55 protein-coding genes and 18 pseudogenes (1 of these 73 only partly in view) are annotated in these 53,421 nt (G+C 68.2%); 32 read left to right on the top strand and 41 right to left on the bottom strand.

The annotated features are described in order from the left end of the window. Window positions 1–72 (top strand): annotated as a pseudogene (locus ACZ7L0_RS28710) (IS6 family transposase) (its annotated part extends 642 nt beyond the left edge of the window); the annotation flags it as partial. A 121-nt stretch (window positions 73–193) separates the two neighbouring features. On the opposite strand, the pseudogene ACZ7L0_RS28705 reads toward ACZ7L0_RS28710, so the two are convergent. Together ACZ7L0_RS28705 and ACZ7L0_RS28700 are read right to left on the bottom strand one after the other, a co-directional pair. Beyond that, window positions 194–472: pseudogene (locus tag ACZ7L0_RS28705) on the bottom strand (transposase); the annotation flags it as partial. Window positions 473–587: 115 nt separating this feature from the next. Then, window positions 588–1,301 carry a TetR/AcrR family transcriptional regulator gene (locus ACZ7L0_RS28700; protein ID WP_359125234.1) on the bottom strand — a complete coding sequence of 238 codons (714 nt, stop codon included), beginning with the start codon at window positions 1,299–1,301 and terminating at the stop codon, window positions 588–590. Window positions 1,302–1,480: 179 nt separating this feature from the next. On the opposite strand from ACZ7L0_RS28700, the gene ACZ7L0_RS28695 reads away from it, so the two are divergent. Next, window positions 1,481–2,533, top strand: coding sequence for an alcohol dehydrogenase catalytic domain-containing protein (locus ACZ7L0_RS28695; RefSeq protein ID WP_471245429.1), 1,053 nt, complete (start codon window positions 1,481–1,483; stop codon window positions 2,531–2,533). 759 nt (window positions 2,534–3,292) lie between these two features. Then, window positions 3,293–3,811: pseudogene (locus ACZ7L0_RS28690) on the top strand (transposase); the annotation flags it as partial. Window positions 3,812–3,900: 89 nt separating this feature from the next. Here the strand turns inward: ACZ7L0_RS28690 and ACZ7L0_RS28685 are convergent. Then, window positions 3,901–4,059 carry a hypothetical protein gene (locus tag ACZ7L0_RS28685; RefSeq protein ID WP_471245571.1) on the bottom strand — a complete coding sequence of 53 codons (159 nt, stop codon included), beginning with the start codon at window positions 4,057–4,059 and terminating at the stop codon, window positions 3,901–3,903. A 15-nt stretch (window positions 4,060–4,074) separates the two neighbouring features. Between ACZ7L0_RS28685 and ACZ7L0_RS28680 the strand changes: the two genes are divergently transcribed. Together ACZ7L0_RS28680 and ACZ7L0_RS28675 are read left to right on the top strand one after the other, a co-directional pair. Further along, entirely contained in the window at window positions 4,075–5,028 is a 954-nt protein-coding gene (locus ACZ7L0_RS28680) for a transposase (RefSeq protein WP_471245561.1), read from the top strand. Then, complete coding sequence (locus ACZ7L0_RS28675) at window positions 4,998–5,582, top strand: transposase (protein WP_471245428.1); 585 nt, start codon at window positions 4,998–5,000, stop codon at window positions 5,580–5,582. Before ACZ7L0_RS28680 ends, ACZ7L0_RS28675 begins: the two co-directional genes overlap by 31 nt. A gap of 106 nt (window positions 5,583–5,688) precedes the next feature. On the opposite strand, the gene ACZ7L0_RS28670 is transcribed toward ACZ7L0_RS28675, so the two are convergent. The 6 genes and pseudogenes from ACZ7L0_RS28670 to ACZ7L0_RS28645 form a co-directional block, all read right to left on the bottom strand. Next, a complete protein-coding gene (locus tag ACZ7L0_RS28670; RefSeq protein ID WP_471245427.1) occupies window positions 5,689–6,030 on the bottom strand; it encodes a hypothetical protein in 342 nt (113 codons plus the stop codon). Window positions 6,031–6,041: 11 nt separating this feature from the next. Then, on the bottom strand, window positions 6,042–7,001 hold the full coding sequence (locus tag ACZ7L0_RS28665) for a MerR family transcriptional regulator (protein ID WP_471245426.1): 960 nt from the start codon (window positions 6,999–7,001) through the stop codon (window positions 6,042–6,044). Window positions 7,002–7,408: 407 nt separating this feature from the next. Further along, entirely contained in the window at window positions 7,409–7,591 is a 183-nt protein-coding gene (locus ACZ7L0_RS28660; protein WP_471245425.1) for a hypothetical protein, read from the bottom strand. Window positions 7,592–8,090: 499 nt separating this feature from the next. After that, window positions 8,091–8,564: a hypothetical protein gene (locus ACZ7L0_RS28655; protein ID WP_471245424.1), complete on the bottom strand. Its 474-nt coding sequence runs from the start codon at window positions 8,562–8,564 to the stop codon at window positions 8,091–8,093. A 187-nt stretch (window positions 8,565–8,751) separates the two neighbouring features. Continuing rightward, window positions 8,752–9,327 carry a shikimate kinase gene (locus tag ACZ7L0_RS28650; RefSeq protein ID WP_471245423.1) on the bottom strand — a complete coding sequence of 192 codons (576 nt, stop codon included), beginning with the start codon at window positions 9,325–9,327 and terminating at the stop codon, window positions 8,752–8,754. After that, a pseudogene (locus tag ACZ7L0_RS28645) lies at window positions 9,324–9,989 on the bottom strand (IS256 family transposase); the annotation flags it as partial. The gene ACZ7L0_RS28650 and the pseudogene ACZ7L0_RS28645, both read right to left, overlap by 4 nt. A gap of 4 nt (window positions 9,990–9,993) precedes the next feature. Here ACZ7L0_RS28645 and ACZ7L0_RS28640 point away from each other — a divergent pair. From ACZ7L0_RS28640 to ACZ7L0_RS28625, 4 genes are all read left to right on the top strand, one after another. Then, window positions 9,994–10,380: a transposase gene (locus tag ACZ7L0_RS28640; protein ID WP_471245560.1), complete on the top strand. Its 387-nt coding sequence runs from the start codon at window positions 9,994–9,996 to the stop codon at window positions 10,378–10,380. Between the two features lie 97 nt (window positions 10,381–10,477). Then, a complete protein-coding gene (locus ACZ7L0_RS28635) occupies window positions 10,478–11,314 on the top strand; it encodes a helix-turn-helix domain-containing protein (protein WP_471245422.1) in 837 nt (278 codons plus the stop codon). 82 nt (window positions 11,315–11,396) lie between these two features. Continuing rightward, window positions 11,397–11,867 (top strand): cupin domain-containing protein, encoded by a 471-nt coding sequence (locus ACZ7L0_RS28630; RefSeq protein WP_351267672.1) that lies wholly within the window; start codon window positions 11,397–11,399, stop codon window positions 11,865–11,867. Continuing rightward, window positions 11,864–12,583 (top strand): SGNH/GDSL hydrolase family protein, encoded by a 720-nt coding sequence (locus ACZ7L0_RS28625; protein ID WP_471245421.1) that lies wholly within the window; start codon window positions 11,864–11,866, stop codon window positions 12,581–12,583. The genes ACZ7L0_RS28630 and ACZ7L0_RS28625 overlap by 4 nt, the downstream gene beginning before the upstream one ends. 324 nt (window positions 12,584–12,907) lie before the next feature. Here ACZ7L0_RS28625 and ACZ7L0_RS28620 read toward each other — a convergent pair whose 3' ends face one another. Both ACZ7L0_RS28620 and ACZ7L0_RS28615 read right to left on the bottom strand, forming a co-directional pair. Then, window positions 12,908–13,093 carry a hypothetical protein gene (locus tag ACZ7L0_RS28620; RefSeq protein ID WP_471245420.1) on the bottom strand — a complete coding sequence of 62 codons (186 nt, stop codon included), beginning with the start codon at window positions 13,091–13,093 and terminating at the stop codon, window positions 12,908–12,910. 62 nt (window positions 13,094–13,155) lie between these two features. Then, window positions 13,156–13,647, bottom strand: coding sequence for a hypothetical protein (locus ACZ7L0_RS28615; protein WP_471245419.1), 492 nt, complete (start codon window positions 13,645–13,647; stop codon window positions 13,156–13,158). 225 nt (window positions 13,648–13,872) lie between these two features. Between ACZ7L0_RS28615 and ACZ7L0_RS28610 the strand changes: the two genes are divergently transcribed. The 3 genes and pseudogenes from ACZ7L0_RS28610 (at window position 13,873) to ACZ7L0_RS28600 (ending at window position 15,057) form a co-directional block, all read left to right on the top strand. Further along, complete coding sequence (locus ACZ7L0_RS28610; RefSeq protein ID WP_168725275.1) at window positions 13,873–14,034, top strand: hypothetical protein; 162 nt, start codon at window positions 13,873–13,875, stop codon at window positions 14,032–14,034. A gap of 131 nt (window positions 14,035–14,165) precedes the next feature. Beyond that, window positions 14,166–14,423: pseudogene (locus ACZ7L0_RS28605) on the top strand (type I-E CRISPR-associated protein Cas6/Cse3/CasE); the annotation flags it as partial. Between the two features lie 412 nt (window positions 14,424–14,835). Next, the gene (locus ACZ7L0_RS28600; RefSeq protein ID WP_471245418.1) at window positions 14,836–15,057 is read left to right on the top strand and encodes a hypothetical protein; all 222 of its coding nucleotides are present in this window, start codon (window positions 14,836–14,838) and stop codon (window positions 15,055–15,057) included. Between the two features lie 327 nt (window positions 15,058–15,384). Here the strand turns inward: ACZ7L0_RS28600 and ACZ7L0_RS28595 are convergent, their stop codons facing one another. Both ACZ7L0_RS28595 and ACZ7L0_RS28590 read right to left on the bottom strand, forming a co-directional pair. Further along, the gene (locus ACZ7L0_RS28595) at window positions 15,385–16,137 is read right to left on the bottom strand and encodes an ASCH domain-containing protein (protein WP_471245417.1); all 753 of its coding nucleotides are present in this window, start codon (window positions 16,135–16,137) and stop codon (window positions 15,385–15,387) included. A gap of 350 nt (window positions 16,138–16,487) precedes the next feature. Continuing rightward, window positions 16,488–16,739: a hypothetical protein gene (locus ACZ7L0_RS28590; protein WP_471245416.1), complete on the bottom strand. Its 252-nt coding sequence runs from the start codon at window positions 16,737–16,739 to the stop codon at window positions 16,488–16,490. Window positions 16,740–16,919: 180 nt separating this feature from the next. On the opposite strand from ACZ7L0_RS28590, the gene ACZ7L0_RS28585 reads away from it, so the two are divergent. Then, window positions 16,920–17,318, top strand: a complete 399-nt coding sequence (locus ACZ7L0_RS28585; protein ID WP_471245415.1) for a hypothetical protein — start codon at window positions 16,920–16,922, stop codon at window positions 17,316–17,318. A gap of 14 nt (window positions 17,319–17,332) precedes the next feature. On the opposite strand, the gene istB is transcribed toward ACZ7L0_RS28585, so the two are convergent. Further along, window positions 17,333–18,103 carry an IS21-like element helper ATPase IstB gene (gene istB / locus ACZ7L0_RS28580; protein ID WP_471245414.1) on the bottom strand — a complete coding sequence of 257 codons (771 nt, stop codon included), beginning with the start codon at window positions 18,101–18,103 and terminating at the stop codon, window positions 17,333–17,335. Next, window positions 18,100–18,489, bottom strand: a complete 390-nt coding sequence (locus ACZ7L0_RS28575; protein ID WP_471245413.1) for a hypothetical protein — start codon at window positions 18,487–18,489, stop codon at window positions 18,100–18,102. The genes istB and ACZ7L0_RS28575 overlap by 4 nt, the downstream gene beginning before the upstream one ends. A gap of 314 nt (window positions 18,490–18,803) precedes the next feature. Between ACZ7L0_RS28575 and ACZ7L0_RS28570 the strand changes: the two genes are divergently transcribed. Next, window positions 18,804–19,889 (top strand): hypothetical protein, encoded by a 1,086-nt coding sequence (locus ACZ7L0_RS28570; protein ID WP_471245412.1) that lies wholly within the window; start codon window positions 18,804–18,806, stop codon window positions 19,887–19,889. On the opposite strand, the gene ACZ7L0_RS28565 is transcribed toward ACZ7L0_RS28570, so the two are convergent. After that, a complete protein-coding gene (locus ACZ7L0_RS28565) occupies window positions 19,886–20,368 on the bottom strand; it encodes a hypothetical protein (protein ID WP_471245411.1) in 483 nt (160 codons plus the stop codon). The genes ACZ7L0_RS28570 and ACZ7L0_RS28565 overlap by 4 nt on opposite strands. A 596-nt stretch (window positions 20,369–20,964) precedes the next feature. After that, window positions 20,965–21,090, bottom strand: coding sequence for a hypothetical protein (locus ACZ7L0_RS28560; RefSeq protein WP_471245410.1), 126 nt, complete (start codon window positions 21,088–21,090; stop codon window positions 20,965–20,967). 8 nt (window positions 21,091–21,098) lie between these two features. On the opposite strand from ACZ7L0_RS28560, the gene ACZ7L0_RS28555 reads away from it, so the two are divergent. After that, a complete protein-coding gene (locus tag ACZ7L0_RS28555; protein WP_471245409.1) occupies window positions 21,099–21,968 on the top strand; it encodes a tyrosine-type recombinase/integrase in 870 nt (289 codons plus the stop codon). 104 nt (window positions 21,969–22,072) lie between these two features. On the opposite strand, the gene ACZ7L0_RS28550 is transcribed toward ACZ7L0_RS28555, so the two are convergent. Next, window positions 22,073–22,429 carry a hypothetical protein gene (locus tag ACZ7L0_RS28550; protein WP_471245408.1) on the bottom strand — a complete coding sequence of 119 codons (357 nt, stop codon included), beginning with the start codon at window positions 22,427–22,429 and terminating at the stop codon, window positions 22,073–22,075. 220 nt (window positions 22,430–22,649) lie between these two features. Here ACZ7L0_RS28550 and ACZ7L0_RS28545 point away from each other — a divergent pair, with 220 nt between their 5' ends. Beyond that, on the top strand, window positions 22,650–23,006 hold the full coding sequence (locus tag ACZ7L0_RS28545) for an SPASM domain-containing protein (protein ID WP_471245407.1): 357 nt from the start codon (window positions 22,650–22,652) through the stop codon (window positions 23,004–23,006). Between the two features lie 540 nt (window positions 23,007–23,546). Here the strand turns inward: ACZ7L0_RS28545 and ACZ7L0_RS28540 are convergent. The 4 genes and pseudogenes from ACZ7L0_RS28540 to ACZ7L0_RS28525 all read right to left on the bottom strand — a co-directional run bounded on the left by ACZ7L0_RS28540 (window position 23,547) and on the right by ACZ7L0_RS28525 (window position 26,848). Continuing rightward, window positions 23,547–24,071: a WD40 repeat domain-containing protein gene (locus ACZ7L0_RS28540; protein WP_471245559.1), complete on the bottom strand. Its 525-nt coding sequence runs from the start codon at window positions 24,069–24,071 to the stop codon at window positions 23,547–23,549. A 39-nt stretch (window positions 24,072–24,110) separates the two neighbouring features. Continuing rightward, window positions 24,111–24,356, bottom strand: a pseudogene (locus ACZ7L0_RS28535) (WD40 repeat domain-containing protein); the annotation flags it as partial. After that, a pseudogene (locus tag ACZ7L0_RS28530) lies at window positions 24,322–25,548 on the bottom strand (WD40 repeat domain-containing protein); the annotation flags it as partial. The pseudogenes ACZ7L0_RS28535 and ACZ7L0_RS28530, both read right to left, overlap by 35 nt. 232 nt (window positions 25,549–25,780) lie before the next feature. Next, window positions 25,781–26,848: an NB-ARC domain-containing protein gene (locus ACZ7L0_RS28525; RefSeq protein WP_471245406.1), complete on the bottom strand. Its 1,068-nt coding sequence runs from the start codon at window positions 26,846–26,848 to the stop codon at window positions 25,781–25,783. A gap of 198 nt (window positions 26,849–27,046) precedes the next feature. Here ACZ7L0_RS28525 and ACZ7L0_RS28520 point away from each other — a divergent pair. The 3 genes and pseudogenes from ACZ7L0_RS28520 to ACZ7L0_RS28510 all read left to right on the top strand — a co-directional run. Beyond that, window positions 27,047–27,448: pseudogene (locus tag ACZ7L0_RS28520) on the top strand (MFS transporter); the annotation flags it as partial. After that, window positions 27,449–27,987: pseudogene (locus ACZ7L0_RS28515) on the top strand (IS3 family transposase); the annotation flags it as partial. A gap of 208 nt (window positions 27,988–28,195) precedes the next feature. After that, entirely contained in the window at window positions 28,196–30,256 is a 2,061-nt protein-coding gene (locus ACZ7L0_RS28510) for a restriction endonuclease (protein WP_471245405.1), read from the top strand. A gap of 361 nt (window positions 30,257–30,617) precedes the next feature. On the opposite strand, the gene ACZ7L0_RS28505 is transcribed toward ACZ7L0_RS28510, so the two are convergent. Beyond that, entirely contained in the window at window positions 30,618–30,824 is a 207-nt protein-coding gene (locus ACZ7L0_RS28505; protein ID WP_471245404.1) for a DUF6233 domain-containing protein, read from the bottom strand. 360 nt (window positions 30,825–31,184) lie between these two features. On the opposite strand from ACZ7L0_RS28505, the gene ACZ7L0_RS28500 reads away from it, so the two are divergent. The 3 genes and pseudogenes from ACZ7L0_RS28500 to ACZ7L0_RS28490 all read left to right on the top strand — a co-directional run bounded on the left by ACZ7L0_RS28500 (window position 31,185) and on the right by ACZ7L0_RS28490 (window position 32,448). Then, entirely contained in the window at window positions 31,185–31,334 is a 150-nt protein-coding gene (locus ACZ7L0_RS28500) for a hypothetical protein (protein ID WP_471245403.1), read from the top strand. Further along, window positions 31,295–31,501 (top strand): annotated as a pseudogene (locus ACZ7L0_RS28495) (DUF6087 family protein); the annotation flags it as partial. The gene ACZ7L0_RS28500 and the pseudogene ACZ7L0_RS28495, both read left to right, overlap by 40 nt. Before the next feature lie 77 nt (window positions 31,502–31,578). Further along, a complete protein-coding gene (locus ACZ7L0_RS28490) occupies window positions 31,579–32,448 on the top strand; it encodes a 4a-hydroxytetrahydrobiopterin dehydratase (RefSeq protein ID WP_471245402.1) in 870 nt (289 codons plus the stop codon). Between the two features lie 193 nt (window positions 32,449–32,641). On the opposite strand, the gene ACZ7L0_RS28485 is transcribed toward ACZ7L0_RS28490, so the two are convergent. The 6 genes and pseudogenes from ACZ7L0_RS28485 to ACZ7L0_RS28460 form a co-directional block, all read right to left on the bottom strand. Then, complete coding sequence (locus ACZ7L0_RS28485; RefSeq protein WP_471245401.1) at window positions 32,642–32,899, bottom strand: IS110 family transposase; 258 nt, start codon at window positions 32,897–32,899, stop codon at window positions 32,642–32,644. Window positions 32,900–33,158: 259 nt separating this feature from the next. Next, window positions 33,159–33,519: pseudogene (locus ACZ7L0_RS28480) on the bottom strand (pentapeptide repeat-containing protein); the annotation flags it as partial. Between the two features lie 271 nt (window positions 33,520–33,790). Beyond that, window positions 33,791–34,390, bottom strand: coding sequence for an ATP-binding protein (locus tag ACZ7L0_RS28475; protein ID WP_471245400.1), 600 nt, complete (start codon window positions 34,388–34,390; stop codon window positions 33,791–33,793). Between the two features lie 28 nt (window positions 34,391–34,418). Continuing rightward, complete coding sequence (locus ACZ7L0_RS28470; RefSeq protein ID WP_471245558.1) at window positions 34,419–34,895, bottom strand: LutC/YkgG family protein; 477 nt, start codon at window positions 34,893–34,895, stop codon at window positions 34,419–34,421. A 62-nt stretch (window positions 34,896–34,957) separates the two neighbouring features. Beyond that, a pseudogene (locus tag ACZ7L0_RS28465) lies at window positions 34,958–35,030 on the bottom strand (phosphorothioated DNA-binding restriction endonuclease family protein); the annotation flags it as partial. Further along, window positions 35,029–35,124 (bottom strand): annotated as a pseudogene (locus tag ACZ7L0_RS28460) (phosphorothioated DNA-binding restriction endonuclease); the annotation flags it as partial. The pseudogenes ACZ7L0_RS28460 and ACZ7L0_RS28465, both read right to left, overlap by 2 nt. A gap of 66 nt (window positions 35,125–35,190) precedes the next feature. Between ACZ7L0_RS28460 and ACZ7L0_RS28455 the strand changes: the two are divergent. Next, window positions 35,191–35,818: pseudogene (locus ACZ7L0_RS28455) on the top strand (phosphorothioated DNA-binding restriction endonuclease); the annotation flags it as partial. A 46-nt stretch (window positions 35,819–35,864) separates the two neighbouring features. Here the strand turns inward: ACZ7L0_RS28455 and ACZ7L0_RS28450 are convergent. Together ACZ7L0_RS28450 and ACZ7L0_RS28445 are read right to left on the bottom strand one after the other, a co-directional pair. Then, complete coding sequence (locus ACZ7L0_RS28450; RefSeq protein WP_471245399.1) at window positions 35,865–37,448, bottom strand: MFS transporter; 1,584 nt, start codon at window positions 37,446–37,448, stop codon at window positions 35,865–35,867. A 12-nt stretch (window positions 37,449–37,460) separates the two neighbouring features. Then, on the bottom strand, window positions 37,461–38,159 hold the full coding sequence (locus ACZ7L0_RS28445) for an SDR family oxidoreductase (RefSeq protein ID WP_451392201.1): 699 nt from the start codon (window positions 38,157–38,159) through the stop codon (window positions 37,461–37,463). Between the two features lie 108 nt (window positions 38,160–38,267). On the opposite strand from ACZ7L0_RS28445, the gene ACZ7L0_RS28440 reads away from it, so the two are divergent. Together ACZ7L0_RS28440 and ACZ7L0_RS28435 are read left to right on the top strand one after the other, a co-directional pair. Beyond that, window positions 38,268–38,759: a winged helix-turn-helix transcriptional regulator gene (locus ACZ7L0_RS28440; protein ID WP_450692899.1), complete on the top strand. Its 492-nt coding sequence runs from the start codon at window positions 38,268–38,270 to the stop codon at window positions 38,757–38,759. Between the two features lie 180 nt (window positions 38,760–38,939). Then, window positions 38,940–39,198 (top strand): annotated as a pseudogene (locus ACZ7L0_RS28435) (PaaI family thioesterase); the annotation flags it as partial. A 170-nt stretch (window positions 39,199–39,368) separates the two neighbouring features. Here ACZ7L0_RS28435 and ACZ7L0_RS28430 read toward each other — a convergent pair. Beyond that, complete coding sequence (locus ACZ7L0_RS28430) at window positions 39,369–39,977, bottom strand: type 1 glutamine amidotransferase family protein (RefSeq protein WP_471245398.1); 609 nt, start codon at window positions 39,975–39,977, stop codon at window positions 39,369–39,371. 107 nt (window positions 39,978–40,084) lie between these two features. Then, a complete protein-coding gene (locus ACZ7L0_RS28425) occupies window positions 40,085–40,564 on the bottom strand; it encodes a winged helix-turn-helix transcriptional regulator (protein ID WP_471245397.1) in 480 nt (159 codons plus the stop codon). A gap of 116 nt (window positions 40,565–40,680) precedes the next feature. Here ACZ7L0_RS28425 and ACZ7L0_RS28420 point away from each other — a divergent pair, with 116 nt between their 5' ends. Beyond that, window positions 40,681–41,070 carry an MFS transporter gene (locus ACZ7L0_RS28420; RefSeq protein ID WP_471245396.1) on the top strand — a complete coding sequence of 130 codons (390 nt, stop codon included), beginning with the start codon at window positions 40,681–40,683 and terminating at the stop codon, window positions 41,068–41,070. Between the two features lie 385 nt (window positions 41,071–41,455). Here the strand turns inward: ACZ7L0_RS28420 and ACZ7L0_RS28415 are convergent, their stop codons facing one another. The 3 genes and pseudogenes from ACZ7L0_RS28415 to ACZ7L0_RS28405 form a co-directional block, all read right to left on the bottom strand. Beyond that, on the bottom strand, window positions 41,456–42,658 hold the full coding sequence (locus tag ACZ7L0_RS28415) for a cytochrome P450 (RefSeq protein WP_471245395.1): 1,203 nt from the start codon (window positions 42,656–42,658) through the stop codon (window positions 41,456–41,458). Window positions 42,659–42,697: 39 nt separating this feature from the next. Continuing rightward, window positions 42,698–44,091: pseudogene (locus tag ACZ7L0_RS28410) on the bottom strand (NAD(P)/FAD-dependent oxidoreductase). Then, on the bottom strand, window positions 44,081–44,308 hold the full coding sequence (locus tag ACZ7L0_RS28405) for a ferredoxin (RefSeq protein WP_471245394.1): 228 nt from the start codon (window positions 44,306–44,308) through the stop codon (window positions 44,081–44,083). Before ACZ7L0_RS28405 ends, ACZ7L0_RS28410 begins: the two are co-directional and overlap by 11 nt. Before the next feature lie 127 nt (window positions 44,309–44,435). Between ACZ7L0_RS28405 and ACZ7L0_RS28400 the strand changes: the two genes are divergently transcribed. The 3 genes and pseudogenes from ACZ7L0_RS28400 to ACZ7L0_RS28390 all read left to right on the top strand — a co-directional run bounded on the left by ACZ7L0_RS28400 (window position 44,436) and on the right by ACZ7L0_RS28390 (window position 45,764). Beyond that, window positions 44,436–44,663 (top strand): hypothetical protein, encoded by a 228-nt coding sequence (locus ACZ7L0_RS28400; RefSeq protein WP_471245393.1) that lies wholly within the window; start codon window positions 44,436–44,438, stop codon window positions 44,661–44,663. A 95-nt stretch (window positions 44,664–44,758) separates the two neighbouring features. Further along, window positions 44,759–44,899: pseudogene (locus tag ACZ7L0_RS28395) on the top strand (transposase); the annotation flags it as partial. A 115-nt stretch (window positions 44,900–45,014) separates the two neighbouring features. Beyond that, the gene (locus tag ACZ7L0_RS28390; protein WP_471245392.1) at window positions 45,015–45,764 is read left to right on the top strand and encodes a transposase; all 750 of its coding nucleotides are present in this window, start codon (window positions 45,015–45,017) and stop codon (window positions 45,762–45,764) included. Here the strand turns inward: ACZ7L0_RS28390 and ACZ7L0_RS28385 are convergent. Next, window positions 45,742–46,347 carry a hypothetical protein gene (locus ACZ7L0_RS28385; protein WP_471245391.1) on the bottom strand — a complete coding sequence of 202 codons (606 nt, stop codon included), beginning with the start codon at window positions 46,345–46,347 and terminating at the stop codon, window positions 45,742–45,744. The genes ACZ7L0_RS28390 and ACZ7L0_RS28385 overlap by 23 nt on opposite strands. Here ACZ7L0_RS28385 and ACZ7L0_RS28380 point away from each other — a divergent pair. Further along, window positions 46,342–46,629: a hypothetical protein gene (locus ACZ7L0_RS28380; RefSeq protein ID WP_471245390.1), complete on the top strand. Its 288-nt coding sequence runs from the start codon at window positions 46,342–46,344 to the stop codon at window positions 46,627–46,629. The genes ACZ7L0_RS28385 and ACZ7L0_RS28380 overlap by 6 nt on opposite strands. A 246-nt stretch (window positions 46,630–46,875) precedes the next feature. On the opposite strand, the gene ACZ7L0_RS28375 is transcribed toward ACZ7L0_RS28380, so the two are convergent. From ACZ7L0_RS28375 to ACZ7L0_RS28360, 4 genes and pseudogenes are all read right to left on the bottom strand, one after another. After that, window positions 46,876–47,049: a hypothetical protein gene (locus ACZ7L0_RS28375; RefSeq protein ID WP_471245389.1), complete on the bottom strand. Its 174-nt coding sequence runs from the start codon at window positions 47,047–47,049 to the stop codon at window positions 46,876–46,878. 52 nt (window positions 47,050–47,101) lie between these two features. Next, on the bottom strand, window positions 47,102–49,057 hold the full coding sequence (locus tag ACZ7L0_RS28370; protein WP_471245557.1) for an APC family permease: 1,956 nt from the start codon (window positions 49,055–49,057) through the stop codon (window positions 47,102–47,104). Between the two features lie 507 nt (window positions 49,058–49,564). Continuing rightward, window positions 49,565–50,143, bottom strand: a complete 579-nt coding sequence (locus ACZ7L0_RS28365; RefSeq protein ID WP_471245388.1) for a hypothetical protein — start codon at window positions 50,141–50,143, stop codon at window positions 49,565–49,567. Window positions 50,144–50,222: 79 nt separating this feature from the next. Beyond that, window positions 50,223–51,669: pseudogene (locus tag ACZ7L0_RS28360) on the bottom strand (NF041680 family putative transposase). 270 nt (window positions 51,670–51,939) lie between these two features. Between ACZ7L0_RS28360 and ACZ7L0_RS28355 the strand changes: the two are divergent. Further along, complete coding sequence (locus ACZ7L0_RS28355; RefSeq protein ID WP_471245387.1) at window positions 51,940–52,794, top strand: hypothetical protein; 855 nt, start codon at window positions 51,940–51,942, stop codon at window positions 52,792–52,794. Then, window positions 52,791–53,315 (top strand): hypothetical protein, encoded by a 525-nt coding sequence (locus tag ACZ7L0_RS28350; RefSeq protein ID WP_471245386.1) that lies wholly within the window; start codon window positions 52,791–52,793, stop codon window positions 53,313–53,315. Before ACZ7L0_RS28355 ends, ACZ7L0_RS28350 begins: the two co-directional genes overlap by 4 nt. Window positions 53,316–53,421: the final 106 nt, after the last annotated feature.

The following is a 53,421-nucleotide window of genomic DNA, read 5'->3' as shown; positions in this document are numbered from 1 at the left end:
TTCCGGCCCCGCCGCCATCTGATGCCCGCACACGACTACCGAGCCGAGATGACCGTCCGCTTCGCCATCTGGCGAGCACATCACCGGAGTCGCCGACCTCGCCACCGCGGCCTGAGCACAGGCCCGGCTCCCAAGCCCACCCTGCCCCCACGCGCCGTCAGGCAGTCACACACCCAACAACGTGACAACGCCAGCGCAGCAGTTCGTGGATGACCTGGTCGGTCCCGTCGTCCCGCCAGGCAGCGAAGTAGTAGTACGTCGCACTCTTCGGCGGCAGATCGTGCGGGAGATAGACCCACTGACAGCCGGTCCGCCCCTGGTAGAGGATCGCGTTCACGATCTCCCGCATCACGTAGGCGCCCTGGTAACCACTGACCGAGCGGTGCCGGTCCTTCCAGGCGGTGATCACCTGCTCGATCAACGACCACTGCTCGTCCGATAAGTCGCTCGGGTACGGCTTGCGTTCACTCACCCCACCACCCCAACAGACCACCAGCTGAGTACCAGCAGATTCCGCCGGCACCCACACCATCAGGCGACGATAGAACCCCTCAAGAGTCACGAACCGTCCTCTAAGGGCGGCTCGGTCAGCGCGCCGGAGCCTGCTGGCCGGTGCGGTCCTTCAGGTCTCGCTCGTGCAGCAGTCGTGCGGTCTGTTCGGACACCGGTGCGGCCAGCAGCGCGGTGACCAGGTCGACCAGCCGGCTGGTGAACAACCGGTCGTCCCTGCGAGGGCGGGCGGCGGCACGGGTGGCGAGTTCGGCGTGGCAGAAGCGCATGGCAGTGAAGCGGGTGTGGAGCACCGCGGTCGACTCGGGAGTCAGCAGAGGGTCCAGCAGGCGCCGCCACGCGTAGATGCTTGAGCTCTCGTTCGGCACGATGAGCTCGACCAGAGGTTCGGGCCGGTTGAGCAGTTCGGCCACGATCTGCAGGAACTCGCGTCCGCCGTCGGGGTCCGCGAGTTTCGCGGCGGCCGGCAGCACCAGGGCGGCGGCCAGCGAGCGAAGGTCGGCGGCCCCGCTGTCCTCGTACTGCTGCAGCAGCACCTCCCGGCGAGCGTCCACCGCAGGGAGGTGCTTGTCGAGTACGGCGCGCAGCAGCCCCGCCCTGTCGCCGAAGTGGTACTGCAGGGCCATCGCGTTGCGCTGATCCGCAGCCCGTTTGATCTCACTGAGCGAGACACCGTCGACGCCATTCGCCGCGAACAACTGCTCGGCGGCCCGGATGAGCTTGCCGCGGGTGTCACGGAGCTCCCGGCTCCGGGGCGGCATGCGGGGCTCGGGCGTCTCTTGCGCTGTCACGGAGGCCATGGTAGCGGCATCATGCCAAAGTGATACGCTTGCATTAATAATTGATTCAAGCATTTTGGTATACGTGGGAGACCATCCATGCCCCGGGACTTCGAGAACGACCCCGACGCCCTGCATCCCGCCACCTCGTTCCGTACGGACGCCGCCCTGCGACCGGACGGAGGGGTCCGGTGAAGGCGCTGACCTACCAGGGCCGTCACGACATCCGCTACGGGGACGTCCCCGACCCGGCCGTCACCAGCCCCACCGACGCGGTCGTCCAGGTCACCACGGCCGGTATCTGCGGCAGCGACCTGCACATATACAGCGGCAACGGGTTCAGCCCGGAGGCCGGCTACACCCCGGGACACGAGTGCGTCGGCGTGGTCGTCGACACCGGTAGCCAGGTCACCCGCTTCAAGCCCGGCGACCGGGTCCTGGTTCCCGCCTCGGTCGGCTGCACCCTGTGCGCAACCTGCGCGAAGGGGCTCACCGCCAGGTGCGAGCGCGCCCAGGCCCCGACGGACCTCTGCTACGGAGTCAGTCCCAAGCTCCAGGGCAGTCAGGCCCAGGTCCTGGCCGTGCCCCATGCGGAGGTCAACCTGGTGCACTTGCCCGACGGCATCTCCGACGAGGCCGCGGTCGTCCTGACGGACAACGCCCCCACCGCCTGGTACGGCTGCCGTCGCGCCCGCATCCAGCCCGGCGAAACCGTCCTCGTCGTCGGCCTCGGGCCGGTCGGCCTCATGGCCGCACAATCCGCCTTTGCCATGGGCGCCGCCCGTGTGCTGGGCGCCGACCTGGTCGCTGAGCGCCGCGCCTTCGCCGCCACCCTCGGCGTCGAACCGGTCGAAGGCGAGGACGCACGGACGGCAATACGGGAGATGACCGCAGGACGCGGACCGGACGCCGTCGTGGAGGCCGTGGGCTCGGACGCCACCATCCAGCTCGCCCTCAAAGCCGTCCGGCAGGCGGGACGGGTCAGCGTCATCGGGGTCAGCCAGAACAAGGCCTTCCCCTTCCACATGGGAATGGCCCAGGTCAAGGAGCTGGAGTTCGCCATCGGACTGTGCTCGACCCACTATGAACTCCCTCCCCTGATCGCCCTCACCCAGGCAGGCCGGATCACGCCGGAGGTCGTGGTCTCCCACCGCTTCGCCCTCTCCGAGGGCCCCGCGGCCTACGACCTGTTCAACAGCCGCGCCGACGGCGTCCGCAAGATCCTTCTCGACCCTGCCCGCTGATCACCTCGGCCCAACCGCGGACGGCGGAGGCAGTCGCGCGCGGAACGTCTGCGGCTCGCGGGCCGGCTGGCCGACGATGCGGCGGACCGGCACTATTGCTCGCCTTCTTCGGGGTCCGCGTCGATGGGTGCCGGAGAGTGCTTCGCCTGCACTATCCACTGACGGTCTCCGTCCGTCCACATGGCGTCGACGAGCGGCTGTGTGCGGTTGAGGTACTCGTGCCTCTCGCTGGCCGTCATTGAGAGCGTCGCCATCATCGCGAGGATGAACTCCGGCCATGTCGCCTTGCGGTCCTCGTCCCTTGCTGCTTGAAGGATGTGGTTGGGGGAGATCGTGTTGTAGATGGGCGACCGCCTGTCGATGTCTGCCGCGTACCGTCACCGGCCTCGCAGACCGCCTGCCGGCCCAGACCTCCTCGCCCGACCTGCCCGAGCATCCGGACTATGCAGGCCGCGGAGTCTCGTCGTGGCGTGATGCCAGCGGTATCCCGGCGAACATTGTCATCGGGGCGGACGGCGCACCGAACGGATGGCAGGTGAATCGGGCCTGCGGCCCGCTGGTCGGGGGCAGCTTCGCCCTGCACGCGGACGGCTCGTTCACCGCCACGTTGCCGCCGTCGGGATTTCAGTCCTCTCCGATGCTCAGCACGCAGCCTCCCGATCTCGTGGACGCGGTCGCGCGCACCGCGTACGTCGTCGTGGTAGAGCCAGCCGGCTCCGTCACCCGCATGCTGCGGTTCCTGGACGGCCGCAGACGCGCGACTCCGGCGGCGGCACCCACGAGTTCGTCGCCTGGCTCGCCTGGCGCGGGCGGTGGCTGTCGTACTCGGTCGGGATGACCATCACCGACGCCGTCCACCAGGCCGTCCTGAAGGTCCCGGCCTCGGCCTGGACGCCGGCCGTGGAACCCGACGGCGACATCCGCGACGGCGCCTGGGTGGCCGAACTCGCCGGCGACTGCCTGACGGGTTGGCCGAAGGGCCTGCGGCTGATCGTGCGCAAGGAGCGGCCGCACCCCGGTGCCCAGTTGCGTTTCACCGACGCCGACGGCATGCGGTTGACCTGCTTCGCCACCAACACGGCCAGCGAGGCGATCGCCGCCCTCGAACTGCGCCACCGGCAGCGGGCCCGTGCCGAGGACCGCATCCGCGCCGCCCGTGCCACCGGTCTGCGCAATCTCCCTCTCCACGACACCGCGCAGAACCAGATCTGGCTGGAGATCGTTCAGATCGCCCTCGACCTGCTGGCCTGGATGCCCCTACTCGCCCTGACCGGCCGCTGAGGGCCCGGCTGTCGCGTCGGGTGGGAGCCGGGTTCCACGGATTCGGAGGTGTTCGGCTGCTCGTCGGGGTGGGTCGTTGTCGCTGGTCAGTTGGGGTTCGGCAGGGCTTTCAGCCGGGTGAAGGCGCTGTTGATCGTGTCGGTCCAGGGCCAGTGGTGAGCCAGCCGCAGGATGCGTCGACGGCCGGTGGTGACCAGGCGGGCGGCGCCCTCTGCCCCGCCGCGTGACCCGGTCGGCAGACCCACGGGCCGGGTCCCGGCATCGCAGCTGCCGGGGCCCGGCCCTCGGCGTGGTCACCGGGCAGGCTGGCGCTCGTCTCAGTCATGCAGTTCGCCGAGGGCCTGTCGGACCGGCAGGCCGCGGACGCGGTGCGCGGGCGGCCGGACTGGAAGTACTTGCTGCGGCTGGAGCTGGCCGACCCGGGCTTCGACCACTCAGTGCTCACCGAGTTCAGGGACCGGCTGATCGCGGGAGACGCCGGGGTCGAGCTCTTGGACCGTGTCCTTGAGGCCGCTGCGGAGCACGGCTTGCTCAAGGCCGTTGGCCGTGCGCGTACGGACTCCACGATCGTGTTGTCCGCCGCCCGGCAGATCAACGGGCTGGTGCGGCTCGGTGAAACCCTGCGGGCCGCGTTGAACAGCGTGGCGGCCCACGAGCCGGAGTGGCTGGCTGGGTGGGTTCCGCCTGAATGGTTCGACCGGTACGCAATCCGGTTCGAGGAGACCCGGCTGCCCAAAGGGAAGGCCAAGCAGACCGAGCTGATCGGCGCCGACGGCCTGAGACTGCTTGCCGCCCTGTACGCGCCCGACGCCCCCGCGTCCCTACGGCTGCTTGGCCGGGTCCAGACCCTTCGGAGGATGTGGATTCAGCAGTACTTCGTCGATAACGGACAAGTTCGTCGCCGGGACCTCAAGGACCGGCAGCCGGGCGCGGAGCGGCTGGTTACGCCCTATGACACCGACGCGCGGGGCAGCGTGAAGCGCGGCGTTTTCTGGGACGGCTACAAGGTCCACCTCACCGAGACCTGCGAGCCGGACCGTCCGAACCTGATCACCCACGTCGCCACGACCGACTCCACGGACCAGGACGTGCGGCTGGTCGCCCCGATCCACGCCCACCTCGCCGAGCGCGACCTTCTGCCCGATTGCCACCTGGTCGACGCGGGCTACCGACAGCCAGGGAAGTGGTCACCGCCCGCCGGAAGCACAAAGTGAACCTGGTGGGTCCGATCCTCGCCTCTACCAGTTGGCAGACCAGGGACGGCGGCTTCTCCCAGGCCGACTTCGCCGTCGACTGGGTGAACCGACAGGTGACCTGTCCCAACGGCGTGATCAGCAGTCGTTGGATCGAAGACCGCTCCCAGGAGGGGACAGCCGTGGTCCGGGCGCGCTTTCCGACGGCTGCCTGCCGTCCCTGCAAGTCCCGAGAGCAGTGCACCCGCTCCAACAGCAATGGGGACATGGGCCGTCGGATCACCCTCCGCCCGCAAGCGGAGTATGAGGCGATTCAGCAGGCACGAGCCCAGGAGGACACTCAGGAGTGGAAGGAGCAGTACGCCCACCGGGCTGGTGTCGAAGGCACCATCTCCCAAGGTGTTCGAGCCTTCGGTCTGCGGCGATGCCGGTATCACGGCCTGGCCAAGACGCGGCTACAGCATCCGCTCACCGCGGCCGCGATGAACTTCCACCGCCTCAATGCATGGTGGAACGACACCCCCAGAGCCCGCACTCGCACATCTCACCTGGCAACCCTCCGGCCCGCCCAGTAGAACGATGTGCGTGCCGTCCCGATCGCTGATCGTGGCGCTGTGGAAGTTCTGCGGGTACTCCTGACACAGTGGCTGTCTCGTGTGCCGTCGGGCACCGCGAGCCCGTTCAGGCAGCCGCCCATGGAACACGGCAGGTGTGCGGCGCCATGCCCTCTGGACACAGGGTCTTGATCACTGTCTTGCGGATCGCCCGCCACGTCCGCAGGGAGCACAGTAAGTGGACGCGCAGCTCTATGGGTTCCCGTGCGCCACTGCTCTGGGCAGGATGTTCCACGACCCACTGTTCCGCCAGGTGGTCGTACACGTCAGCGGTCGACAGCTCGCTGCCGGGAAAAGTGCGGACGATGGTCTCATCGACGATCCGGGCGCTCCGGGACCCCACAGCCTCCTCGACGAGTTTGCTGACCCATGCCAACCCCTGCTCGTCTGCGTACAAGCCGAATTTCAAGACGCGCGTCCTCATTGCATCAGGCCTTTGTGATCGTCGTCATCGCCATGGCAGAAGGCGGTGGCGAACCAGGTGTAAACGGGAGCGAGTGTTGGTGATGCGGGCCATCCATTGATCGTCGCCACGAGTTGCCAGTAGCGCTCGGTGTGTGGGTCGGCGGTTGTCTGCAGGCGGGGGAGGAGCCAGCGGCGCAGATCCCCGTCGTCAGCACGCTCGAATGCGTAGCCGTAGAGGCCGCCCAGTGCGTCGGCACGGGGTGCATCTTTGGCAAAGGCCGGGAGGATGCCGGCGGATACGGCTTCGTCGAATCGTTCACGCATCGCGTGGTTGAGAGCGTCCTGCAGGGCGCTGACGTCTTGCTGGGAAGGCTCTTGCGCTTGGTCCGCCGCTGTGCGGCGTAACGCGATACGGAAGTCCGCGTTCTGGCAGAGTTCGGCGAGTTCCACCCAGGCCTCGGCTTGTTCGGGCGCGGGATCATCGGGGAGCTCGGGAATGGCGGATCGCATCAGGGGCACGAACTCGGGGTTGTCGTTAAGGTCCCTGAACGCGTCGTCGATGAAGTCGGATACCAACTGGTGCCGTTCGGCCCGGCAAAGCGTGGCGAGTCGGTGCATGAGGTCCATCTCCATGGTGGTGGGGCCGCGCCTGGCGACTGCTCGCAGTATTGCCCGGCGCAGGCGGAGAGTCTGGATCTGTACGTCCCGAGCGTTGGCGTGTACTTCAGCGACTTCCGATATGGATGCCTCCCGGTCCAGCACCTTGCGCACGGTCGCCAGGTCCAGCCCGAGATCGCGCAGGGTGCGGGCCAGGTCCAGGCGTGTGAGTGCGGCGAGGCCGTACAGCCGGTAGCCCGCGGGACTCCGGTCGGCTGGCGGGACGATGCCCTTGTCGGAGTAGAACCGGATGGTCTTCACCGTCAGGCCGGTCCTGCGGGACAACTTTCCGATGGAAAAGAGCGTGTCGCGGTCCATGCCCCCAGCATGCTGTCTCCCCCCACAGGAGACTCAACCGGGGCCAGGACTTCCTCCGGGGGGCAAGGGCTCTGTGCACCTTGTTGACCATGTGCCGGGCGGTGTCGTCCGCGACCACGGCGTCTCGGGCTGGTCCGGGCGCTGCCCGACTCGCTTTTCAGCCAGGTCCGTCGTCCAGCGCCGCACCCTGGCACGCTCGTCCAGCGGAGAGCGTCGATCGCCTCGAAGCGTTCGGCATCGTCCGGTATGAAGGCGAGGACCCAGTGGATCTTGTGGGAGACGCCCTCAAACGCCGGCGGCGGGCCAACGGTAGGCGGCAACCTCCGTTGGCACAGAATTCGCCAACGGTGTCTTGCAGTTGCCGGGGTCGGGGCGCCTCGCATGCTAGCCGCGCCTGCCCACCGGGCTCAGCGGCGGATATAGACGGTCACGTTGACGATCGTGCCGCTGGCGAAGACGGTGCCCCCGAACAACGCCACAGCGGCGATCGGGCCCGTATGTCCGCCGGCAGCCAGCAGGCAGATGGCGGTCATCGCCAAGAGCGCGACGATGGCAGGGATCACCTGGCTGACCTGGGCAAGACGGGACACCGGTCTGGCTGCGGTACTGTTCCGCGATGTAGCAACAGGATTCATCTCTCGTGATTTCACTCGGGTCGATGTGATCCCAACGCGACACCGGGGAGTCCTCGGTCGTACCCTCCGCCGTCCAAAGCTCGGGTGCGACCTTCGGGGCTCCCCTTTTGCGCGCCGGGACCACGATGGTCGGGCGGGAAGATGCGTTCCCTGGCTGAGACCGCCACCCCCCGCGAAGAGGTCAAGGACGTTTTCTGCACCAGCAGTTGCCGCCTGACGCTCCGCTGCGAATCCTGCACCCACCTCTGGCGGGAAAGCCAATCCGGCACCCGTAGGAGTCGTGAGAACACCCTTGGGAGTCACACGAGAGTGCTGACGGCAAGGAACTGAGCCCACACCGGACATACCGTGGGGCACGCAGTCACCGGCATTCGAGCTGCCGGGGTCGGGCCGCTCGGTGTCGTAGCCACCGTTGTATCCACCGGTGGCCGCGTGGCGGCACGCGTATCCGTGTTCAGCTTGCCTGCCGGTCGCACTCCCACCGGACCGGGGGGCCGTCGCAGTGGGCGCAAGGGCCCTGTGTGCGGCAGTCGGTCCACCCGGCGTGCGGAAGGGCAACGCCAGGGCAATCCCCACCGAGCGAACACGACATGCTGCCGTCCTGGTGATGGAGCTGGAGGCCCGAGCAGCCCCCGCCCATGGCGGTGAGGGCCCCAGCGAGGCTGCTGAGGTCCGGCGGTCCCATCTCCCTGGCCACCGCGACCAGGTCCTCGAAGACGAAGTCGGCAGCCTGATCGGGGCGGTTGTCCTGCAACGCGGCGCACATCTCTTCAGTGACCCGGTGCCCGTTGATGAGCGGCCAGCCGTCGGAGCCGGCCTGCAGGGAGAGCTTGTCCACGCCGATGAGGTCCGCCCGCCAGTCTCCGGTCTTGGGCTGAGGAAGCATCACGGAGAGGACGTCATGGAGGTCCAGGGATGCGCACCTCATGGACAGCAGCCGACGGCACCGTACGGGATCCGCTGCGCAGGCGCCTGTCCCGCCGCGCCTGCTTCGCACGCTTGGCGTCTCATCCCATCCCGGCCTCCATGTCGCGACTGCTTTCCTTGCCCTGCCAACGACAGATGGACGAGTAATTGTCAATACCTGTGGGTCCTGAGTGTCCGTCCTTCGCTGATCAGTTCATCAGGAGCAGTCGTGCTGCGGTCTGGGAGGGGGACTCGTCGTGGGTGTAGATCGTCCGCGTCGCGACCTGTTCGGTGCCGGGGTCATCGAGCCAGTGGGCGAGGAAGTCGTGTCCGTCGATGATCCAGGACCGCCCTTTGCTCTCGGTGCAGCGCCGTCGGAGGGTGGCCAGGGAGCCCTCACGGTCGGGAGAGGGCAGTAGACGGACCACATCCGGGCAGCAGCTCAGCGCGGTGCGGACCATGGTCTGATGGCGGCGGTCGGTGTAGCTGGTGTGGCCCGCGCCCAGGGCGATGACGGCACCGGGATGATCGGTGACGGCACGGGCCACGGCGTGCGCCCGGGCCGGCTCCCACTCGGCTTCGGCGGCCACACGCCCAACCACGGCGATGCGCTCGCGCACCCTGTTGATGCTCCAGCCCACCTCCGCGTAGTGCCCCTGCGCGGCGGCGTCCAGATCGACGAACGGCCGGTGCGTCCGTGCGGCGAGTTCCCGGCCGAGGGTGGTCTTCCCGGTGCCGGCCGGACCGACAAGAACCATCCAGGGCGCCTCGGTGCGCCGCCTCACGCGGCAGCCTCCTCGGGGCGTTCGACGAGGTGACCGTCCTTGAAGACGGCCCCGTTGCGGACCAAGGCCACGAGGTGGGGTGCGGTGACCGCCCTCCAGCGGGCCTGCGCAGACTCCGCGAGCTTGAACACCATCGCCAGGGCCGCCGAGGGGCTGCCGGCGCCACGGGTGACACGGGTCCTCAACTTGGCCGTACTGAAGGTGGATTCGATCGGATTTGTCGTTCTCAGATGCACCCAGTGTTCGGCGGGGAAGCCGTAGAACGCCAGGAGCTCGTCGACTTCGTCGGTGACCTTCTTCACGGCCCTGGGCCACTTCGCGCCGTAGGTCCGCTCGAACTGCCTGACCGCCTCCTCGGCGTGGTCGCGGTCCTCGGCATTGTATGTTTCCTGCAGGGCCCTCTTCGCTCCGGGCTGGGCCGACTTCGGCAGGGCGTTGACCACGTTGCGGGTCTTGTGAACCCAGCACCTCTGGTGTCTGGCCTGTGGAAACACCTCCGCCAGGGCCCGCCACAAGCCCATCGCGCCATCCCCGACGAGCTCGGGATCCCGCATGCCGCGCCGTCGGCAGTCGCGCAGGAGGTCGGCCCAGGACTCGGTCGACTCACGCAGACCCTCGGCGAGCGCGACGAGTTCCTTGTGGCCATCGGCGCGCACACCCATGGCCATCGTCATCAAGTTCAACAAGGAGACATGCCGCCCCTGCCCCGTGCGCGACCAGTGCACCCGCTCGAAGACCGGCGGCCGAACCCTCTCCCTGCAACCCCGCGAGGTTCAAGAAGTCCTCAACCACGCCCGCCTCCAGCAGGGCGACGAGCAGTGGCGAGCCAAGTACGGAACCCGCGCGGGCATCGAGGGAACCATCCACCAGGCCGTCGCGGTCACCGGAATGAGACGTGCCCGCTACCTCGGTCTCCAGAAGACCCACCTGGAGCACGTCTTCTCCGCCGTCGCGCTCAACCTCGTACGCCTCGATGCCTGGTGGAACGGCCACCCGCTCGACCGCACCCGCGTCAGCCACCTTGCCCGACTCGACCTCTCCCTCGCCGCGTGACCGAATAAGCCAGCAGGATCGTCACCAGCCGCAAACGGCGGTGATCAGTCCTTGGATGGTGATCTTCCTGGGCTGGGCGGCTCGTACACTGACGAAAATGGAGGACCACACGGCCACCGGGATCGGTGCACGTCCGGCGCCTGTCTTGCGGCAGTACGTCGACTCGTATGTCGGCTTCGACCTCCGCGGGCTCCCGACGGGGGTGCACTGTGGCCCGCCGAGCCGCGCGCTCACTGCGGTGATCAGCCTGTCAGATCCTTTGGAGGTGGCGGCGGGCGTTGACGACGGGTCACCGGTCACCCGATTCGGCAGCGTGGCCGGCGGTCTGATGTGCCGGTCCGTCGCGATTCACCACGACGGACGCCAGCAAGGTGTTCAGGTATCGCTGACACCGCTCGGGGCCCGGGCCATCTACGGCATGCCCGCCGCCGAGCTCGCCCACCGACTGGTCCCACTTGACGAGCTTCTCGGAGCGCTTGCTGTCGAGCTGGTCGACCGGCTCCGATCGGCGACAACATGGGCGGCGCGGTTCACCGCGCTGGACGAATTGCTCCTCCGAGCTGTCAGCCGTGGCGCCTGCGGCGACCATGTGCGCTGGGTGCGCCCCGAGGTAGCCGAGGCGTGGCGCCGCCTCGTCGCCGCGCGGGGTTGCGTCCAGGTTGGTGCGGTCGCCGCGGAACTCGGCTGGAGCCGTCGGTACCTCACCGAGCGGTTTCGCGGTGAGGTGGGCCTGTCGCCGAAGACCTTCGCCCGAGTCTTGCGCTTCGAGCACGCGCACGAACTGGCGGCGGCGCAGGACCCGCTCCCGTGGGGCGATGTGGCAACCGTCTCTGGCTACGCCGACCAGGCCCATCTCGTTCGGGACTGGCGCGAGTTCACGGGCCGATCGCCAACAGCCTGGCGTCGCAGCGAAGTTCTCCTCGGAGCCGGGTAGCCGCCAACCGTCTGCCCGTCGCGTCGGCTTCTCTTCCCTTTTCTTCAAGACCGCCCGATCGCTGTCGTGGACGATCGTCGGCATGAGACTCGTCAACCACGAACGGAATGCCATGGACCTGCGGACCACCCCCGTGCACCTCGGACTGGGATCGAGAGCGAAACCCGTCGAGGGCTTCACCTGGGACCCGGAGGTGCTCCAGGCCTACAGCGCCGCAGTCGCGGCAGACGGCGCCGAGGGCCGGATGGTGATGATCTTCGACGGCGACGGGCTCGGCGACCATTGGGAGAGCCACCCTGCAGGCGACGAACTGGTCGTTTGCCTCAGCGGGTCCGTGACGGTCACCCGCGACGTGGACGGGGTGCCCGACCGCGTTCTGCTCGGGCCGGGCGAGGCCACCATCAACCCGGCCGGGGTATGGCACGTGGTCGACATGGAGGGGCCGACGTCCATCCTGGCCATCACTGCGACCCTCGGCACTGACCACCGTCCTCGGACCGACACCCGCCCGACCGAACGCGTCGGCACGCCCAGCCCGGAGGAAGCGCCGTGACGACACGCATCGCGTGCCTCGGCGACAGCCTCACCCGCGCGCAGTTCAGCGTCGACTACCTGGATCTTCTCGGTCGACGCCACCCTCCCGGTGACGTGCAGCTTGCCCGTTTCGGCGCCAACGGCGACTTCGCCTACAACCTCTTGCAGCGCCTCGATGCCGTCGTCACGAACCCACCCGATGTGATCACCGTGTTGATCGGGACCAACGACGCCCGAGCGAGCCTTGCCGGCTACCCCGTCGAGCAGGCGATGAAGCGCAAACAGCTCCCCGATCGCCCGTCGGCCGGCTGGTTCCAACAGTGCCTGGGAGCCGTCGTCGCACGGCTGCGAGCGGAGACCGACGCGACGATCGGTCTGCTGTCGCTACCGGTACTCGGCCAACAACTCGACGGAGCAGCGGCACAGGCATCGCAGGCGTACAGCCGGATGATCGCCGAGGTCGCCGCCACCAACGAGGTGGCCTACCTTCCGCTCCACGAACGCCAGGTCGAGGAACTGCGCCAAGCGGACCCGCCGCCGATTTCATACCGGGAGGTGACGCCCGCAGCGGCCGTCGGCGTCCTCGTCCAGCACGCAGTGCTGCGCCGCAGCCTCGACACGATCTCGCGGCGGCGAGGTCTCGTGCTCACGACCGACCACATCCACCAGAACAGCCGCGGCGCCACCCTTATCGCTGAGGTCATCGACGCCGGTCTGCTGACCCAGAGCGCGTAGCTGGTTCCGGCGCCCGGCCAGTCGGATGCCATCTACCGCGCGGAGGTGGCATCCGATCCAGGCGGTCAACGCCTACGACATTTGGCTCGTCTGGCTGCGTGACCACCGCGAGGGCACCTGGGTCACGGTCCCGTGGCGGCTGCTGTCGTCGACCGCGACCCCATTCGGCGAGCCGGTGGCTCTGTCGATGACGAGGAGCAGCGATTCTCGGGCGGTTCGGGAGGCACTGCCCGTGCTGGATGTCGATGGCTTCGGGCAGCAGCTCGGTGCCGATCGGTAAGACGCCGTGTGCTGCTCGTCCGAGGCCCGGGACAAAAGCGCTGGCTACGGGCGCAGGTAGAGGAAGCCGCCCTCCTGCCAGGACTCCTTCCACGCGGCGCGCAGCCGAGCGAGCCGCCTGGTGCCGCGCTTGCCGCCCAGCTCGAGGACCGACGGCGGAGGCGTCTGGCTGAGCACGTCGAGGAAGGACGGGTTGTCCTGGCCATTGACCGGCTTGTCGTTGGTAGGCATGGCGTAGCTGCTCCTTCGGCGAAGGGGTCGGTGAGTGGGCGGTGCGGGCTGGCCGGAGTCGGTCAGCGGATCTCGTTGCGGGTGCGGGCGAAGAACGCGCCGCGCGTGGTGCTGTTGTTGTGGATCTCGGTGTGCTGGGTGACCGGACCCTCGTAGACGGTCTTGGTGACGGCCGCGCGGGCCTTGCTGATCACGCCGCCGATGGCGGTGGCGGCCATGGCCAGACCCGCGAACGGCAGGGTGACCATTAGGACGCTGTTCAACGTGACGGAGGCCAGGCCCTGAAGCACCAACCAGGCGCCGCAGCCGATGCCGGTGGCTCCGGCACCCACACCGATGGAGGCCACCGCGATCCCGGCCGCCCAGGCCGGGACCATCCGGTGGTCCTCCTGCTTCACGGGCGAGGCGGTGCCGAAGGCCGGCGGCTCGGTGTCGTCGCGGAACGAGCTGGGGTGGTGTTGGACGGGCTTGCTCGCCCAGTCGTCGATCAGGCGGCGGGCTTCGGCCGCGGCCTCGGACTCGGGCATGCCGTGCTGGGTGTTCAGGGGGTCCATCGGGTGTTCTCCGATCACGCGGGAAGAGGAGCGCTCTCCTGGCCGTGATGGCTGGGAGGGCGCGTGGGGGAGTGGCCGCGCGCAAGGGCGAAGGGCGACGCCGGAGTCGTGTCCGGCGGCGCCCTTCGGCGTTGTGCAGCAGGTGAGTTGAGGCTGGCCGGTGGGTAGTCACCGCACCTGCGCCCCGGGCATCCTCGAACCAACAGGCGCGGGGAAGGGGATCTGGTGGAGTTCGTCTTCGATTGCGGATGGTGCGGCGGGGACAACTACTTCGTGGGCAAGCAGGTCGGCTTCTGGGTCGACAAGTGGGAGATCCCCTCGGAGTGGGACTGCCGCTTCTGTGACGGGCTCAACTACACGCCCGACCCGCCGTGGACCGAGGCGTAGTCAGAGGCTGGAGAGCAGTCCGGCGAGCGAGGCGAGGCCGCTGTTGATGACCGGGGCCAGGCCGGTGGCACAAGGTCCGCGGTAAACGTGTCCCACACACCACACCGCAACAAGCCAAGGAGTGGTTCTCGCAGCGCCTTCAGCCAAACGGAGAACCAGCCGCTGCGCCCAACGGTGTTGCGCGAATCGGAGCAGCAGCAGACCCCGACAGCCTCAGCGTCAGAATGCTCGGCAGCCTAAAAAGCACCGCCCGAGACGGGCTTGTCGTCGCACGCACCGAAATCAAAGGCCGTTTCACCGTGACCGACCCCCACGCCCTCCTGCGAGCCCTCAGCGAAGGCATCGGCCGGGCCCGCGCCTACGGCTGCGGACTACTTCTCGTCCGCTGATCACCCTAACGAGCGTTCGACGGACCGAGCCAGCACCACCCAGGGAGTGCAGGGGATTCCTCACGGGGCAGGCGCCTGCGGCTACCCGGCCTGTGGCGATGGTCCCAAGGCGGCGGCGGTGGAGCAACTGGTGTTGGCCTTGCCCGCGCCCGCGGGGATGGTCCCAGCGCGAACTCTTCGGAGGGGTTGCCGAACATCTGCTCCCCGCACCCGCGGGGATGGTCTCCGTATCGAGAAGAACGGGTTGCGCTACGCGCCGTGCTCCCCGCACCCGCGGGGATGGTCCCTCTGCGCGTTCGGGGCGAGCTTCTGATCCGATTGCGACTAGTTCAATCACTGACCATGGCAGTCCCGGGATCCTGGCTTCCGGTATCCACTCCCACGCGGCGCCCAGCGCGGCTACCGTGGGGACATGGCGAAGGAGCTCCGTATCAAGGTTGACGACGAGACATATGAGGAGCTGCAGCGTCGCGCCGCTGACGGCCACGAGGACCCAGATCAGTACGCGAGCCGGCGGCTGACCGACGACCTTGCGCGTACCCGGTTCCTCGAGGGCGCGAGGGCCTTCGTCGAGGAGCACGGGCAGGCCTTCGCCGACCGCTTCGGGACCGGTCCCAGCAGCCACGCCGCCTGATGCCGCCCGTTGTACTCATCGACGAGCGATGGCTGCTTGATATCGCGCAGAACCTCGTGCCAGGCGACCCCGACGTCACCGACTACGGTTTCTCTGAACTAACTTAATAGCCTCTGAGTGAGGGATCCACGTTCGCACATCGCTTCCGGCGAGGTGCTTCTTTGTTTCTGGGGTCGGGTCTGTGTCGGTGGCTCCTGTTAAGAAGCCGCGTCTGAGGCTTGTATGACAAAAATGAGTTGGCCTCGGACAGGTTCTGATTTATGAAAACTGTGCGGTCAGGGGCTTGTCGTCCCCTTGCGGCCCAGTCCGCGCTGGTGCCTCCGCGGTTTAAGCGGCACCTGTCTTGTCGTTGATCTGGAAGGTGATTACGTCGACTTCGTCGGTTCCCGCCAGGTCTGGGTAGTGGCCTTTGAGGACTTCCCGGAGTTCGGTTGCGGTCGTGAGTCCCTCGGCTTGGGCGTCCTGCTTGGTGAGGTCGCTGACCAGGCAGTGCCTGATGTCGGTCACCTCGGCCGGCAGGACGACTTCGGGGTCGCTCTCGAACACCAGCCGTGCCGGCCCGAGCTGGGCCGGGTCCCGGAAGCGGGTGGTTTTGGCCTTGGTGCCGGAGCGGACGTCTTCGAGGTAGCGGGGGTTGAACCGGATGATCGGGGGACCGGCCGTCTCGGGGTCTTGGTAGAGCGATGGGTCGAGACCGTTCATGCCTTCCGGGGTCCATCGCTGAGTCAGCGGCATCAGGTCAGCGGCGAGAACCGACCTGGGCCCCGCGGGCGTGGGCACGATGACGCGCATGGTGGGGTAGTAGTCCACAAAGACCTGCCGATCGCGCCCGCACGGGCCGATGACGCCGCGCCCGTGGTTTCCCACGGCAACGATGCAGCGCATCTGGCGGGCGCCCTGGGCTCGTGCGGCTCCCAGAGCCACGAGTTCGGCGCAGGGTCCGCCGGTGAAGTGGTAGAGGTTCACGCCGGCGAACATCCGGTAGTCGGCAGCCATGACCGCGGCGCCCATCGTGTGGATCCCGTCTTCGTCGGGCCCGGCGTCGGTATGCGCGTCTATGGTGCGGCGTGCCAGCTCCACGAGCTCACGCTCGTCATCATCGAGAGCTCGTGCAGATGACGGTACGTACACGTTTTCAGCCTTCCCTTCCGTCAGCAGTCGCCAAGATCATTCCACGCCACGCAGGTGGGCTCCACGGGATATCGGCTTGCCTTCACTGGGCCCCTGCGATGGTCCCGGGGGCAGGGATGGAGCGCCCTGGCTGAGTGCCTGCGTCCGAACTCGTCGCCCGACTGAGGAGTGAGGTGATGAGGACGGAACCAGACCACCTGGTAGTCACTGAGTCCGGGGATGAGTGCGAGTCACTCTTCGGAGAGTTCGTGGCCACCGACACCCCGGGCTGGCGATGAGCCGAGCCTGGGCTCGCTGCGTCAGTCATCGTCTGCTGAGGGTTCCGGGCCGGTGACGTTTCTCCCGACCACGCGGCTGAGGTCGGGCATGCCGAGGTGGATGGTGCTGCTGTTGTCGAGTTGGGTGAGTTTGCTTTCGGCGCCGTCGAGGCTGACCTGGAGCCCGGCGACCTCGCCGCGCCAGCCCTCGCGTTCGGCTTCCTCAATGCGGGCGATGAGATTGTCGCGGATCTCGATGAGGCGGGGCCGCTGGGCGGGGTCCGGGCGGAGCATGGAACAGCGAACGCAGGCATGCTCGTGGACGCAGGCGGTGCCGTAGGCGCGTCCGCAGGTGCCGAGTGAGACCTTGCGGAGTGTCGGCGTACTCGCTTGTGTGCAGAGTCAGGTACGGATGAACGTGCAGAGCAAGCAGTCTCGTGAAGCACCGGCGTCGTTGTTCGAGATGATGGGGCGGTGTCTCTTCGCTACTTCAATCAGACTGGCTGGACCGCGATCTTCAACGGCACTGACACCGAGATTGGCCGCACGGTGCGCGTGGAAGGCTGGGACCAAGCGACTGGAACCGCACTGGTCGTCGATCCCAAGCGTGGCGCCCTGCGCCCAGTCACGGAATACGAGGACTTCTCCCACCTGGAGAAGGCCGAGCAGGTCGTGGCCGCGGTGCCCGGCGGAGGGTGGCGGGTGCACTGGAGGGACGAGGGCCCGGGAGGAACGCCGCTGACGGAACGGGTGCTGGCCTGGCTCATCACGTCGCAGGGGCGGGCGACGGCCATCACGGTCGATGCCCAGGGGCATGTCGAGGATGCTGATGGCGCCGACGCCTTCATCCCGCCTGGCGAGGAACCTGCGTAACAATCGGAGCTGGGTCAGGCCACTTCGGTTTCTCGCTCGATGGCCTTGAGGCGGTTCTTGAGCCGGTAGCTGGGGCCGTTGATGGAGATCACTTCGCAGTGGTGGAGGAGACGGTCGAGGATGGCGGTGGCGAGGACTTCGTCGCCGAACACCTGTCCCCATTCGCTGAAGGTCTTGTTTGAGGTCAGGATGATCGAGCCCTTCTCGTAACGCTTCGAGATGACCTGGAAGACCAGGTTCGCCTCAGCTCGCTCGAGGGGCTGGTAGCCGACCTCATCGACCACGAGGACGCTGGGCCGCAGGTAGGTGCCGAGCTTGTTGAGGAGTCGACCTGCGGCTTCGGCGGCCTTGAGGTTGCGGACCATGTCGTCGAGGCTGGTGAAGTAGATCGAGTAGCCGGCCCGGCAGGCCGCGACCGCGAGAGCGACAGCGATGTGTGTCTTGCCGACCCCGGGTGGCCCGAGCAGGGCGGCGTTGGCCTTGGCCTCGACAAAAGCGAGGGTGGCGAGGTCCTTGACCTTGCGCGGGTCGAGGTCGGGCTGGAAGGCGAAGTCGTACTCGTCGAGAGTCTTGTAGTGCGGAAGCCGAGAGAGCCGCAGGCCCTGGCGGAAGCGACGGTCGTCGCGGACGGCGAGTTCCTCGGACAGCACCAGGTCGAGGAAGTCGAGGTAGCCCATCTTTCCTTCGTCGGCCCGCCGGATGTACTCGTTGATGGTTTCGGTCAGGTGCGGCAGGCCGAGCTTGCCTGCCGTGGTGCGGATGCGGGTGCTGACCAGCTCGCTCAAGACGTTTCCCTCGTGCTTGGGTGGGTGGTGAAGGGGCGGGTGCCGGTCAGCTCGTCATAGACCGACAGCGGACGGCGGCCGACCTCGATGCGAGTTGCCGCAGTTCGGTTCAGCAGGGCCTGGAGCGGTCCGGCATCCTCGCCCAGCGGCCGTTCGCGGCGGGGCTGGGGTGGGAGGTCGCTGGTGGTGGTGCGGCGGCCCTTGCCGGTGGGCAGGCCGTCCCAGTGGGTCTCCTCGACGACGCGGACCCCGCGGCCGACCGCGCGGGGGTGCATGGCCAGCAGCGTCTCGCCACCGGTGTCTGCAACGGTGGAGTGCAGCATGACCTGCGACTTCGTGGCCCGGACCTCGACGAGCTGCCGGGGACGGACCTTGCGGGCGGGCACTGAGAGAGATCGCCGACCGCCGAGCCGCCCCTACCACCCCTCGAAACGGCCCGACCGAGCACGACAAACTCATCGCCCGCAACGCGAAGCTCCGCCGCCGCAACCGCGAGCTCACTGCCCAAATCGCCCTCGCGGCCGCCCAAATCCAGCACCTTGCACTGCGCAACGAACGACTGCAGGAGGCCCTGGAGTCGGCCGCCAAAGTCACCAACATCCGCAGCAAGTCCGGGAAAGGTTGAACCAGGAACAACAGAGCCCTGCACCATCTGACCTCGATGCGAATCGGGCGCAATGTCTGGCGCGAAGATCCGACCATGGGCATGATGAACCAGATGGGGGTTCAACGCGATGGCGCCAAGGACTATCTCTACTATGCGACCGATTGGATCTGGCCGCGGAACCATGACGCGCACATAAAGTCCCTCCTGTTGTTCTTCGATGGGGTGGCTCTCTCGTTACCAACGGATCTAGCGGACGACATGCTGGATCGGAGCCCTGATCTCGCCCAGCCTCTGCATGACAAGGGCCTTCTGATCAACCTCGACCCTGCGGTCCACTTGAATGCCGATGCCGCGAGCCGACTAGCCGGCGGGTTAACCGAGTGGCTCGAGCGGCAGCCCAGCCCGCGGTCCTCCCCACTTTTTCCGCTGGGGTGGGATCCAGTTCCGGATTCGATACCGCCTCGGACGGGAACCATCATCGATGGGCACTGGGGGGCCGTGACCCAGATCGTTGAGGCGCGGCGGTTCGAACGGGCGATGCAACGGCAGGGCCTGGCTGTCCCCATTGGCGGGAATCTCTGGCTGGTAAGCCGCAGCATCCGGCAGCTGATCCTACTGGCCTACTGCCGAGCCCTTCATCACGAACTCCAGGCCTCCGACATCGCTCTGCAGCCAGTGATGGTTGATCACCGTCAGACACCCAGTTGGCCGCCCATGCTGCCTGGTGATAAGCCGTTCAGGCGAAGTCAGAACACGCAGCGCGTGATCAAAGCGGACTGGCAGCAGATCGGCGCCGATCTGTCTGCGATTCCACTCGACGAGGTCTTGGACTTCAGGAGCCAGCACAGTTCAGACTTCCACGCTTACACGCGGGGGTTGCGTGAGCTAGTGCGTGATGGCAACGAGATGTCCGACAGGCAGTTCGCGGCAGCCCTGCGTGACCGAAGCACGCGGATTGAACAAGAGGCCAAAGAACTACGCAAAACGCTCAGAGGAGCCTTCGGACGCAGCAGCGCAGGAGCCGCCCTAACACTCGCCGGAGCTGCTTGGACAGCCACCCACGGAGACGACCTCCTCGGAGCACTCCTGGCAACGACAGGCGCAGGTGTCGCTGTCACACGGCCTCAACGGCCCGAGACGGCCTACTCCTACCTCTTCCACATCGGCAAGAGATTCTAAGCGTCCAGCTGGTCAGGCTGGATGAGGGTGGAGGAGAAGCGTCCCTTCCTGGATGGCTGCTGACCCGCCGCTCGCGGCACATGCGCCAGATCGTGGCCGAGCGCCGTGACCCGGACGGCTTCGCCGCCCTGGAAGCCAAGGCCGCCCCGGGCGTCTGGGACGCAAAGCTCGGCCTGCAGGCCCGCAACCAGATCGCCACGATCATGCTGGCCAAGGGCGGCAAGGTCGCCGACATCACCGTCGGTGACTGCCTCGAGCTCCGAGGCATCGAAGCCGAGATCATGACCACGAACAGCGGCCGGTCGCTGTTCTACCTCTGGCTCAAGGACCTGGAGGTCTTCCCCCCGGACGCGCCTGCCACCCTCCGCGACTTCAAACGGCGGGCCGGACAGGTCAGCGTCGAGGAACTGGTGGACCGCTACCACCTGCAGTGCCGCCCGGTCCGCGACCTGATCGTCGACTACCTCACCGAACGCCAACCCTCCCTGGACTACACCTCGTTAGAGGGCTTGTCCCGAAACCTTGCCCAGCTGTTCTGGGCCGACCTTGAACGCCACAACCCAGGGATCGACTCCCTGCGACTGCCGAAGAACGTCGCAACCGCATGGAAGGAACGCATCCGCACCAAGACGCGCCGCAAGCGGCAGCCGGACGGCAGCTTCACCGAGATCACCACCGAACGGCAGAGCGCGATCTCGGTGCTGAACGTCGTCCGGGCCTTCTACCTCGACATCTCCCAGTGGGCCGTCGAAGAGCCGGGCCGCTGGGCGCCCTGGGTGGCGCCCAGCCCCGTCAAGGAATCCGAGCTGTCACACAAGAAGCCCGCCCGGCGGCAGAAGGCGAAGTCGGACCAGCGGACCCGGGAGCGGCTGCCCGTTCTCCCCGTCCTCGTCGAGGCCGCCGACCGCCAGCTCAAGGAAGCGCGGACGCGGAACGAGGCTGCCCTCGAGGTCTCTCCCGGCGCCACGTTCGCGGTGCTCGGCAAGACCTACACCCGCATCCGTCACCCACGCTGGGCCGACGGAGTCGCCGCCAACACCGTCTATGACGACGACGGGAGACGGTGCACGTTCGGCTATGCCGAGAACCGGGCCTTCTGGGCCTGGGCAACGGTGGAGTTCCTCCGCCACACCGGCGTCCGCATCGAGGAGATGCTGGAGGTCAGCCACCACAGCATCACCCAGTACACCCTCCCCACCACCGGAGAGATTGTCCCGCTCCCTGCAGATCGCCCCCTCGAAGACCGACCAGGAACGACTCCTGCTGGTCAGTCCCGAACTCGCCGACGTGCTCAGTGCCATCGTCTGCCGAGTCCGCGACGCCTCCGGGACAGTCCCGCTCGTCCGTTCCTACGGCGTCGGCGAGAAGGTCTGGAACCCGCCCATGCCGCTGCTGTTCCAGTGGCGCACGGGCGGCCAGAACAGGCCGATCTCCGAGACCACGATCCGCCGGGCCCTCAACGAGACGCTCGACTTCGCCGGCCTGACCGACAACACCGGTCAACCGCTCGACTACCAGCCCCACGACTTCCGAAGGATCTTCATCACCGACGCCATCATGAACGGCCTGCCACCCCACATCGCGCAGGTCATCGCAGGTCACGACGATATTTCCACCACCATGCGCTACAAGGCGATCTACCCCATGGAGGCCATCGAGGCCCACCGCGCGTTCATCGCGCGGCGACGGTCGACCCGTCCCAGCGAGGAGTACCGCAGGCCGACCGACGCCGAGTGGGACGAGTTCCTGGGGCACTTCGAGCTCCGCAAGGTCTCGATCGGCACCTGTGGGCGAGCCTTCGGAACGTCATGCATTCACGAGCACGCCTGCATCCGCTGTCCGATGCTCCGCCCTGATCCTCGCCAGCGATGGCGCTTGGTCGAGATCAGGGACAACCTCGTCGACCGCATCGCCGAAGCCGAACGAGAAGGCTGGCTTGGTGACGCCAAAGGCCATGGGACCACCCTTGAGGGAGCCAAGGACAAACTCGCTCGGGTGGACGCACAAAAGGCAAGAACCAGACAGTCGATCTACCTAGGAATGCCCTCGTTCGGCGAGATCGCCGCACGAACCACCTGATCCCGGCTCCGCCAGCACGCTGGCGGAGCCGCTTCCATGAGAGGGGCACGTGTGACCAACGCTTTGACATATCCACGGAGCTGGTGGGCGTGATGGCCTGGGCTTCAGCGGAGGCGGTCGAACGTGCCCTTGGCGGTCCCGTCGAAAGCGTTGTCGCCGCGCCACCGCGCGAGTGTCTGAGCAATCTGCGCGGGGGTCGCTGCGGAATATTCATGCCACCGCGAGTCATAGCCATGCGGATAGCCGAGCAGCATGTTCAGCACATTGTTCACGGCGTCGTCCTGCTCGCCAGGGTCGGAGGACGACGGCCAGGAGGCCGCGATGGCGGCGATCTCGGCCCGGGTGAAGCCCATGAGGGTGTGGAACTCCCATTCCGGGAAGAACGGACCGTTCACAGCCGCGTCCAAGCACTCCTTAATGATCTGCAGGTCCCGTTCCGTCATCCGCTCCATCGCGCTCATAGTCGGATGATCTCACCTCTCACGGTGGGGCTCACCTGGCGCGCAGCCCCGTCACAGCGAGGCATCCGCCTCTGGCCGAGGCGCCGACCTCCAGCTCCGCAAGTTCGGAGAAAAGGCGACGCGCGCCAACATCGCTGAGGCCGTCAGGCGCGGCATCCGGCTGAAGGTCACCGTCCTCGACGCAGGAGATCACGAGCGCGCTGAGCGAGCCCCTGCCGAGATGCAGGCTCTCGGCGTCCACGAAGTACACGTCAGCGAGGTGCGGGCTGTCGGCAACGCCGCGGGCTCCGCGATGCCGTCCACCGCGTCGCTGTGCGGGCGGTGCGGAGGCAAGAAGGCGGCCGTCCTTGCGGACGGGAGCGTATCGGTGTGCGAGATGGGGCGGTTCCTGACCGCGGGCAGCGTCAAGGAGGCGAGCCTGGCGTTGGTGCTGGCCAGCGACCGGTGGGTCGAGGTGACCGCGAGCATCCCGCGCCGCGCCGGCGCGGGACCCTGCCCTCCCGACTGCGCGCCGAACGACGACAGCTCGTGCGGACCGGACAACTCCGGACCCTGCGGCCCGGCCGACGACGGCTGACACGGACGAGCAAGCGGACACCGGAGACGGAAGGGACTGCAGGGACGTGGATCTGGACTGGGAGACTCACGCACGCCGTCTTGCCGACGGGTATCTGCGGCCGGAGTCACCGTGGTGGCGGCCAATCGCCTCCACCCCCCGGCACCTGTTCGTGCCGAACTGGTGGGAGCGGGACACCTACGGCCGCGTGGCCCGCAATGGTCCCGATGACCCCGACGCCTGGTTCAAGGCCGCCTACCGCAACCAGACCCTCGTGACCCGGATCGGCACCGATCACGCCGATCATGTCGAGCCGGGCACGGTCGTCCCGTACGATGCGCTCTCATGGCCGGGCGCGCACCAAGCGGTCGCCTACGCCTCGTTAAAAACAAGCTCAGGGGCCGCTGGCCACGCGGTACGGCCCCTGGGACGGGTGGCCCTACCCGCAAGAAGACCCTCTGTGACGTCCACCGACGCCTCGAACTCCCCGGGAGCAGCTGCCCTTCACGGTCCAGACGGAGATCCCGACCGCCTTGGGGTGACGGCGGTGCTGCGTCGGGTTTACGGCAGGTAGGTAAACGCGTACACGCCGGCTCCGCCGACGGTACAGAGCATGGTGCCACCGGGATGCCAGGCAATCCCAACCACGGGGCCTGCGACCCGGAGAGCGCAGTGGCATTGACCACTAGCGATCTGCCACAGCCGCACGGTCCCGTCGTTGCTGGCGGTGGCCAGCAACGCACCATCCGGGGAGAACGCGCACCTGTCCACCCAGCTGGTGTGGCCGGTCAGCACCGCCTGCTCGGCGCCGTCCGTGACCCGCCACAGCCGCACCGTCTGGTCGCTTCCGCAGGAGGCCAGCAGGGCACCGTCCGTGGAGAACGCGCAGCTGAGCACCACGTCGGTGTGGCCGGTCAGTACCCCCTGTTCGGTGCCGTCGGTGACCCGCCACAGCCGCACCGTCTTGTCGTCGCTGGTGGTGGCCAGCAGGCTGCCGTCAGGGGAGAACGCACAGGCCCACACGCCACCGGTATGGCCGGCCAGCACGGCTCGTTCACGGCCATCGGTGACCTGCCATAGCCGCACCGTCCCGTTCTCGACGGCGGTGGCGAGCAGGGCACCGTCGGGCGAGAACGTGCAGTCGTTCACCCGGCTGGTGCGGCCTGTCAGTACCGCTCGTTGGGTGCCGTCGGCGACGTGCCACAGTCGGGCGGTCTGGTCGTTGCCTGCGGTGGCAAGCAGGGCACCGTCGGGAGAGAACGCGCAGCCCCACACAGGTAGCGTGGCCGGTGAGCACCCGATGTTCGGCACTGGTGGCGACCTGCCACAGCCGCACGGTCCTTCGGCTGGTTGCCGCCAGCAGCGTGCCATCAGGCGAGAATGCGCAGTCCCAGACCCGCTCGGTGTGGCCAGGCAGCGCCGCGTACTCGCTGCCGTCGGCAACGCGCCACAACTGCACCCTTCCGTCGTCGCTGGCGGTGGCGAGCAAGGCTCCGTCCGGAGAGAGGGCACAGCACCAGGCCCCGCCGGTGTGGCCTGGCAGTACCGCCTGCTCGGTGCCGTTGGCGACCCGCCACAGTCGTGCCGTTCCGTCTTGGCTGGTGGTAGCCAACAGGGCACCGTCCGGCGAGAACGCGCAGCCGCGCACTCCGCCGGTGTGGCCGGTCAGTACCGTGTGCGGGGTGCCGTTGGCGACCCGCCATAGCCGTGCCGTTCCGTCTTGGCTGGTGGTAGCCAACAGGGCACCGTCCGGCGAGAACGCGCAGCTGTGTACCCAGTCGGTGTGGCCGGTCAGTACCCCCTGTTCGGTGCCGTCGGTGACCCGCCACAGCCGCACCGTCTTGTCGTCGCTGGTGGTGGCCAGCAGGCTGCCGTCAGGGGAGAACGCACAGGCCCACACGCCACCGGTATGGCCGGCCAGCACGGCTCGTTCACGGCCATCGGTGACCTGCCATAGCCGCACCGTCTTGTCGTCGCTGGTGGTGGCCAGCAGGCTGCCGTCGGGGGAGAACGAGCAGCTGTGCACCCCGCCGATGTGGCCGATCGGGTGGGGCCGGGCTGGGTTGATCTGGTCGGGGAGAGGCCAGGCGGGCTCCATCCGGGGCTGGGACAGGGTGGCCTGGTAGCGGTGCAGGGTCGGCTCCAGCCCGGGCAGGCCATGCAGCCGACTGGCCAGCGTCGCCCCGAGCGCTTCAGATGGGTCGATGGGGCCGAGCAGGGGCGCGGCCTGTTCCAGCGCGCGCCGCAGCGTGCCAGCGGTGGGGGTGTCCACCAGCGCCAGGTCGGCTGTGACCCCGACCACCGAGCCGAGTCTACGAGTCTTGGCCTCCACCCAGCGCAAGTCCCCCACTAGTGCGGCCAGTTCCTCGGCCTCGCCGGCGGCGGCCAGATGCTGTGGCAGATAGCGCCACAGATAGTCGGCGTCGGCCGGCAGGGTCCACCATGGCCGTACTTCATCTTCTGCGGGCCCGGAAAGCAGTCCGTCGGCGGCGCTGGTCAGCCGGCGGTGTACCTGGGTCCGCTCCTCGGCGCTGTGACGGGTGCGCAGGTACGCGCGGAGCACATCGTGCACCACCAGGCGCGGCCCAGGTGCATCGAGCCGGTAGTCGGCGACCAGCCCCAGGGCGGCCAGGTCGTCGCACAGCCGCTCCACTCGGGTGCCCGGCCACAGCAGGCCGAGCACGCTCAGGGGGATATCGACGTCTTCGGGGAAGATCGCCAGATCCAGGTAACTGCGCTGGTCCTGCGGGGTGAGCAGCGCCAGGCTGGCCTCGACGGTGGCGGCCACCGCTCGGCTACGCTCGGCTGGGCGCGACGGGTCGAACGCACCCGGCCCGTCGGCCACCAGCGTCTCCCGCACCTGCTCGGCCGCCTCCTGGGCCAGTTGGCCATGCTTCCACCCGCCGGCGCAGGACACCATTGAGCAGGTTCAGCAGCACCGGCCACCGGCCCGCTGCCCGGGCCAGCTGCTCAGCGGTCTCGACCGCCAGCCCCGGCACTTGGTCGGCAACCAGCCGCCGCGCCTGCTCCAAAGACATGGCGTCCACCACGATGTGCTGCCCGTCGACCGGCAGCAGGTCGGGGATGCGGGTGGTAACCAGGCGGGTGCAGCGGCGCCCGCCGAAGCGGAACGGTCGCAGCTGCGCCTCCTGCCACACGTCGTCGATCACCAGCAGCACCGGCTCCTGCTGCTCGTCGAGCAGGCGGCCCAGCTCCGCGCCGGCGGCATCCGGCTCGGAGAGGGACGGCCGCCGACCACTCAGCGCGCAGGCAAGGTCATTGGCCCGCTCCGCCAGATCCGCGCCCCGCACCTCCTGGCCAAGCGTCACCCACAACAGCCCGCCCGGATAGCGCACCGGCAGCTCCGGCTGGTGACACATCCAGGCCGCAAGCGTCGTCTTGCCGAACCCTCCCGCCCCGCGCAGCCCCGTGGTCATCGCCACCTCGGTCGGCCCGGGCGCCAGCAGCGCGGACGCCAACTGACCCGTCAGCTCCGGCCGTTCCACCATCCGTTCCAGCGGCGGCGCCATCCACGGCCGCAGCCGCGTACCGGGCTCGCCAGCTGGTTCGCGCCCGCCGGCTCCGCCACGGTGCGCCGTCCCCGGCCCGTGGCCGGCACGCCAGACCTCGAAACCGACCCACACCATCACCAGCACCAGCAGAGCGGTGCCCACCGACCAGGTCCACTGTGAAGTGGCCACGTTGGTCAACACGCCCGCGCCGAACGCCAGCAGCGTAGATGCCCCCGCCGCCGTGCCCTGCCCGGACCATCTGCGCGCCACGCCGAACCAGCCTTCGCCACGGCGGCGCGGAAACCCCCAACGGCCGCGCCATGCCATCATCAGAAAAGTACCGAGCGTCACTGAGCTGCGTATGCCGGTCTTCAGAAAATCACCGCATCCGCTCCGTGCCACCGGCCAGTGGACGCCAGTGGACGCCGGCAGCGGCTCTTAACGTTGCCGTTCGGCTTCCCGTCCATCGACAACCAACGGAACGGCAAGCCAGATCACAAGCGCGATTTATGACGCCGTGACCTGCGGAAAGAGGATGTGACACAGCTTCTGATGCTGGCCCAGTGGCTACCACCCGCGTTCGTAGCGGGCGCGGAAGGTCTGATCGTCGCCTACGCGGGAGGACGCCACTTCGCACCCGGCTGGTACGCGGTGCTGATGGGCTGTCTGCCGGTCGGTATGCTTGTCGGTGACCTGCTGGTGGGTCGACTGCTACGGCCACCCACCCGGGAGCGACTGGTAGTCCCGTTGATTGCGCTGACGGGACTGCCGCTGGTCGGCTTCGCTACCGAGCCCGGAGTGGGCGTCTCGTCCTGTCTGCTGCTGCTCTGCGGCTTCGGATTGGCCTACGGTCTCGGCCTGCAACGGCCGTTCCTGGACGCCCTGCCGCAGGATGGCCAGGGCCAGGCCTTCGGTCTGCTCGGCTCCGGCAGCATGACGCTGCAGGGCATCGATGACCTGGTGCGGCGGAACTTCACCGCGGACGGGCCGAACCGGTTGTGGCTCACGGACATCACCGAGCACGCGACCGGCGAGGGCAAGCTGTGTCTGTGCGCGGTCAAGGACGTGTACTCCGGCCGCATCGTGGGCCATTCCATCGACTCCCGGAGGAAGTCCCGCCTCGCCTCGCGGTGGCCGCGCCGGAGTCCGCCGTCGCCCGCCGCGGCCCCACTGCGGGATGCATCGTGCACTCCGACCGCGAATCGCAATTCCGGTCCAGCAAGGTCGCAGCCCTCCTCACCCGGCATGGCCTGGTCGGCTCAATGGGCCGGGTCGGGGCCGCCGGCGACAACGCCGCAATGGAGAGCTTCTTCGCACTGCTGCAGAAGAACGTCCTCAACCGCCGCGTCTGGGCGACCCGCCAGGAGTTGCGGATCGCGATCGTCACCTGGATCGAGCGGACCTACCACCGGCGCCGACGGCAACGACGCCTGGGCCGATTGATCCCCGTCGAGTACGAAACCATCATGACCCCACCCGCAGCTCTGGCTGCATGTACCCCGCTGTCACCCGATCATGCAGCAGTCCCCTCCGGCCCGGCGCGGCCTCGATTACTCTCCAGTCATGTTGACCTGCGGAGACAACTGAGCAAGTTGCTTTTGCCGAGTGGATGTACGAGGCAGCCGTCGCTGGATAGAGTCGTGCAGTTACAACTGGTTGTGGGGACAACCAGAGCACCTTGGGGAGGGCCTGCAGCACATGAGTCGTCGCTCTAATGGCGTGGTCAGCGTGTGGGCTGAGATGCAGAGGCAGCAGCAGCGCCAGGCGGAGGCTGAAGCCAGACGGCGAAGACAGGAAGCGCAGCAAGCACGTGCCTACCAGCGGCGAGCTGCCCAAAGTCACCGCGAGTACAGGCAGGCCGAGGCACTACGTCGCACTGAGCAACTGGACGCCCAAGTCACGTCGCTGCAGGGTCTTCTCGCATCGGGATGTCAGGCTCCAGCTTTCAGAGCTTCCTCGCTCATGCGCCTCGAAGAGATCGAGCCCTTCACTCCGGGACCATTGGCGCAGCCCGTGCCCATGCCGGACTTCGATCATTACCAAGTGCAGAGTGGGTGGACTGCCAGCCGCCGGGCACAGGCTCAGGCCGAAGCTCGGGCGCGCTTCGAGCGGGACTGGCACGCGGCTCAGGCGGCGGAGGCGCAGCGGCAGCAACAGTTGGCGTCGTACCAGCAGGGATACCAGCAGTGGGCCGACGCACAGCTGGCCGATGTGCGGCGGCACAATGCCGGCGTCCTCGAGCTGACCGAAGGGGTGAGACGCCGCGATCCTGACTCTGTGGTCGAGTACTTCTCTGCCGCTCTCTACGCCTCGACTGCGTGGCCGGAGGGTTTCCCACGGCAGGTAGCAGCAGCCTATGACTCAGTGGCCGGACAGTTGGTGCTGGATTGGGAGATGCCCGCCTACAGCGTCATCCCCGAGGTCAAATCCGTTCGGTACATGCCCAGCTTGGATCAGGACAAGGAGACTCCCCGGCCAGTAGGCCAGCGGCGTGCCCTGTACCGAGAGGTGCTCGCGCAGTGCATGCTGCTCGTCCTGCACGAACTCTTCGCCGCAGATGAGCTGGGCGCGCTCGAGTCGGTGACCTTGAACGGGTTCGTGGATGGGCATGACCCTACGACGGGCCAGCCGGGCCACATCTACCTGGCAACCGTCATGGCCCCGCACTCAACGTTTCGTGACCTGCACTTGGCGCAGGTGGACGCCGGCAGCTGCCTGGCCGATGCACTGCGCGGGCAACTCTCGGCTCGACCTGACCAACTCGCGCCGGTGCGGCCGAGTCGCCGACCTCAGGAGATCGGAAACCGCGTTGTCACGCATGGCAGCGACGATGAACCCGACCTGTACGAGATGGACCCCATTGCCTTCGAGGATCTCGTTGCCGATCTCTTCCGGGCTATGGGGATGCAGGCAGTCACCACCCAGCGCTCGAACGATGGCGGGGTAGACGTTGATGCACTGGACCCAACACCGATCCGAGGCGGCAAGATCGTCGTACAGGTGAAGCGCTACCGCAACACGGTGCCGCCCACCGCTGTGCGTGACTTGTACGGGACCGTACAAGACGCCGGCGCCAACAAGGGTGTCCTCGTCACGACGTCAGGGTTCGGCCCTGGTTCACACACCTTCGCAAACGGCAAGCCGCTGGAACTGATCTCGGGAACTGAACTCGTCGACCTGCTGCATCGCCATGGGCTCCGTGGTCGCCTGGGCGATGGTGCCCGTCGAGCTGCAGCACAGTCAACGGCGACGGTTCCGGACACTCGATTGCCCGACGACTACAACGTCTTGGGCATGTCCTGGAGGGGAAGTGTCGCCTTGGACGTGTGCGCTCTCGTCTGCCGTGGCAACCGGGTCCTCAGTGACGATCACTTTGTGTTCTTCAACAACCCGCAGACACCGGACGGCTCCGTGCGCGCTCTTCCCGCCCCTGCACCCGACAAGGCTGCGCTGTGCGTCTCCTTCGACGGATTGCCGGATGAGGCTGACCGGCTCGTACTCGTGGCCGCCATCGACCCAGAGGTCAACCCGCACGCCGACCTCTCCGGCTTCACGGACGCCTGCATACGCCTGCTCGATCCGACGCTAGCCGAGCTGGGACGTCTAGAAGTCTCCGACGGCCGGCCGCATGAGACCGCGTTGGTCCTCGGCTCCTTCCGCCACAGGTCGAACGGGGACTGGGACTTCGTCTTGGGCGGCAAGGGCTACACGGGCGGCCTGGAGGAGCTCGTGCAGGACTTCGGCATCGAGGTCGAGTAGATCCCGCAGGCGATCGAGCTGCAGCGCTGGCTGCGGGCTATGAACGCGGCTTGATGACCCAGATCTCATCCGATCGCTGGTCTGGGGTGGCGGGGGACGAGGAGGACGTCGGGACGGGGACGGGGCAGGTGGATCCCTGGTGCCCCGAGCTGGGACGGGGAGCTGCGTCTGTCCGGCGGCCGCGCCGGCGTAGTGGGCGGGCAGCCCGTTCTTTGTGGGAGGGCCCCGACCGAACACCGGTCGGGGCCCTCCCAGGTCTGGGCACGGTGGCCGGACTTGTCTGGCCCGCGGCGCCCGCCAAGAAGGACGCGACGAAGAAAAGCTCCGCGAAGAAGGTGTCGGGTCATCGGCCGCGGAGTGCCTAGTCCAGGATGCCGAGTGCTGTGCCTGGTCGGCAGTGGACGCATGTGGGTACCTGCTGGCGCAGTGCGTGGAGTGCCTGCTGCCGGGTCGCCGGCCGGCACCGCCCGCTCTTGGCCGCGGCCCAACAGCCGCCCGTGTGCACGGCGTCCACGTTGGTCCGGTTGAGCCCGTACTGGATCAGCCACTGAGGCGGGGGAGGCCGCATCTCCTCATCCCGACGCCGCTCCGTCTCGCGCCGCTCCTGGCCGGGACCGCTGTCGTCGAGGCCGACGAAGCCCAGGTCGGCGAGGGCTCCGAGGCTGGCCGCCCGTAGGTTAGCGGTGAGCCGGTCGTGTCGGCAGACGGTGATCTCCGTGGTCCGTCCGGGCAGTCAGCGTCATGGACCGGATCGGGCTGTCCGCCGCCCTGTTCGCCGGGGGCTAGGCAAAGCAGGCCGCCAGAGCCGCCCAGCAAGCATGCGACGAAGCGGCCCGCGTCGACTCCACCCTCGTCGCCTCCCGATCCAACACCCTGGATCTCGCGGCAGTACACCCGAGGCCGGTCGCGGCCTGAGACCATCAAGGCCATGGGCAAGCCCTCCCGGCCCGGACCGCCGAACCAGCCCTCCCGCGCGATGCCGCACGTCGACGGCGACGATCCGCTCGCGCGGTACGACAAGCGCCGCCCACCACCCCTCGACCAACACGCCCGTTCCACGGCCGCGGCGGCCACCTGATCCCCGACGAACCCCGCGTCCTGGAAGAGTGGAACGGATTTGTGTACGAACCTGCGGGCACGGCAGCAAACCTCGCCGCGGCCCAGCGCTGGCTGAACGAACCGACGTCCGCCGAACCCGACGACGAGCACCCCTCCCCCTGCCTGATATCCCCCTTCGCGCCGTAGCCACTCGCTACGGAAGTAGGTGTCACCCGACGGCATCTCAGCTAGCCTTGCATGGTGGAAAGTTGGGGGAGAATCAGATGGAACAGATCTTCGTTAGCTATCGTCGCGAGGATGGTGCGGCAGAGGCCTGGTTGCTGCAGGAAAAGCTGAGTGACCAGCTGGGTGGTGCAGCCGTTTTCTTGGATACGTCCTCTGTATCGCCAGGAACCATTTGGCCTGACCGACTACGCCAAGCGCTGGACAACGCGTCTGCCGTACTCGTGATAATCGGCCCGAATTGGATAACGGCGTCCGATGAATGGTCGCGGCGGAGAATAGACCTGCAAGACGACTGGATTCGCCTGGAAGTGGAGAAGTCGTTAGATTCAGATAAGGTCGTCCTGCCAATTTTGGTCCGAGGTGCCGAAATGCCTCCCCCTGAATCACTCCCGGCATCAATTTCAGCGATTTCGTTACGGCAGGCCGTCGAATTGCGTAGCGCCAATGATGTTGCTCTGATTGTGAATCATCTGATCAGACTGCTGGGGGTGTCGAATTCGGATCGGAGCACGGGCTTGTTTCCGCGCCCCGCCCCGGAGCTGCCCGATCCGTTGAGCAAGGAGAAGATCGAGGTAGCGCTGAGCGGGACCTTGCGTCGATGGCGCGTACAGCGGCGTCAGCTCGGCGAAACCTCACCGGGAGCCAAGGGCGCTGCGTCGGAATCGGTTGGCTTGTACCGCGAGTATCGATTTCGGACTTTTCGAGAGGCAGTTTCTTTCATGCATGCGACCGCCCCGGGCTGCGACATCGCTATTCATCATCCAGTTTGGGAAAACATCTGGCGCACTGTTAGGATTTACCTCACCACTTGGGATATCGGCCACCGCATTTCGGATCGGGATGTGCAGCTGGCTAAATATTTCGAACGAGCATACGAGGATTTCCCGGAAGCGGATCCCGTCGACTGACGCGACGCGCATACGGATCACTGCGATGCCGCCTCGTGCCAGTCGCATTCTCGGCTTGGGCAGCTACGATCATCTGAGGTTCGATCGGGCACTGACATGCGTCAACGCCCAAGGCACGGCCTCGTGGGCTCGGCTGCTTTCACCAGGACGTCATGACCGCGAGTAGAGCGTGCCCGTTCCGTAAGGCGTGCCGCTATCCGGGGGCTCCTCGGGTAGCGGGGCGCGTACAATGCTCGGCACCGTAGGAACCGGTCCCCTCCATCCCGACGGCGATGATCTCGCCGTGGGAGGCGAACCATTCCAGCAGTCGCCAATAGCCGTCCGGGGTCGTCTCGAATGATTCGGTGGCCAGCTGCCGGCCGACAGTGTCGATGATGGCGGCCTGGTGAAAGTCGGTGTGGGTGTCGATCCCGCCGACCACAGATATCTCGGTTGCCTCGTTGGCTGTCATGCTGCTGGTGCTGTCCTTCCGAACCGCGCTCTTGAAAGGGGATAGCACGGGCCGGTCGCGCAGACGATCAACACAGTGACGGGACGCCTGGTCAGGCTCCTATTAGGTCACGAAAGTCCGGCGGGCCACGCGCATGATCGCTCCGGACCGACGCATCCTCGCCAGGACAACTCAACAGCGTCGGTGGATTTTTGGGTCAGGTCCGAAGCGCTCACCCAGCCATCATCACTGTGGGTTTGGGCGGCGCCAGCTGGCAGTCGGCTCCGGCGGTGTAGGGCAGGCGAAGGTAGGCGCACAACACGCCGATGCAAGTCTGGCGCAGCTCGCGGGTGGGGGCGTCGTGGGCGAGGCCGGCCAGGGGTGAACGGCGCCGAGGCGCACGGCCTCGGACTTCTCGCCGAGCTGGGCGACAGCGGTGGTGAAGCGTTCGGTGTGCAGGCGGGTGGCCTCCCGCAGGGCACCGTCCTCGGCGACGCGCTGTCGTCGGTAGGCCACGACCAGGGCGACCAGGGCGCCGGCGTCGGCAGCCACCCCGAAGGACAGCTTCGCCAGGTCGAACGGCGTCCTGGCCCTGACGCGTGCTCGGGCGCCAGACCCTGCATGCCGAGCAGCTCCCACCCAATGATGAATAGGGTACGAAAACGCCTCCACGCTCACCACACTGCTGCGCCAGCGCCTGGGCACCACCCCCGGCCGCCTGCGGAACGGAGCCGCAGTTGAGGCTCGGCAGCTGACTGGGGAGCGGCCCGCGCAGTCACTCCTGGTCGGCCGGGTCCGGATGGGTCGGCGAGCCGGTTCCGCCGCTTTTCGAACAACACCGTCGGGAGGGGGCCACGGCTCCCGCCACGTTCCCGGCCGGGTCCGGACACGGGAGCCGCCAGGCAGCTCAGGTCAGCAAGCTGGTCGTGCCGTCGTTCGGCGGGATGACCCCGAGGAGTTCGTCGACCTTCTGGGCGCCGAGGGCCGCAGCTGGCGCGGTGTCGGGGCGTTGCGATCCACCCGGGCGGTCTCCGCAGGACGCGCGCCGGGCGAATCCTCCTGCAAGGTCGCCCAGGCGCATGTGCCGTACGGCGTACGGTGCACACCGCACTGCCGGCTCAGCGCCTCCACCAGCAGAAGCCCCCGGCCGCCCTCCGCGAGGTCGCCGTGCGGGGTGGAGGCGACGGGCCCGTGCCGCACGCCGCTGTCGAAGACCTCGATCCACACGTCCGTCGGGGAACGCGTGAGCCGGAGGCTCACGTCGGCGGAGCCGCTGTGCCGGACCGTGTTGGTGACGACTTCGGAGACCACGACGCGCACCGCGTCGGCCACCTCCTCACCGATCCGCCATGCCGTCAGCTGTGCCCGGGCGAATGCTCTGGCCTGCGGCACCGCCCGCTCTTCGGCCGGCAGTGCGCAGACCGCGAGGGCGCTGGGGTTCTGGGGGCGCGGCTCCGGGGCGTCGGACACCGCTGCCCTGGGGCGGCACATGTCTCGGTCTGGGGCAGGCATGGCGACTCCTGTCATGAGAGACGTAAGGTCATACGACGATGAGGACATGGAGCGTGCGCGGTCCGTGCACGCCTTCCACTCGGTCGAGTTCGATGTCGCTGGTCGCCGAGGGCCGGGAGACGAACGTCAGAGGCCGGGCGGGCTCCAGGCGTGCCAGTGCCTCGGGGACACAGGCCACGACCTGTTCTGCCCGTAGCACGCACACATGGTGGTCGGGCACCAGGGTCAGAGCGCGTCGTCCCTGTCCCGGACCGCCGTCCAGGACGAGGGTGCCGGTCTCGGCGATCGCGACCGCGACGGTAGTGAGGACGCTGTCGGCCCGGTCCAGGTCGCGAACGGGCAGCTGCGGATGGTCGTCGAGCACCCGGGCCGGGTCCAGTTCCGGCTGCCAGGCAGGCGGGAAACCCCGCGGCACCACGACGCAGGCGGCATCGCGGGCGGCCACGATCCGCGTGATGGCCCCGAGGAGCACCCTCGCCGACAGCAGGACGAGCTTGAGGGGCATGCCGTAGCGCGCCAGGGCGACGGTGATCGCCACGGCGAGAGCCGCGAGCCCGGCGCCATGGACCGGCCGAGGGCGTACAGGAGCAGCAGCGGCTTGTGCGGAGCGCGGGTCCCGCTCCTGGGTCCACTGCCTAAGCGGGCGTGGACTTGTTCGGAGGGCCGTACTCGGCCAGCAGTCGTTGCAGGTCCTGTGCCACCGCGCTGCAGCGCAGGCCGCCCTCCGCGTCCTCCTAGAAGTCCCGGGCTGCCGGGCCCCCGGTCGATGCGCACTTCCCATACGCCGTCGCTGACCAGGTGGTGGAAGGGGTAGCGGGGTGCGGGAGCTGCGCGAGACGGGTGCCACCGGACGGCTGGCGCCGGACTTGAGAGCAGCGCTGCGACGCGAACCGCAACTGCTCGGCAGGATCACGCGATTGCTGCTCGACCTGCACTTCCCACCCTCCCTCCATGGCGAACTGCGCGAAGCCGTCGGCCTGGAACTGGAGCCGGCGCAGACCGAGCAGCTCTCGGCGGTACGCAGGCAGCGGGACCCGCGGATGCGGGAGCTGACCGCCTACGAGTACCGGTGCGCCTTTTGCGGATACTTCGGCAGGATCGGCGCGGTGCCGGTCGGGCTGGAGGCCGCCCACGTGCGCTGGTGGGCGTTCGGCGGTCCCGACGACATCGACAACGGGCTGTGCCTGTGCTCGCTGCACCACAAGCTCTTCGGGCAAGGGCGTCCTCGGCGTGGGAGACGATCAGCGCATCCTGGTCTCACAGTGCTTCGTCGGCCACAGCCCCGCCGCCCGCGAGCGCGTTATAGCCCTCGCGGGCCGGCCACTCTTCGGCCCACAGCCCGGGGCGCACCCTGTCTCGGCCGCTCACCGCGACTGGCACGCCCGCCAGGTCTTCCACGGTGAGCCACGCCCCGCCACTGCAGCCTGACCGCCCCGGCACCGTCGGCATCGCTGCGACGGCGAGAAGCTGCGCGTCAGTTCGGCGTGGCGGTGGTGTGGTGCGGTCGGTTGTGTACCAGCAGGGCTGAGGCGAGGGCCGCGCACAGGAACACGGCAGCGATGACGATCAGGCCGGCGTGGACGCCGGAGGTGAAGGCGTCGCCGATCGCGGCGGTCACGTTCGGCGGGGCTGCTCGGTGGCCGCCGCTGCCGCTGGATACGGCGTGTTCGACGGTGGGCCAGGCCGCTCGGGGCACGTGGTGGGCATCCAGCTGGGGCGGCAGTTGGGACTGGAGCCGGCTGGCGAGCAGTGCGCCGAGGAGGGAGGTGCCAGTGACGGATCCGATCTGGCGGAAGGTGTTGACTGCTCCGGAGGCCATGCCGGCGTGTTCATGAGGGACGCTGACCAGGGCGGCGGCGGTGCTCGGCGCAGCCACCATCCCGCTTGCGGCTCCGAAGAGCGCGTAGAGCCACCACACCCGGGCATAGGGGGTGGTCGGCTCCAGCGTGGTGAGTCCGGCCGTGGCGGCGGCTCCGATGAGGAAGCCCAGGGTCAGTGGGAGCTTGAAGCCGGTGCGGCGGATCACGCGTCCGGTCGCGTAGCTGACGATGACGTAGACGCCGAAGAAGGCCAGCAGCCGCCATCCCACGTCCAGGGCGGATAGGTGCTGGACACGCTCGTAGAAGAGCACCGACAGGATGGCCAGGCCGGTGAAGCCGAACAGGGAGACGGCCGCGACGAACATGACGGCGCTGAAGGATGCTGACCGGAACAGGGTGATGTCCAGCATGGGTGTGCGGCCGGCGCGCTCGACGAGGACGAAACTGGTCAGGGCCGCGGCCGCGGTGATCCAGGCGATGAGGATGCGGGGGCTGGTGTAGCCGTCGTGTCCGCCTTCGATGAGGGCGTAGACGAGGGCGGCGATGCCCAGGACGGCCAGGACCTGGCCGGGGATGTCGAGCTTGCCGGCGGGGCCGCGCGATTCCCCTACGAAGGCTGCTGCGGCCAGGGTGACCACGGCGAGGACGGCGGTCGACAGGAAGACCGTGTTCCAGTGGAAGTGGTCCAGCAGTGTGCCCGCGATCAGGGGGCCTGCGGCCAGTCCGATGCCCGAGGAGGCCGCCCAGATGGTGACGACTTCGGTGCGCCGGTGGGGGTCGGGGAACGTGGCCCCCAGGATGGCCAGGCTGTTGGGCAGGATGAGTGCGCCGCCGAGGCCGGAGACGAGCTGGCCGGCGATGACGCCTCCCGCCGAACCCGCCGCGTAGACGATGAGCGAGCCGATGATCATGACCGCGGCGCCGGTGACGAAGGCGCGCTTGCGGCCGTAGAGGTTGCCGATGGTGCCCGCGGACATCACCAGACTGGCCACGACCAGGGTGTACGCGGAGGGGATCCAGACGAGGCCGGTCGGGGAGACGTGCAGGTCGTCCTGGATGGCTGACAGTGCCGACACCGATGCGGTGATCAGCAGAAAGGTCGTCGTGGCGCCCAGGCACATGGCGATGAGTGTGACGCCGACGGCGAGCCGGGAGGGGTGGTTCGGGGAGGGCCGGACACCGGTGTGCCGGTCGGTCGGCTTGAGCCGGCCCGGGGCGGGGGAAGGAGTGGAAGTCACGGTGTCCTCGTCTCAGCCGAGCTGCGGGTAAAGGGCGGCGACGCCGCCGGAGAGGTCGGCCTGTACCTGGCGGCTGCGGTCGTCGACGACGATCTCGGCAGCCCCGGAGGCAATGCCGTCGACGGCCGCGCGGGCGACGCCCGCCGGGTCGGTCTTGGGCCCGTTGACATGGCGGGCCATGTCGGTGTCCATGTAGCCGACGTGGAGTCCGGACACGGTGATGCCCCGGGGCGCGAGCTGCTGGCGAACCGCGTTGGTCAGGCTCCACTCCGCGGACTTGGCGGCGGCGTAGGCACCGACGGCGGGAAAGCTGATCCACGACAGCGCGGACAGGATGTTGAGGACGGCGCCTCCGCCCTGGGACTCGATCACGGGAGCGAAAGCCCGGATCATGCCGAGGGTGCCCAGATAGTGGGTCTCCATCTCCAGGCGGACGGCGTCCCAGCTGCCGGTCAGCAGATCGGCGCCCGTGGAACTGCCCGCGTTGTTGATCAGGACGGAGATGTCACGGGCCTCCTCGGCGGCCGCGGCGACGGAGGCGGGGTCGGTGACGTCGAGCCGTATCGCTTTCACTCCGGGCAGATCGATCTGGTCCGGTCGGCGGGCCGCCCCGTACACCGTGGCGCCACGCGCGAGCAGCTCCTGGGCGAGCGCCCTGCCGAGCCCGCGGTTGGCCCCGGTGACCAGGACGGTTGCTGTGCTGATGTCCATGATTCCTCCCTCGTGATGCACACACCCCAGCTGACTTACGATTGCATAAGTCAGCTACGACAGTATAGGCTGACTTTGCTTGAGGCAAGCCAGGTGAAGGGTGGAGAGATGAAGGATCTGCTGGAGGAACGGGACGCCTGGTCCATGGCCAACTGCTCCATCGCCAGGACTCTGGAGATCGTCGGCAACAGGACAGCGCTGCTGATCATGCGCGAGGCGTTCTTCGGCACACGCCGGTTCGACGACTTCGCCAAGCGTGTGGGCATCGGCGAACCCGCCGCCGCGGCGCGCCTGAAAGAACTGACCGCCGCCGGTCTCCTGGAACGCGTCCCCTACCAGGAGCCCGGCCAGCGGACCCGGTACGCCTATCAACTGACCCAGAAGGGACGGGACTTCCGGACCGTCATCGTGGCGCTGCGGCAGTGGGGCGACACCTGGGCCACCGACGAACAAGGGCCCCCCGTGGTCGTACGCCACGAGAATTGCGGCGCCCCGGTGCACGCGGTGCTCCGCTGCGACGACGGCCACGACGTGCCGATCGGGGACTCGTTCGTCGACGCCGGCCCGGGTCTCATCCGCGTCAGCCCGGACAGCCCCTGAACCCAGCGGCGGCTGAAACTCCCGGCAGGACGATTCCACCGCAAAAGTGGCCCGCCCCCGTCCCCGCCATCGCCGGCCGGCACGCTACACCGACAACTCACGCCCCCCAGGAACTCCCGCACGTCCGAAACATCGAAGAAGTCCCTGAGTGCCGACACGACCGACCGGGCAGGAGCGGCAATACACAGATCACGCGTGTTCGGCTGGGAAGACCCTGCCATTTCCGCCGACGCCGTCCCTCACCACAGCGGCCTCGACTTCCTCCGCGAGATCCTGGCCGGGCGCCTGCCCGCTCCGCCGATCGCCGCCACCCTGGGCTTCACTCTGGAGGCACGGCCGGGCGGTCTTCGTCCTGGTGTCGGGCGAGGAGCACTACAACCCGATCGGCGGCGTCTACGCCACGCTGCTCGACTCGGCGGCCGGCTGCGCGGTACGGACAGATGTCTCACGCCAGGGGACTCCGTGGACCCGTGATCACCGAAGCGGCAGACGAGAGCTTGAGCTCCGACAACCGCCCGTGACCAGCACCGACCGTCACCTCACATCAGGCCGTGCCCAGACGGCTTCAAGATGGTGGATCTTCATTGTGCCGAGACTGATGGCCGGGCGTCAGCGCACTGCGACCTCGCCCGTGTGGACGGCGCGCATGGCGCGCTCGATGGTCTCCTGGTTTTCGCCGACCGGAGCCACGTAGCCGATGACGTCGCGCGCGGCGTCCTCCCCGAGTGTGCGGGTGATCACCCAGGTGGCGAGGTACTGGGACGCCAGGCAGCCCCCTGCCGTGGCGATGTTCCCCTCGGCGTGGAACGGCGCGTCCAGCACGGTCACGTCGCAGGCTTCCACAAAGGGCCGACTCTTCATGTCGGTGCAAGCCGGCATGCCGTCCAGCAACCCCAGCCGGGCGAGCACCAGCGCGCCGGAGCATTGCGCACCGACGAGCTGTCGCGAAGGGTCGAGCGGCAGCCGGGAGATCAGCCGGTCGTCGGCGACCACGTCTCGTGTCTTCACGCCACTACCGATCAGCACGACCTCGGCTTCGGTCACGAACTCCATCGGGCGCTGCCCTGTCACCTCTACACCGTTCATCGACGTGACCACCGGTGTCGGCGTCGTGAGGAAGGCTTCCAAGCCATACTTACGGCATCGGTTGATCAGCGCGGATGCGATGAAGCTGTCGAGTTCGTTGAACCCGTCGAAGGTGACCACGGCTACCTGCATCACATCTCCTTCAAGCACGGCGTTAGATCTGTTCACTGCTCCCTGGCGCCCCATTCTGGGTCGATCTCACGCCCGTTCCGGGGCGGGATCGGCGACCATTGCACGGTCTATGGGGCTTGCACCGGACCGGAGCGGTCCCAGCCGGGGATCATCTCCTCCCGGTGGACGTCCTTGGCGTGGACCTGCTCGCCGCAGGTCCCGCAGACGGCGCGAGTGACCAGTTCGTGGTCCTGGTGAAGGAGCCGGACGGGCGGCGTGGTGACGGCCCAGCGGTCGCCCCAGCCGATGAGTTCGCGGGTGATGCCCGCCAGGTCGCGCCCCGCCTCCGTCAGGTAGTAGCCGCTGTGGCGTGTGTCGTCCGGCAGCGGGCGCCGTTCGAGGACACCGCTCTCCACCAGCGCCTTCAGGCGCGCTGCCAGGCGGTCCGTGGGGGCGCCGGTGTTCCTGGCGATCTGCCGGAACCGGTGGTTGCCGAGCATGACCTCGCGGATCGCCGGCAGGGCCCATCGGTCGCCGACGACCTGCAGGGTGGCGGCGAGCGAGCAGGGGCGTCCGGCCATGTCCTGGGGATCGATGCGCGTGGTCACGCCTCCAGTATCACCCCGGCAAGGTTTGATTTCCAAACCACCCGTGCTTGGCTTGCACCATGCCCAGGATGCTTGGAATTTGAAATCACCCTCGAACGGCCACCGCGGTCGTCCTGGTGGCCGTCTTCATGACCATCCTGGATCTGTGGATCGTCAACGTCGCACTTCCGGCCGTGGGAGCGAGCTTCTCCGGGGGCGGCAGGGGCGCGGCCCTCGGTTCGCTGTCCTGGGTCCTTAACGCCTACGCGATCACCTTCGCCGCGCTGCTGGTGGTGGCCGGGCGTGCGGGTGACCGCATGGGCCGGCGGCCGGTATTCCTCACCGGGATCGCCGTCTTCGCTCTCGCGTCGCTGGGCTGTGCCCTGGCCCCGAACCTGGGGACCCTCGTCGCGGCCCGGGTGGTGCAGGCAGCCGGGGCGGCCGCCCAGATCCCGAAGTCCCTGGCCCTGCTGCTGGCGCAGAACGGATCCAGCACACATCAGGACGGGAAACCCGTGAACACGTGAGAACTACGGAGGGGTGTTTCCCCAGGCCAGACACCCTGCAGTCGACGTCTCGGCAGGTCACGGCCCCGCCCAGGGAAAGCCCCTTAAAGCGGGTGTCGCAGGTTCGAATCCTGCCGGGGGCACAACGCGTTACCGCGCTGATCTGGGGTTTCTTCCCCAAGCAGGCGCTCTATTCGGCCTCGGACGGGGCCGTTTGCGTGAGCGGTGCGTGAGCGGATGGGGAGTTGATCTCCCGAACATCTCCCAACGGATCAGCACCATTAGGCACGAATTCCGTGTCGGGCTCCTGCGTGCCGGCGGGCTTGGGCTCCGCTTCGGGAGGGTGATCGAGGAGCGGCCGAGCATCTCCTGGATGTCCTTCAGGTCGGCACCGGCCGCGTGGCGCTCAGGCCATGAGTCTCTCGATGGCCACGGGAAGGTGGCGGGGGCCGCGCAGGACGGCATTGGCGCGGTACGGCGGCGGGTCCTCGAGCAGCCGGGAGAACGGGACCCGGCGGAAGAGTTCGGGCACAGCCACATGGAGTTCTATGCGGGCGAGCGGGGCGCCGAAGCAGTAGTGGATGCCGGTGTAGAAGCCCAGGTGCTCGTTGTCCTTGCGGTCGGGATCGAACCGGTCGGGATTCTCGAAGCGCCGGGGGTCGCGGTTGGCCGCGGCCAGCATGAGCCAGACCGGCGAGCCCTTGGGGATCGTGGTGCCGGCGACGTCGATGTCGGCCAGGGCGGTGGTCCACGGGACGAACTGGACCGGGGGCTCGTAGCGCAGCACTTCCTCGATGAGCGGGACGGCCAGGTCCGGGTCCTTCCGGAACCGCTGGAGGATGTCGGGGTGGCGCAGCAGGGTGAGGGTCGTGTTGGTGATCGCGTTGACGGTGGTCTCGTGGCCGGCGACCAGGAGCAGCACCGCGGTGGCCTCCAGGTCGGCCGGTGTCATGTCGGGGGCGAGCGCGCTGAGCATCCCGGGGCCCGGGTGGCGGCGTTTGGTCTCGATCAGATCGGCCAGGTAGGCGCCCAGCTCCTGGCGCGCCTGCTGCGCCTTTTCCGGGCCGTCGTCGCCGGCCTGGGGATCGATTGACGACGCCAGGGCGTCGGCCCAGCCGTGGAAGCGCGGTTCGTCCTCGCGCGGGACGCCGAGGACCTTGCAGATTGCGGTGACGGGAAGGGGATAGGCGAAGTCCTCGACGATGTCGACCTGGTCCTTGCCCTCGAAGGCGTCGAGCAGTTCGGTGACCACCTTGGCCAGCTCTCCGCGCAGGCCGTCGAGGAACTTGGGGCTGTGCGGGGGGCCGAACGGCCGGTTGATGGTGTCGCGCGGCCGGTCGTGGACGGGCGGGTCGGTGAAGATGAAGCTGGTCGGTAGGCCGGACTCCACCAGTTGTCCGGGGCGGGCGTAGCCGGGTGACCGGTTGCTCGTGTCGTTGCTCAGCCGTGGGTCGTTGGCCAGGCTCCGCACCTCGTAGTAGGTGCTGACCAGGTAGGTGCCGTCGTCCTCCCGCCTGACCGGTTGCTTGCGCAGCTCCGCGTAGAGCGGGTACGGATCGGCCCAATTGGCGTAGTCGGTGATCTGCGCGACGATGCTGCCGGACGTCATGGTGACTCCTGAGGGCTCCGGGCGGTACAGGGCCGGTGATCAGGCATGCGACGGAACGAACGTGACACGCCGCTCGCTCGGTGAGTGGCCCGTCAGCGTGACGGTGGGCCCGTGGGTGGGCAGATGGGGGTCGGGGAAGGCCGGGTCGATCGGCTGTAGCGTCTCGGTCCGGCGGTCGACCGTGCGGTACTCCGGCGGGAAGGGGGCGCCGGACGCGATCTGCTGTTCGTAGAACCCCAGCCACTTGGCTCCGTCGAAGGACGCCGCGGCGATGACGCGGCCGCGGTACCCGTACACCGCGACGAACCGCTCCTCGTCGAGCGCCCCCTGGGCGATGACCAGCTGGTCGCCCAGCGGGGGAACACCCACCGACTTGATGTTGACACCGAACTGGGTGGACCAGAACATCGGCAGCCACAGGTGCGGACGGCGATCCGGGCCCGCACAGATCATGTTGTGGGCGGCGATCTCGGCCTGTTCGACCGCGTTGCCCCAGTGCTCCAGCGACAGGAACTGGTAGTCGAACAGCGGGTGGGGACTGCGGGCGACGTCACCGGCGGCGTAGATGTCGTCGGTGACGATGCCGTTGACGTCGAACAGTCGGCAACCGGCGTCGCACGCGATCCCCCGGGGACCCGCGGCCACCCCCGAGCCGGCGAGCCATTCCGTGTTCCGCATGCCCCCGAGCGAGACGACCGCTACCTCCACGTCGATCGCCGAACCGTCGGACAGATGGGCGCGCTTGAGTCGTCCCACATCGTCGCCCTCGAGGGCGGTGACGCTGATGCCGCAGCGCAGGTCGACTCCGTGCTTGCGCTGCAGCCGGTCCGCCACCGCGCCGATCACCCCGCCGAGCGCGCCCACCAGCGGTGCCGGGCCGCGTTCGGCGACCGTGACCTCGAGGCCAGCTCCCGGCAGGCGGAGGCGGCCTCCGAGCCCGTGAAACCGGCACCGATCACCAGCACACGGGACACACCCCCGGTCAGCTTCCGGCGCAGGCGAGCGGAGTCGTCGCGGGTACGCAGCACGAACACCCCGTCCAGCGCGGCCTCTTCCGGGTGGAACCAGGGCCGCGCTCTGGTCCCGGTGGTGATCAGCAGGCGGTCGTAGGGGACGGTGTCGCCGTTCGTCAGGCGCACTTGCTTGGCGTCCCGGTCCAAGCCCTCGGCGGCGACACCCAGACGCCACTCGGCGTCGATGTCACGCCGCCGCGGAAGCGCGGTGTCCTCGGGCCGTGCCCGCCCGAGCAGCGCCTGCTTGGACAGCGGCGGCCGGTCGTAGGGCTCGTACGGCTCGTCGCCGATCATGGTCAGCGATCCGGCGAAGCCCTCCTCGCGCAGCGTCTCCGCCGCGCGCAGACCGGCCAGCGAGGCCCCGACCACGACGATACGGCCCTGACGCCGCAGGACCTCGACGTCCGTGTCAGCCGACATGGGGCTCCACACCCTTCGTCGGCTCGTCGGAGTAGTCGACCAGGATGGCCTGGACCGGGCAGGCCGCGGCAGCCTTATCCACCCGGTCACGCTGTGCCTCGTCGAAGCGCGGGGAGAACAGCAGCGCCTCTTCCCCGTGCAGGGAGAAGACGTCCGGGGCGAGAAAGACGCACTGTGCGAACCCCTGGCACCGGTTGAGATCGACGACAAGCCTCATTGGAATCCGCTCCCTGCACGGGCCGCGGTGGCCGAGCCCCACAGCCGTCTGCGCTCGGTCCATTGGGTCGGTAGGCATGCCTCACGTTCAGCTTCAGCCTTCCGTTCAGGTCTCGCAAGGCGAGGGGTTGACGGGCCTCCACTCCGCGACGCTCTACATCGGGGTGTCCGTCGCCCCCGTCGTCGGCCAGGGCGCGCTTAACTGGGCCGGCGTGCACTGGCTCGGCCCCATCGGCGCCGCACTGATCGTCCTTGCCTTCGGCGCGGCCGAGATCACACACCTGATCATCCGCCGCCACCAGCCTGCTGCCGAACCGGCTCCGGCCCCGGTGATCGCGAGAGCCGCACGGTCCTGACACCGGACGGTGCCAGGAGGCGTGCGAAAACGCGCGCAGCCTCGACACATGTCGCGCGCCGGTGGACGCATCACGTGCGCCCCACAGACTCGGCGATCGTGCCCGCCATCGCCCGCCGCGGCACCGGACACGGCACGGGGCTCGGCACCTATCGCTGGGTGATCGAGCGGAGCTTCGCCTGGCTCCACGGCTTCCGGCGCCTCCGCGTCCGTTGGGAACGCCGAGCCGACATCCATGAGCTTCTTCAAGCTGGACATCGATCAGGTGACGGTGCACGAAGCGCAACGAGCGAGGCCCCCGAGCTGTTGATTGAGATGTCTGACGTCTCAACCACGCTGCTCGGGGGCCTCGTTGGTCATCTATCCTGCCGCACTCGACCTGCCTCGTGCGCTCGTGGAGTGGGTGACCATGCTCGTCGTCACCCGTGAGGGCGACCGACGCTGCAAGCTGCGCCCGTCTCAGCGTGCGAGGGTGGCACTGGTGTACCTGCGCGAACACACCACCCTGGCGAAGAGCGCTGCCGGGTTCGGGATCAGCGAGTCCACCGCCCACGCCTACACCAGCCGGGTCATCCACCTGCTCGCCGAACGCGCGCCGGGTCTGCTGAAGGTTCTGCGCGAGACCGACCCCGACTTCGTCCTGCTGGACGGCACGCTCGCCGAGTGCGACCGGGTCGGCGACGGACGGGCCGACTACTCTCACAAGCACCGCCGACACGGGGTCAACGTGCAGGTGGTCACCGATCCGGGCGGCCGGCTGCTGTGGCTCTCGCCCACCTTGCCGGGTCGAGCTCACGACCTGACCGCTGCCCGCACCCACCGGATCATCCGCATCTGCGAGCGCCAGGGCGTCCCCATTCTGGCCGATCTCGCTTACCAGGGCGGCGGCCCCTGGGTGAGTACCGGCATCAAGCGCAAGCCCCTGCAGGAGCTCACTCTCACCGAGAAGACCGCCAACCGGGCGCTATCCGCGGCACGGGCGCCGGTCGAGCGGGGCGTCGCGCGCTTGAAGGCATGGCGGATCTTCCGCAGGTCCCGATGCAGTCCCAACCGCATGACGTCAATCGCCAAAGCCGTCCTCACCCTGGAGCGGCAACGCTGAAGAGGCTCACTGTCAGGGCGGCGACCGTACGACGGCAGGCCTGCTCGGTGTCGCCGTCGTGGTGAGAGGAAGCCGCCGCGTCGATGTTCAGCAGGGTGCGCGTCATGGTGCTGGTCGGCGCGGACAGCTCCAAGGCGCGCTGCTGGCTTTCGTTCGCGCGGCGGGTGTCCCCGTGGGTGGTGTAGGCGTGGCTGAGGTGGACGTGGTGTTTCTGTTCGCCGTACGTCAGCCACGTGTCCGACCGCTCGCTCTCGGGGAGCCGGCCCATGAGGGCGTCGGCGGCCCTGAGCGCGGCGCGGGCTTGCTCGCCCTGGTGGTTGAGGGCGTAGGCGCGGGCGGCGACCGCGGCCGCCAGCACCGCGGCGGCAGTCGGCCGTTGCCCGGCAGCGCGGCGGGCCCGTTCGGCGAGGCCGGCCGCCGCTTTCGGGGCGCCGTAGTTGAGCGGGACCATCGCCTCCCGGGCGAGGACCCATGCGTGCAGCTGGTCGTCGCCGGATTCGGCAGCGGCCCGGGCGGCGGTGGCGAACCAGGCGCGGGACTCCCGGCGGCTGCCCAGATCGTGTAAGACGATGCTGACGTGCACTGGGCGAACCTCTGCGCGCCTCTGTGGATATTGGACTGGGAGGGCTGTGGCCTGGCTCCTAAGGGGTTCGACGCCGCCACCCTCTATGCGTACTCGCTGCTCCAGCCGTACACCGCCGCCCGCGTCCGCGACGCCTTCCCCGTCCTGGGCAGTCCGGCCGGCCTCGCCGCCGAAGCGACCGTGTGTGCCCAGCTGCTCCAGACCGTGGCCCGCGGCGACAACCTCGCCCTCGAAGACCAGCTCCGTACCTGGGCAGAGGAGCTCCGCTGCCGACTGGCTTGACTCAGTCTGCGGCATGTACTGGATCCAGCACCGCCTCCCGAAGGCCTCCCGGATCCCTCCACCGCGTTCGGATTACGCACATCGGGCCAGGCCCTCGGGTCCATCCGCGCGACCTACGCGAGGGACTGCTAGGGGCAGGCGCTGGACGGCGGCGAGGGGTACCCGACGAACTGCAGAGCCTGGTCCGCGCCGTCGACTCGTACGTCGGCCTCGATGCCCTAGCAGCGGTGCCGCGGGGCTCCCTTGTCAGGGCCGGTAGACCATCTCGATGAGGCCGGCCGCGATGAGAGCCCATGCGGCGAGCCCCATGAGCCACATCGATTGGGTGAGGAACCCGGGTGTTCCCAGGGCGGCCATGAGGAGAAGGAGAACGTACTGGGTGCGCCGGACTCCGCGGGTGAGGTCGTGCGGTTCCGTCATCGGCCTCTGTTCCCCTTCGGTCGTCGCTGTGCAGAGCTACGGAGTGACGGGCTCAGTCGCCGACGTGGATGCCGGGGCGGCGGTCGGGGTCGGGTTCGTTGCTGCGGATGATCTCGCGGGTGACGGGGGCGGTGTCGCCGCGCCCGAGGAGGAAGTAGCGGAACATGTGGACCAGGGGGCTGCCTTCGGCCCAGGCGAAGTAGCAGTGTGGGCGCACACCGGTGCCGTCCCGCAGGGCCAGCAGGATGGCGGCTATGGCGTTGGGCGCGGCCGGGGCTTCGGCGCGCAGGACGCGGTAGCCGTCGACTTCGATGCCGTGGACGGTGAGGGTGTCGCTGAAGTCGGACGGGTCGACGACGTCGATCTCCAGGAAGAGCACGTCGGCCGGGCCCGGTACGGGGTTGGTGCCGCGCTGTTCGCGTTCCTTGGCGCTGTACTCGGCGGCGTCGCCGGCCTGGCGGCGGTTGGCGATGATGTTGATGGACTGGTCGTGGGCCAGGGTGTCGGTGATGAACCGGCGTGCGGTCTCGTCGAAGACGATGCGGTCGGCGCGCAGCTCGGTGGTGCGCGATACGCGGGAGACCAGTGACACGGCGATGATGCCGAGGATGAAGAATCCGGAGATGGCGATGCCGTCGGGCTTGTCGATGATGTTGGCGATCAGCGCGTAGAGCAGGACCGCGGTGAGCGCAGCGAAGCCGGTGGCGGCCATCCGCCGGCGGTTGCGCGCGACGAAGACGGTGACGGCGAAGGCGCCGGAGACCATCATCGCCAGGATGCCGGTGGCGTAGGCGCCAGCCTGTTTGTCGACGTCGGCGTCGAAGGCAATGGTGATCAGGATGCACAGGGCGGTGTAGACGAGGACGACCGGGCGTACCGCGCGTCCCCACTCGGGGGCCATGCCGTAGTCGGGCAGGTAGCGGGGCACGATGTTGATCAGCCCTGCCATGGCGGAGGCGCCGGCGAACCACAGGATGAGGATGGTGCTGATGTCGTAGACGGTGCCGAACGCCTCACCGACGTGCTCGTGGGCCAGCCAGGCCAGGGCGCGGCCGTTGGCGGCGCCGCCGGGCTCGAACTCGTCCTCGGGGATGAGGACGATGGTGACGAAGCTGGCGGCGAGCAGGTAGACGCTCATGATGAGCGCGGCGGCGGTGAGGAGCTTGCGGGCGTTGCGGATACGGGCCTTCAGCCGCTGTTCGGCGTCGGCGCCGTCGGCGGCCACCAGCGGCATCATGCTCACACCGGTTTCGAAGCCGGACAGGCCCAGTACCAGCAGTGGGAAGGCCAGCAGGGCAGGGCCGGCCAGATCACCGAAGCCGCCCAGGTCGGTGAGGGAGCCGATCCATGCCGACCAGGCGGCGGGATCGGCGAGCACATGCGCCACGCCGACGCCGATGACGACGGCGTTGAGGGCGAGGAAGACAGCCACCAGGGGGATGGCCACCTTGACCGCCTCGCTGAAGCCCAGCAGGAACACTCCGCCAAGGATCAGCAGCAGTCCTACCGTCAGGGCGACCTCGTGGCCGTGCAGTACCGCGGGGAAGAAGGGGTTTTCCACCACGTGCACCGAGGCGTCCGCCGTCGACAGCGTGATGGTGATGATCCACGAGGTGGCCACGAAGCCGAGAAGGACCAGCACGAACAGCTTGCCCCACCAAAACGGCAGCAGATCCTCCAGCATCGCCACCGACCCCGCCCCGTGCGGGCTTTCCTTGGCAACCCTGCGGTACATCGGCAGCATCCCCAGCAGTGTCAGCGCCACGATCAGCAGCGTCGCCAGAGGTGAGACGGCTCCTGCGGCCAGGGCGGCGATCGCCGGTACGTAGGCCAGGCTGGAGAAGTAGTCGACGCCGGTCAGGCACATCACCTTCCACCAGGCATGCGGCTCGGTATGACTCTCACCGGCCGCGGGTCCCACCGGCTGCACCCGGTGACGCAGCAGCCACCGCGCCGCCGCACTGGTCGGCTGCGCCCTCAGTGCAGGACTGTCCACCGTCTCCGGCATCACCGGCCCACTCGCCTCACTCATATCCCCGTTGTCCTTTCGCTGTTTGATCACTGAAATGGCTACCGGAGCTGCCTATGGCACCAGCGATCATCGCGTATGCGGCCCCGGATCCCTCATCCGGTACTGAGGTACCTGAGTGAGCCGAGGGCGGCTGGTCATGCCAATTTCTGCAGCGCAGGGCGCGGTAGATAAGGGTGCAGACGGTGACGATGACTGTGAGGACGGCGGGGCAGGCGCCAGGTTGAGTTCGCGCCTGCGCGGGGCTGGGCGTGCGGCGGCAGTAGCGCCCCTGTGCCCATCGCCCGTCAGAGTTCCGTCAAGGAAGCCGGGCTCGCCGTTAGGGCCCCGTCAAGAACGGTCGGCCGTAAGGGCGGGTGGTGAACCGGCCGCCCTCCAACCAGGCCCGGGGGCCAGGACACTGGCTCGGGCACCCGGCGGACACGGCCCCCGGCCCGGACTCGGACCCGTATACGGCCTCTCCGGCCGGTCGGCCGCCGCCGTGGCTCAGGAGTAGGTCATCGGGCAGCCGTATCGCAGGGAGTACTGCGCGGCGCGTAGGTAGAGCGCCACGTAGAAGGCCGTGTCCAGGTCCTCGGCCCACGGTCCCGGCCGCACCCGGGCGGTCCGCTCCGCCCCGCCCTCCAGGAACCACAGGCTCAGTGCGAGGTTCTCGCCCGCCGGTATCGCGTCCACGGGCAGTCCGACGGCACCGGCCAGCCGCTCGGCCAGGGCGAGCACCCGCGGGGCCCCGGCGACCGCTGTCTCTTCGCCGGAGTACGCGGTGCCGACGGGGAGCACGATCTCCTCCTCCAGCGCGAACGGCACCAGCACGCTCCAGTCGAGGAGGGCCAACGGCTCCGCGTCGGGCAGCCGCGTCCTGCACAGCGCCGCGAAGCCGTCCATGGACGGGCTGACCTTCTCCTCGAACCAGCCCGGCGCCTCCCGTGCGGTCTGCCGCAGCTCGTAAGGGGGCAGCCCGCGCCGCTCCAGCTCAATGTTCAGCGCGGCGGCTACGTCCCCGTACCCGTCCTCCCCCGGCCGCGACCAGTCCTGCGCGGCGACACTCACCAGATAGAGACCCATGATCGCAACGTACCGGCCGCCACCGACAACGTTCCGGCCCCTCGTGACAGCCAAGGTGAACAAGCGCCTAGCTTGATCTTTAACCTGTGCGGCGGGGCTTTGGGGTGGTTGACCTCTTCTTTTGTCGTTCTGCTGGCTGTGTCTTCTTGGGTGTGTGCACGTCGTGGCGGGGTGCGGGACGGGTGTTCTTTCGGCCCGCTGGTCGCCCGGGGCCGGGGCGGGTGGGTTTTGGTGCTCTGGCCGGGCAGGCGGCCTGTGGGCGGATGTGCCGGAAGTCGCGGCGGACGCGGGCGGGAGTGAGCCTGTCTGGAGAGCTGGGTTGCTCCCAGGGACGGCGTCGGTCGGCTGCGAGGGGGCGGGCGAGGCGGAGCTGGGTGTAGGCGGCGAGGATGAGCCAGGTCCAGCGGTCGGCTGCCTCGGGCGTGGGGATCTTTGGGGAGGTCCAGCCGAGGGTCTGTTTGAACAGGCAGAAGGTGTGCTCGATGTCGAAGCGCCGCAGGTATGCCTGCCAGAGACGGTCGGCGCCAGCCGGGGTGGCGTCGGTGCCTGACCACCACAGCCAGACCGGCTTCGGTGTTGCTCCGCTGGGCAGGTGGCCGATGTCCAGGCGGATCACCGTGCCTTCGACGACCGGGAGGGTGCCGTCGGAGGCTGCCCAGGAGGAGCGGTGCGTCAGTTTGGGGTGCAGCCGGTCCCAGGAGCGGGCCCTGGCGATGCCATAAAGACGTGTGTCGGTGACAGTTTCGGTGTCCGGGACGCCCCAGGTGTCGGGCTGCCCGAAGACGAATTCGCCGCCGTGCCGGGGCGGTCGGCCCTGGGTGTGTGGGAGCCGTGGTGGGACAGCTCGGCGCAGGACGCGGTCGGATCGCATCCTGGCCAGCACCTGCACCGGCAGGTCTTTGAGCAGGAAGCCGAGGCGGGGTGCGTCGTATCCGGCGTCCGCCACGATGAGGATGTCGGGTTCACCTGTCTGCCACTGTCCCGCTGTGATCAGTCGCTGCAACAGATCGCGCAGTTGCCGGGCGGTGATGGTGGCGGTGTCATCGCCGGGCTTCAGGCGCAGTGCGTCCAGCGGTGCGGTCCATGAGCTGCGGCCCGGCTCGAGCGCGCAGATGATCTAGTAGGGCCAGCCGGGGACGGGGATGTGCTGGTCCTTGCCCGTCCGTAGGTGTGACACAGGATCCGTTCCGGTGAGGTGTGGGGGTCGGGCCGCAGCCAGCAGGTGACATCGACGGCCAGGACCAGCCGGCCGTCGGCAGCCCGCGGCAGTGGCACTTCGGTCGCAGCCGGCCGGCATCGATGCGTCCACGGGCCACTGCGGCGTAGAGCCCTCCATGGCCGCGGCGGTGTTCACCCACCAGCGACAGTTCGGCCAGCGCCCTCACCGGCCCGTCGGCGCACAGAACAGCATCAGCCAGCTCGAACAACGCGTCCGAACGAGCGGTCAGACAGGCGTAGAACTCGCCCCGGAAGCATGACAGTTGCGCCAACGGCTCTCGCCGGGTGTCGTGATGCAGCAGACTCATCCTCACGGCCTTCGTGCTGAACGTGTGTTCCTTGGTCGGAGCACATGTTCAGACGAAGGCCGCCTCGGAGACGACGGGTTGTAGAACAACGCCGGAACTGGCGGCGCAGGGCGGGGCAAGGCGCGCCTGGGGCACGCGCCCATAGCCGCCGAGCAGCATGGTGTCTGGTCGGAGGATCGGGCCGGGGCGTACACGAGGCAAACGGTACGACCACGGTCCGATCCGAAGTGCTGCGCTGGCCCTGCCGATCGGCAGCCTCCGGCCCAAGCGGTGGCGCCGATCGGCGAGCTGAAACTGCTGCCGAGGACGCGGACGAACCCGTGCGGCACCAAGGCGATCTACTCGATCAGCGAAGGGCACCGCACCTGGGTCGATTCCCTGCCCGACTTCCCCATCCCGGTCACCGTGGAGGACGGCGGCCAGCCGGTCACTCGGATGCTCCCGTTCGACAAGACCAAGATCTTCCCCTACGCCTACCGGCACACCTACGCCCAGCGGCACGCCGACGCCGGAGTGGCCGCGGACGTCCTCAAAGAATTGATGGATCACACCAGCCTGAAGGTGACTCAAAATTACTACCGGGTCAGCGAGGAGCGGCGCCGCGAGGCTGTCGAACGGGTGGTTGCCCTGCAGTTCGACCGTAACGGCAACCGCGTCTGGCGCAAGGCCCAGTCACTCCTGGAGTCCGAGCACGTTAGGCGCGCGATCGGCGAAGTCAGCGTCCCCTACGGCCTCTGCCAAGAGCCGTCGAACGTCGCAGCCGGCGGACAGAGTTGCCCCATCCGCTTCCGATGTGTCGGCTGCAACCACTTCCGCACCGACATCTCCTACCTGCCCGACCTTCAGGCGTATCTCGCTGACCTGCTGCGCAGTCGCGAGCGGCTGATGTCGGCCTTCGAGGCGGACGACTGGGCGCGTAGCGAGGCCATGCCCTCCGAGGAGGAGATCCAGCGAGTCCGCCGCCTTATCGAGCGCGTCAAAGCCGATCTCGAGGACCTCACTCCTGGGGAGCAGGCACAGATCGAAGAAGCCGTCGCAGTCATCCGCCGCGGCCGGACCGTCATGCTCGGCATGCCACGCATCGGCCAGCCTCTCCCCGATGTCCATCCAAGGAGGATCTCGTGAGCACCCCGATGAGCGAGGGCCGTAAGGCCGATACGGACCGTCGGCGGCAACGGGTGCTCAACGCCCTGAAGGCGGCAGCCCGGAACGGATCGCCGATCAGCGTCTCCGGCATCGCCCGGCAGGCGGCCGTGGACCGCACGTTCCTCTACCGCCACCGCGACCTGCTCGCTCTGGTCCACGCCGCCGAACTCGAACCCGGTGGCCAGGACGCCGGAGGAGCCGCCCCGGTGAGCCGGATCTCGCTCCAGGCCGATCTTGCCAACGCACAGGCCCGCAACGCGCGCTTGGTCGGACGCATCCAGCAACTGGAACGGCGGCTCTCCGAAGCGCTGGGTGAGCAGGTCTGGCGCGAGTCCGGCCTCGGCTCTCCGGCGGATATCGATGAACTTCAGCGCACCATCACCAGGCTGGAACAGCGAAGCGTTGAACTGGCCGCGCGCTTGGAAGAGCGAGAGGCCGAGCTTGCTGCAGCTCGGGCTGCCAACCGCGAGTTGACCAAGGCCCTGAACCAGCGTGGTTGACCAGCCGGGAATCATGGTTCAGATCTCTTGGAACATGTATGTATGAGGCCGGGCGCGACCGCTACGGAGGCGCTGGCGAAGATGCGCTGGTATCGAAGGTGGGGGC

The sequence above is a fragment of the Streptomyces sp. NPDC039424 genome (assembly GCF_055639495.1).
Note: the sequence above shows the minus strand (reverse complement) of the source record. Positions and strands in the feature narration are given on the sequence as shown.

Excerpts from the sequence above, each read along its gene's own strand:
- ACZ7L0_RS28630 (WP_351267672.1), top strand. The coding sequence starts at position 11,397 with ATGAGACTCGTCAACCACGAACGGAATGCCATGGACCTGCGGACCACC.
- ACZ7L0_RS28365 (WP_471245388.1), bottom strand. The coding sequence starts at position 50,143 with ATGGGTCTCTATCTGGTGAGTGTCGCCGCGCAGGACTGGTCGCGGCCG.
- ACZ7L0_RS28615 (WP_471245419.1), bottom strand. The coding sequence starts at position 13,647 with ATGGACCCCCTGAACACCCAGCACGGCATGCCCGAGTCCGAGGCCGCG.
- ACZ7L0_RS28445 (WP_451392201.1), bottom strand. The coding sequence starts at position 38,159 with ATGGACATCAGCACAGCAACCGTCCTGGTCACCGGGGCCAACCGCGGG.
- ACZ7L0_RS28635 (WP_471245422.1), top strand. The coding sequence starts at position 10,478 with ATGGAGGACCACACGGCCACCGGGATCGGTGCACGTCCGGCGCCTGTC.
- ACZ7L0_RS28500 (WP_471245403.1), top strand. The coding sequence starts at position 31,185 with ATGGGCAAGCCCTCCCGGCCCGGACCGCCGAACCAGCCCTCCCGCGCG.
- ACZ7L0_RS28545 (WP_471245407.1), top strand. The coding sequence starts at position 22,650 with ATGCAGGCTCTCGGCGTCCACGAAGTACACGTCAGCGAGGTGCGGGCT.
- ACZ7L0_RS28600 (WP_471245418.1), top strand. The coding sequence starts at position 14,836 with ATGGCGAAGGAGCTCCGTATCAAGGTTGACGACGAGACATATGAGGAG.
- ACZ7L0_RS28440 (WP_450692899.1), top strand. The coding sequence starts at position 38,268 with ATGAAGGATCTGCTGGAGGAACGGGACGCCTGGTCCATGGCCAACTGC.
- ACZ7L0_RS28485 (WP_471245401.1), bottom strand. The coding sequence starts at position 32,899 with ATGACAGCCAACGAGGCAACCGAGATATCTGTGGTCGGCGGGATCGAC.
- ACZ7L0_RS28590 (WP_471245416.1), bottom strand. The coding sequence starts at position 16,739 with ATGCTCCGCCCGGACCCCGCCCAGCGGCCCCGCCTCATCGAGATCCGC.
- ACZ7L0_RS28370 (WP_471245557.1), bottom strand. The coding sequence starts at position 49,057 with ATGCCGGAGACGGTGGACAGTCCTGCACTGAGGGCGCAGCCGACCAGT.
- ACZ7L0_RS28405 (WP_471245394.1), bottom strand. The coding sequence starts at position 44,308 with ATGAGGCTTGTCGTCGATCTCAACCGGTGCCAGGGGTTCGCACAGTGC.
- ACZ7L0_RS28475 (WP_471245400.1), bottom strand. The coding sequence starts at position 34,390 with ATGCCTGCCCCAGACCGAGACATGTGCCGCCCCAGGGCAGCGGTGTCC.
- ACZ7L0_RS28550 (WP_471245408.1), bottom strand. The coding sequence starts at position 22,429 with ATGAGCGCGATGGAGCGGATGACGGAACGGGACCTGCAGATCATTAAG.
- ACZ7L0_RS28510 (WP_471245405.1), top strand. The coding sequence starts at position 28,196 with ATGAGTCGTCGCTCTAATGGCGTGGTCAGCGTGTGGGCTGAGATGCAG.
- ACZ7L0_RS28490 (WP_471245402.1), top strand. The coding sequence starts at position 31,579 with ATGGAACAGATCTTCGTTAGCTATCGTCGCGAGGATGGTGCGGCAGAG.
- ACZ7L0_RS28665 (WP_471245426.1), bottom strand. The coding sequence starts at position 7,001 with ATGGACCGCGACACGCTCTTTTCCATCGGAAAGTTGTCCCGCAGGACC.
- ACZ7L0_RS28415 (WP_471245395.1), bottom strand. The coding sequence starts at position 42,658 with ATGACGTCCGGCAGCATCGTCGCGCAGATCACCGACTACGCCAATTGG.
- ACZ7L0_RS28655 (WP_471245424.1), bottom strand. The coding sequence starts at position 8,564 with ATGAGGTGCGCATCCCTGGACCTCCATGACGTCCTCTCCGTGATGCTT.
- ACZ7L0_RS28620 (WP_471245420.1), bottom strand. The coding sequence starts at position 13,093 with ATGCCTACCAACGACAAGCCGGTCAATGGCCAGGACAACCCGTCCTTC.
- ACZ7L0_RS28570 (WP_471245412.1), top strand. The coding sequence starts at position 18,804 with ATGGGCATGATGAACCAGATGGGGGTTCAACGCGATGGCGCCAAGGAC.
- ACZ7L0_RS28505 (WP_471245404.1), bottom strand. The coding sequence starts at position 30,824 with ATGCGGCCTCCCCCGCCTCAGTGGCTGATCCAGTACGGGCTCAACCGG.
- ACZ7L0_RS28375 (WP_471245389.1), bottom strand. The coding sequence starts at position 47,049 with ATGACGGAACCGCACGACCTCACCCGCGGAGTCCGGCGCACCCAGTAC.
- ACZ7L0_RS28430 (WP_471245398.1), bottom strand. The coding sequence starts at position 39,977 with ATGCAGGTAGCCGTGGTCACCTTCGACGGGTTCAACGAACTCGACAGC.
- ACZ7L0_RS28470 (WP_471245558.1), bottom strand. The coding sequence starts at position 34,895 with ATGCCCCTCAAGCTCGTCCTGCTGTCGGCGAGGGTGCTCCTCGGGGCC.